At 42.9% G+C, this 57671-nt stretch carries 52 protein-coding genes, 12 tRNA genes, 3 rRNA genes and 2 pseudogenes (2 of these 69 running past the window's edge); 7 read left to right on the top strand and 62 right to left on the bottom strand.

Going from position 1 to position 57671, the window contains the following annotated elements; all coding sequences use genetic code 11:
* The 15 genes and pseudogenes from pruA to groES all read right to left on the bottom strand — a co-directional run.
* A protein-coding gene (gene pruA / locus CJ483_RS15880; RefSeq protein ID WP_120036115.1) for an L-glutamate gamma-semialdehyde dehydrogenase crosses the window boundary here: on the bottom strand, nt 1-1516 show its 5' portion. The gene continues 116 nt to the left of window position 1, outside the view; only the first 1516 of its 1632 coding nucleotides appear in the window; it begins with the start codon at nt 1514-1516; the stop codon falls past the left edge of the window.
* A 673-nt stretch (nt 1517-2189) separates the two neighbouring features.
* Nucleotides 2190-2798, bottom strand: coding sequence for an alpha/beta hydrolase (locus CJ483_RS15875; RefSeq protein ID WP_120036114.1), 609 nt, complete (start codon nt 2796-2798; stop codon nt 2190-2192).
* 51 nt (nt 2799-2849) lie between these two features.
* Entirely contained in the window at nt 2850-3791 is a 942-nt protein-coding gene (locus tag CJ483_RS15870; protein WP_120036113.1) for a ring-cleaving dioxygenase, read from the bottom strand.
* 59 nt (nt 3792-3850) lie between these two features.
* A complete protein-coding gene (locus CJ483_RS15865; protein ID WP_120036112.1) occupies nt 3851-4792 on the bottom strand; it encodes a ring-cleaving dioxygenase in 942 nt (313 codons plus the stop codon).
* Nucleotides 4793-4926: 134 nt separating this feature from the next.
* Nucleotides 4927-5520, bottom strand: a complete 594-nt coding sequence (locus tag CJ483_RS15860; RefSeq protein ID WP_182917078.1) for an NADPH-dependent FMN reductase — start codon at nt 5518-5520, stop codon at nt 4927-4929.
* An 18-nt stretch (nt 5521-5538) separates the two neighbouring features.
* Complete coding sequence (locus CJ483_RS15855) at nt 5539-6522, bottom strand: ring-cleaving dioxygenase (RefSeq protein WP_120036110.1); 984 nt, start codon at nt 6520-6522, stop codon at nt 5539-5541.
* A 174-nt stretch (nt 6523-6696) separates the two neighbouring features.
* Complete coding sequence (locus CJ483_RS15850; RefSeq protein ID WP_120036109.1) at nt 6697-7224, bottom strand: YceI family protein; 528 nt, start codon at nt 7222-7224, stop codon at nt 6697-6699.
* Between the two features lie 575 nt (nt 7225-7799).
* The gene (locus CJ483_RS15845) at nt 7800-8534 is read right to left on the bottom strand and encodes a hypothetical protein (protein ID WP_120036108.1); all 735 of its coding nucleotides are present in this window, start codon (nt 8532-8534) and stop codon (nt 7800-7802) included.
* Nucleotides 8535-9034: 500 nt separating this feature from the next.
* Nucleotides 9035-10612, bottom strand: a complete 1578-nt coding sequence (locus CJ483_RS15840; protein ID WP_120036107.1) for a SagB family peptide dehydrogenase — start codon at nt 10610-10612, stop codon at nt 9035-9037.
* A 21-nt stretch (nt 10613-10633) separates the two neighbouring features.
* The gene (locus tag CJ483_RS15835) at nt 10634-12580 is read right to left on the bottom strand and encodes a TOMM precursor leader peptide-binding protein (RefSeq protein ID WP_120036106.1); all 1947 of its coding nucleotides are present in this window, start codon (nt 12578-12580) and stop codon (nt 10634-10636) included.
* Complete coding sequence (locus tag CJ483_RS15830) at nt 12577-14532, bottom strand: putative thiazole-containing bacteriocin maturation protein (RefSeq protein ID WP_120036105.1); 1956 nt, start codon at nt 14530-14532, stop codon at nt 12577-12579. Before CJ483_RS15830 ends, CJ483_RS15835 begins: the two co-directional genes overlap by 4 nt.
* 149 nt (nt 14533-14681) lie before the next feature.
* A complete protein-coding gene (locus tag CJ483_RS15825) occupies nt 14682-14963 on the bottom strand; it encodes a heterocycloanthracin/sonorensin family bacteriocin (RefSeq protein WP_120036104.1) in 282 nt (93 codons plus the stop codon).
* A 688-nt stretch (nt 14964-15651) separates the two neighbouring features.
* Nucleotides 15652-16406, bottom strand: a pseudogene (locus tag CJ483_RS15820) (class I SAM-dependent methyltransferase).
* A gap of 488 nt (nt 16407-16894) precedes the next feature.
* A complete protein-coding gene (groL, locus tag CJ483_RS15815; RefSeq protein WP_120036103.1) occupies nt 16895-18523 on the bottom strand; it encodes a chaperonin GroEL in 1629 nt (542 codons plus the stop codon).
* A gap of 54 nt (nt 18524-18577) precedes the next feature.
* Nucleotides 18578-18865, bottom strand: coding sequence for a co-chaperone GroES (gene groES / locus CJ483_RS15810; protein ID WP_120036102.1), 288 nt, complete (start codon nt 18863-18865; stop codon nt 18578-18580).
* Nucleotides 18866-19209: 344 nt separating this feature from the next.
* Between groES and CJ483_RS15805 the strand changes: the two genes are divergently transcribed.
* Both CJ483_RS15805 and CJ483_RS15800 read left to right on the top strand, forming a co-directional pair.
* Nucleotides 19210-19947, top strand: coding sequence for a CPBP family intramembrane glutamic endopeptidase (locus CJ483_RS15805; RefSeq protein WP_120036101.1), 738 nt, complete (start codon nt 19210-19212; stop codon nt 19945-19947).
* Nucleotides 19948-19977: 30 nt separating this feature from the next.
* Nucleotides 19978-20178 carry a YdiK family protein gene (locus tag CJ483_RS15800; protein ID WP_120036100.1) on the top strand — a complete coding sequence of 67 codons (201 nt, stop codon included), beginning with the start codon at nt 19978-19980 and terminating at the stop codon, nt 20176-20178.
* 67 nt (nt 20179-20245) lie between these two features.
* Here CJ483_RS15800 and tatC read toward each other — a convergent pair whose 3' ends face one another.
* The 3 genes from tatC to CJ483_RS15785 are packed head-to-tail and all read right to left on the bottom strand — an operon-like array spanning nt 20246 to nt 21895.
* The gene (gene tatC, locus CJ483_RS15795) at nt 20246-20992 is read right to left on the bottom strand and encodes a twin-arginine translocase subunit TatC (protein ID WP_120036099.1); all 747 of its coding nucleotides are present in this window, start codon (nt 20990-20992) and stop codon (nt 20246-20248) included.
* Between the two features lie 17 nt (nt 20993-21009).
* Nucleotides 21010-21186 carry a twin-arginine translocase TatA/TatE family subunit gene (locus tag CJ483_RS15790; RefSeq protein WP_120036098.1) on the bottom strand — a complete coding sequence of 59 codons (177 nt, stop codon included), beginning with the start codon at nt 21184-21186 and terminating at the stop codon, nt 21010-21012.
* 49 nt (nt 21187-21235) lie between these two features.
* Entirely contained in the window at nt 21236-21895 is a 660-nt protein-coding gene (locus CJ483_RS15785) for a redox-sensing transcriptional repressor Rex (protein ID WP_120036097.1), read from the bottom strand.
* Nucleotides 21896-22086: 191 nt separating this feature from the next.
* Between CJ483_RS15785 and abc-f the strand changes: the two genes are divergently transcribed.
* Entirely contained in the window at nt 22087-24009 is a 1923-nt protein-coding gene (gene abc-f, locus CJ483_RS15780) for a ribosomal protection-like ABC-F family protein (protein ID WP_120036096.1), read from the top strand.
* Nucleotides 24010-24282: 273 nt separating this feature from the next.
* Here the strand turns inward: abc-f and tsaD are convergent, their stop codons facing one another.
* The 43 genes and pseudogenes from tsaD to CJ483_RS15570 form a co-directional block, all read right to left on the bottom strand.
* Complete coding sequence (tsaD, locus tag CJ483_RS15775) at nt 24283-25299, bottom strand: tRNA (adenosine(37)-N6)-threonylcarbamoyltransferase complex transferase subunit TsaD (protein WP_182917077.1); 1017 nt, start codon at nt 25297-25299, stop codon at nt 24283-24285.
* Nucleotides 25299-25744: pseudogene (rimI, locus tag CJ483_RS15770) on the bottom strand (ribosomal protein S18-alanine N-acetyltransferase). Before rimI ends, tsaD begins: the two are co-directional and overlap by 1 nt.
* A 1-nt stretch (nt 25745) precedes the next feature.
* Nucleotides 25746-26444 (bottom strand): tRNA (adenosine(37)-N6)-threonylcarbamoyltransferase complex dimerization subunit type 1 TsaB, encoded by a 699-nt coding sequence (tsaB, locus tag CJ483_RS15765; RefSeq protein ID WP_120036094.1) that lies wholly within the window; start codon nt 26442-26444, stop codon nt 25746-25748.
* Nucleotides 26441-26896 carry a tRNA (adenosine(37)-N6)-threonylcarbamoyltransferase complex ATPase subunit type 1 TsaE gene (gene tsaE, locus CJ483_RS15760; RefSeq protein ID WP_120036093.1) on the bottom strand — a complete coding sequence of 152 codons (456 nt, stop codon included), beginning with the start codon at nt 26894-26896 and terminating at the stop codon, nt 26441-26443. The genes tsaB and tsaE overlap by 4 nt, the downstream gene beginning before the upstream one ends.
* 156 nt (nt 26897-27052) lie before the next feature.
* Nucleotides 27053-27129 (bottom strand) — tRNA-Asp (locus CJ483_RS15755).
* A 4-nt stretch (nt 27130-27133) separates the two neighbouring features.
* A tRNA-Met gene (locus CJ483_RS15750) sits at nt 27134-27207 on the bottom strand.
* 25 nt (nt 27208-27232) lie between these two features.
* Nucleotides 27233-27348 (bottom strand): 5S ribosomal RNA (gene rrf / locus CJ483_RS15745).
* A 102-nt stretch (nt 27349-27450) separates the two neighbouring features.
* Nucleotides 27451-30381 (bottom strand): 23S ribosomal RNA (locus CJ483_RS15740).
* Between the two features lie 205 nt (nt 30382-30586).
* Nucleotides 30587-32140 (bottom strand): 16S ribosomal RNA (locus tag CJ483_RS15735).
* Together the 16S, 23S and 5S rRNA genes with 12 tRNA genes alongside form the textbook arrangement of a ribosomal RNA operon.
* An 80-nt stretch (nt 32141-32220) precedes the next feature.
* Nucleotides 32221-32294: transfer RNA gene (locus CJ483_RS15730), tRNA-Gly, on the bottom strand.
* Between the two features lie 13 nt (nt 32295-32307).
* Nucleotides 32308-32384, bottom strand: a tRNA-Pro gene (locus CJ483_RS15725).
* 13 nt (nt 32385-32397) lie between these two features.
* Nucleotides 32398-32474: transfer RNA gene (locus CJ483_RS15720), tRNA-Arg, on the bottom strand.
* 6 nt (nt 32475-32480) lie between these two features.
* Nucleotides 32481-32566: transfer RNA gene (locus tag CJ483_RS15715), tRNA-Leu, on the bottom strand.
* Between the two features lie 283 nt (nt 32567-32849).
* Nucleotides 32850-32933: transfer RNA gene (locus CJ483_RS15710), tRNA-Leu, on the bottom strand.
* A gap of 6 nt (nt 32934-32939) precedes the next feature.
* Nucleotides 32940-33012: transfer RNA gene (locus CJ483_RS15705), tRNA-Lys, on the bottom strand.
* A 7-nt stretch (nt 33013-33019) separates the two neighbouring features.
* A tRNA-Gln gene (locus CJ483_RS15700) sits at nt 33020-33091 on the bottom strand.
* Nucleotides 33092-33109: 18 nt separating this feature from the next.
* A tRNA-Glu gene (locus tag CJ483_RS15695) sits at nt 33110-33184 on the bottom strand.
* 19 nt (nt 33185-33203) lie between these two features.
* Nucleotides 33204-33294 (bottom strand) — tRNA-Ser (locus CJ483_RS15690).
* A gap of 4 nt (nt 33295-33298) precedes the next feature.
* A tRNA-Asn gene (locus tag CJ483_RS15685) sits at nt 33299-33373 on the bottom strand.
* A gap of 126 nt (nt 33374-33499) precedes the next feature.
* A complete protein-coding gene (locus CJ483_RS15680) occupies nt 33500-33970 on the bottom strand; it encodes a SprT family protein (RefSeq protein ID WP_120036092.1) in 471 nt (156 codons plus the stop codon).
* Between the two features lie 27 nt (nt 33971-33997).
* Nucleotides 33998-35539 (bottom strand): helix-hairpin-helix domain-containing protein, encoded by a 1542-nt coding sequence (locus tag CJ483_RS15675; RefSeq protein ID WP_481747720.1) that lies wholly within the window; start codon nt 35537-35539, stop codon nt 33998-34000.
* Nucleotides 35540-35559: 20 nt separating this feature from the next.
* Complete coding sequence (locus CJ483_RS25825) at nt 35560-36174, bottom strand: Tex-like N-terminal domain-containing protein (protein ID WP_481747719.1); 615 nt, start codon at nt 36172-36174, stop codon at nt 35560-35562.
* A 376-nt stretch (nt 36175-36550) separates the two neighbouring features.
* Entirely contained in the window at nt 36551-36826 is a 276-nt protein-coding gene (locus CJ483_RS25515; protein ID WP_342754243.1) for a hypothetical protein, read from the bottom strand.
* Entirely contained in the window at nt 36826-37620 is a 795-nt protein-coding gene (gene sigB, locus CJ483_RS15665; protein WP_120036091.1) for an RNA polymerase sigma factor SigB, read from the bottom strand. Before sigB ends, CJ483_RS25515 begins: the two co-directional genes overlap by 1 nt.
* Entirely contained in the window at nt 37598-38068 is a 471-nt protein-coding gene (gene rsbW, locus CJ483_RS15660) for an anti-sigma B factor RsbW (protein WP_120036090.1), read from the bottom strand. The genes sigB and rsbW overlap by 23 nt, the downstream gene beginning before the upstream one ends.
* Nucleotides 38068-38397, bottom strand: a complete 330-nt coding sequence (locus tag CJ483_RS15655; protein WP_120036089.1) for an anti-sigma factor antagonist — start codon at nt 38395-38397, stop codon at nt 38068-38070. Before CJ483_RS15655 ends, rsbW begins: the two co-directional genes overlap by 1 nt.
* Nucleotides 38398-38470: 73 nt before the next feature.
* Nucleotides 38471-39481, bottom strand: coding sequence for a PP2C family protein-serine/threonine phosphatase (locus tag CJ483_RS15650; protein WP_120036088.1), 1011 nt, complete (start codon nt 39479-39481; stop codon nt 38471-38473).
* An 11-nt stretch (nt 39482-39492) separates the two neighbouring features.
* Complete coding sequence (locus tag CJ483_RS15645; protein WP_120036087.1) at nt 39493-39888, bottom strand: anti-sigma regulatory factor; 396 nt, start codon at nt 39886-39888, stop codon at nt 39493-39495.
* Between the two features lie 3 nt (nt 39889-39891).
* Nucleotides 39892-40248, bottom strand: coding sequence for an STAS domain-containing protein (locus CJ483_RS15640; RefSeq protein WP_049659773.1), 357 nt, complete (start codon nt 40246-40248; stop codon nt 39892-39894).
* Nucleotides 40245-41078 (bottom strand): RsbT co-antagonist protein RsbRA, encoded by an 834-nt coding sequence (locus CJ483_RS15635; protein ID WP_120036086.1) that lies wholly within the window; start codon nt 41076-41078, stop codon nt 40245-40247. Before CJ483_RS15635 ends, CJ483_RS15640 begins: the two co-directional genes overlap by 4 nt.
* A 376-nt stretch (nt 41079-41454) precedes the next feature.
* Nucleotides 41455-41805 carry a type II toxin-antitoxin system PemK/MazF family toxin gene (locus CJ483_RS15630; protein WP_041100719.1) on the bottom strand — a complete coding sequence of 117 codons (351 nt, stop codon included), beginning with the start codon at nt 41803-41805 and terminating at the stop codon, nt 41455-41457.
* A gap of 5 nt (nt 41806-41810) precedes the next feature.
* Complete coding sequence (locus CJ483_RS15625; RefSeq protein ID WP_120036085.1) at nt 41811-42092, bottom strand: CopG family ribbon-helix-helix protein; 282 nt, start codon at nt 42090-42092, stop codon at nt 41811-41813.
* 182 nt (nt 42093-42274) lie between these two features.
* The gene (alr, locus tag CJ483_RS15620; RefSeq protein WP_120036084.1) at nt 42275-43438 is read right to left on the bottom strand and encodes an alanine racemase; all 1164 of its coding nucleotides are present in this window, start codon (nt 43436-43438) and stop codon (nt 42275-42277) included.
* 371 nt (nt 43439-43809) lie between these two features.
* Nucleotides 43810-44826, bottom strand: a complete 1017-nt coding sequence (locus CJ483_RS15615; protein WP_120036083.1) for a LolA family protein — start codon at nt 44824-44826, stop codon at nt 43810-43812.
* A gap of 83 nt (nt 44827-44909) precedes the next feature.
* Nucleotides 44910-45260, bottom strand: a complete 351-nt coding sequence (gene acpS / locus CJ483_RS15610; RefSeq protein ID WP_120036082.1) for a holo-ACP synthase — start codon at nt 45258-45260, stop codon at nt 44910-44912.
* A gap of 5 nt (nt 45261-45265) precedes the next feature.
* The gene (locus CJ483_RS15605; protein WP_259455812.1) at nt 45266-45985 is read right to left on the bottom strand and encodes a PH domain-containing protein; all 720 of its coding nucleotides are present in this window, start codon (nt 45983-45985) and stop codon (nt 45266-45268) included.
* On the bottom strand, nt 45982-46731 hold the full coding sequence (locus CJ483_RS15600) for a PH domain-containing protein (protein ID WP_120036080.1): 750 nt from the start codon (nt 46729-46731) through the stop codon (nt 45982-45984). Before CJ483_RS15600 ends, CJ483_RS15605 begins: the two co-directional genes overlap by 4 nt.
* A complete protein-coding gene (locus CJ483_RS15595) occupies nt 46724-47086 on the bottom strand; it encodes a PH domain-containing protein (protein ID WP_259455684.1) in 363 nt (120 codons plus the stop codon). Before CJ483_RS15595 ends, CJ483_RS15600 begins: the two co-directional genes overlap by 8 nt.
* Before the next feature lie 298 nt (nt 47087-47384).
* Nucleotides 47385-48848: a degradosome RNA helicase CshA gene (cshA, locus tag CJ483_RS15590; protein WP_120036078.1), complete on the bottom strand. Its 1464-nt coding sequence runs from the start codon at nt 48846-48848 to the stop codon at nt 47385-47387.
* Between the two features lie 117 nt (nt 48849-48965).
* A complete protein-coding gene (locus CJ483_RS15585) occupies nt 48966-49667 on the bottom strand; it encodes an alpha/beta hydrolase (protein WP_120036077.1) in 702 nt (233 codons plus the stop codon).
* A 184-nt stretch (nt 49668-49851) separates the two neighbouring features.
* Nucleotides 49852-51228: a UDP-N-acetylmuramoyl-tripeptide--D-alanyl-D-alanine ligase gene (locus tag CJ483_RS15580; RefSeq protein WP_120036076.1), complete on the bottom strand. Its 1377-nt coding sequence runs from the start codon at nt 51226-51228 to the stop codon at nt 49852-49854.
* Nucleotides 51229-51245: 17 nt separating this feature from the next.
* Nucleotides 51246-52301, bottom strand: coding sequence for a D-alanine--D-alanine ligase (locus tag CJ483_RS15575; RefSeq protein ID WP_120036075.1), 1056 nt, complete (start codon nt 52299-52301; stop codon nt 51246-51248).
* A gap of 511 nt (nt 52302-52812) precedes the next feature.
* On the bottom strand, nt 52813-53583 hold the full coding sequence (locus CJ483_RS15570) for a hypothetical protein (RefSeq protein ID WP_120036074.1): 771 nt from the start codon (nt 53581-53583) through the stop codon (nt 52813-52815).
* Between the two features lie 190 nt (nt 53584-53773).
* On the opposite strand from CJ483_RS15570, the gene mgtE reads away from it, so the two are divergent.
* On the top strand, nt 53774-55132 hold the full coding sequence (mgtE, locus tag CJ483_RS15565; RefSeq protein WP_120036073.1) for a magnesium transporter: 1359 nt from the start codon (nt 53774-53776) through the stop codon (nt 55130-55132).
* On the opposite strand, the gene CJ483_RS15560 is transcribed toward mgtE, so the two are convergent.
* Nucleotides 55086-55298: a hypothetical protein gene (locus CJ483_RS15560; protein WP_120036072.1), complete on the bottom strand. Its 213-nt coding sequence runs from the start codon at nt 55296-55298 to the stop codon at nt 55086-55088. The genes mgtE and CJ483_RS15560 overlap by 47 nt on opposite strands.
* Before the next feature lie 112 nt (nt 55299-55410).
* Here CJ483_RS15560 and CJ483_RS24585 point away from each other — a divergent pair, with 112 nt between their 5' ends.
* The 3 genes from CJ483_RS24585 to CJ483_RS15550 form a co-directional block, all read left to right on the top strand.
* On the top strand, nt 55411-55569 hold the full coding sequence (locus CJ483_RS24585; protein ID WP_182917075.1) for a hypothetical protein: 159 nt from the start codon (nt 55411-55413) through the stop codon (nt 55567-55569).
* Nucleotides 55556-56923 (top strand): hemolysin family protein, encoded by a 1368-nt coding sequence (locus tag CJ483_RS15555; protein ID WP_120036071.1) that lies wholly within the window; start codon nt 55556-55558, stop codon nt 56921-56923. The genes CJ483_RS24585 and CJ483_RS15555 overlap by 14 nt, the downstream gene beginning before the upstream one ends.
* Nucleotides 56924-57253: 330 nt before the next feature.
* On the top strand, nt 57254-57671 hold the 5' portion of the coding sequence (locus tag CJ483_RS15550) for a polysaccharide deacetylase family protein (RefSeq protein WP_120036070.1). It continues 134 nt past the right edge of the window; the window shows 418 of its 552 coding nt (coding positions 1-418); its start codon is at nt 57254-57256; its stop codon lies off the right edge, out of view.

The raw sequence follows: 57671 nt of genomic DNA, 5'->3' as shown, positions 1-57671 counted from the left end.
TACCAGATCCACGAGAACCACCAAATGGTTGTTGGTTAATCATCGCACCAGTTGGTTTGTCATTGATATAGAAGTTACCAGCTGCGCCAGATAAGCGGTTTTCTAAATACTGAATTGCTTGGCGATCTTGTGCAAAGATTGAACCTGTCAATGCGTACATAGAAGCTGTATCAACAGCATGTAATGTTTCTTCTAATTGCTCATTTTCGTATACATAGATCGTTAGGACTGGTCCAAAAATTTCTTCTGTCATTGTTTTGAAGTTTGGATTTGTTGTCACAATGATTGTTGGTTGAACGAAATAACCAACAGAATCATCATACGTACCACCAGCAATAATTTCCGCTTCTTCCGAACCTTTTGCATATTCGATATAGCTTGTGATGGAATCAAATGCTGGTTTATCAATTACTGCACCCATGAAGTTACGGAAGTCACGAACATCCCCAACTTTAAGTTTCGCAACTTCTTCTACTAAACCTGCTTTTACTTCTTCCCACATGCTAGCTGGAATGTAAGCGCGGGAAGCTGCAGAACATTTTTGACCTTGGTATTCAAATGCTCCACGAGCAAGGCTAGCTACCACTTTGTCTGCTTGTGCACTTTCGTGAGCGAAAACAAAGTCTTTACCGCCTGTTTCCCCAATTAGACGAGGGTAAGATTGATAGTTTGCGATATTTTCTCCAACTGTTTTCCAAATTGTCTGGAACGTGCTTGTTGATCCGGTAAAGTGGAATCCAGCCATACGAGAATCTGTTAATACTACTTCAGATACTTGTGAACCACGAGAAGGTACGAAGTTGATTACGCCTTTTGGTAATCCTGCTTCTTCTAGAATACGCATAAAGTAGTAGTTTGCTAATAAAGAAGTTGTTGCTGGTTTCCAAACAACTACGTTCCCCATCATTGCAGGAGCTGCTGGTAAGTTCCCGCCGATTGCTGAGAAGTTAAATGGAGAAATGGCTAGTACAAAACCATCTAATGGACGGTAGTCTGTACGATTCCAAACATTTTTCATGCTTGCTGGTTGAATTTGATAGATTTGATTAGCATAATCAACGCCAAAACGTAAGAAATCGATTAACTCTTGAGCAGAATCAATTTCAGCTTGAATAGCTGTTTTGGATTGTCCGAGCATCGTAGCAGCATTCATTAGGTCACGGTATGGACCAGAGATTAAGTCAGCTGCTTTTAAGAAGATAGCTGCACGGTGTTCCCATGGCATATTTGCCCATGCTTCTTTTGCAGCCATTGCCGCTTCTACAGCATCACGTAATTCTTTTTCTCCAGCTTGTGAATAGTTTGCTAGAACATGTTGATGATCATGTGGCATAACTACTTGCTTCACTGTATCTGTCTTTCTATCTTCGCCATTAATGATTACAGGGATATCAACAACGATATCAGATTGGCGTTTTAATTCTGCCTTTAACGTTTCCCTTTCCTTTGTACCTGGAGCATATGTATTGCCAGGCTCATTTGTAGGTGTTGGGATTTTGAAAATTCCGTTACTCATTCTTTCACATTCCTTCCTGTTAAGAAACTTTGTTGCTTTAGTAGTGAAATTACAGCTTTCATCGACAAATTATAACATACTTTTCTGCTCTTTGCCCTTTTTGTTGCTCACAAATATATAATATATTGCATTTTTCATAAGTAGTAGTCCCTTCTATGTCATTGATAGGTGTTTCGAGCCTGAATAGCCGGGGCTGCGCTCTCTTTATTAATAGTTTAACTTTATGCTCAGGCCGGGACTTCTACCAATCTTTATTTCGAAGATGGACATGTACCCGTTATGCAGATATTACCACTAAATCTGAACAGAGTTACACCACATTCTGTCCTTTCTACATAACACTAACTATTCAATAAAATAGCCCGATGATCGCATAAAGATCAATAGAACTTTTGAACTAAAATCACCCAACTAATTGAAACGCGGCTAACTCGTTTGTTAAAAAGCAGATATTGATCAGAACATCCCTTAAAACAAGGGAGATTCAGCAGTCTACGGGGCCTATAGACATGTGAGGCTTACATGAACGCTAACATAGAAAAAAGGCCTCTCACCAGTTTCTTAAACAGATGAAAGGCCCTTTTAAGAAGCAAGTTCTCGTTAAAAAGTGAGCATTCGCCTTTAACCTCGTTATATCAAGGTACTATGATATCTATCACAATACGATTTCTCTTCATTTCCAAACTTGCTCATACCATTGTTTAGCCGCTTCCACTTCGCTCATAGTTAATTGATGACCATGATTTTCCCAGTGCACAGTGACTGATGCCTGGGCACTTTCTAATAATTGTTGAAGCTCTATGGACTCTTGTTGTGGACAAATCGGATCATTTGTTCCAGCTGCTATAAATACTTTCTTTCCTGATAAATTTGGGAGATCGATTCCCCGTCTCGGTACCATAGGATGGTGCAATACCGCTGCTTTTAAAGAATTTGCATGATGAAATAACAAGCTTGCTGCGATATTGGCACCATTTGAATAACCGATGGCAATAATATTTTGACGATCAAATTCGTATTCTTTAGCTGCTTCATCTAAGAAATCATTCAGCTCATTTGTACGAAAAATTAGGTCCTCTTCATCAAATACACCTTCAGCTAATCTTCTAAAGAAACGCGGCATTCCATTTTCTAATACGTTCCCTCGTACACTTAGTACAGAAGCCTCCGGATCAACGATTTCTGCCAATGCCAATAACCCATGTTCATCTCCACCTGTACCGTGCAATAAAAGCAAGACGGGTTTATCTGGTTTTTCTCCTAATCGAAAAATATGTTTCATTTTATGGCCTCATTTCTAGTGTGTTTGTCTATTTAATAGATCCCTTCTATTTCACTCATCCAATGGACGCACATGAATAGGAATTAGTGATTTCTCTAAACGGTGACGGAACGATTCATATTGTGATGGCAGCATAAGATGACTGCCCATCGTTTCATATGTTTCATCGTGGGCGAAGCCTGGAGGGTCTGTCGCGATCTCGAACAAGATTTCCCCTGATTCGCGGAAGTAAATCGCATTAAAATAGTTACGGTCTTTAATTTCTGTTACATGTTGGCCTTTATCCATCGCGTAGCCTTGCCACTCCAAATGATCATGATCATCCTTTGCCCGCCATGCGATATGGTGTACTGTCCCCACTCCCATTTTTCCTCGGACACCTGTTGTCATTTTCAAGTCAATGATATTGCCAATATCTGCTGTCGATTTAAAACGTGTATAGTTTCCTTCTGTCCCCACTACTTCCAGTCCCATTACATCAACTAACGTTGCTTGAGTCTCTTGAGGGCGACTTGAATAGAGGATCGCTCCCCCAAAGCCTTTAATGGCAACGTCTTTTGTAATGTTGCCGAATGTCCAGCCGTTTTCTTCTCCCCCTTCACGTTCTACAACTTCAAGTTGTAAACCATGTGGATCTTCAAATTGTACATATGCTTCACCAAATCGTTCTGCTATTGTGTAGTCTATATCAAACTTAGTGAATCGGTCCTTCCAGAAATCTAATGAACCCGGAGGAACAACATAAGTTGTCACCCCAACCTGTCCGTCGCCTATACGCCCTCTATATGCATCTGCCCAAGGGAAAAATGTAATAATGGTTCCTGGCTTGCCACCTTCATTCCCAAAATATAAGTGGTATGTTTCTGGATCATCGAAGTTCACGGTTTGTTTAACAAGACGCAAGCCCAATATGCCTGCATAAAAGTCAATATTTTCTTGTGGATGCCCTACAATTGCAGTAATGTGATGAATCCCTGCTGTCTGTTTTTTCATCTTTTCTCTCTCCCATTTATTCGTTGGTTTGTACTTGTTTTCTTACTGGTACATAAAATTTATTCAATAGGTTCCAATTTCGCCTCAATTTCACCGCGTTTTGATTCTAAAAATGGAGGCAAATCGAGTGTTTTTCCTAACTCTTTAATAGAGGAATCAGCAGTAAAGCCTGGCCCATCAGTTGCTAATTCAAACAAAATTCCGTTGTGTTCCTTGAAATAAATACTTTCAAAATAATATCTGTCAGCTGTTTTTATAATGGCAAAGCCCGAATCCTTGATGCGCTTCTCCCATAATCGCAACTCTTCTCTATTTTTCACACGAATCGCTAAATGGTGAACACTTCCTCTGCCCGGCTTTTCATTAGGTCCCTCTTGTTCGATAATGACAATCTCTCCAAATGATTGACCTGCCATCGACTGATAAATGGCTTGTTTATCCGTGCGTGATAACAGTGCATACCCAAAAATATTTTCTAACGTGCTAGACAAATGATTTAAAGAATGAACAGTTATTTCAACCGGACCCATTCCAAGAATGCGATGCCGTTGTTCAGCATCAGAATCCTTCCATTCCTTCCAATGATCAGGAACAGGTTCTCCGTTATTATTTAACAACACCATGCGGAGCCCTTCCCGATCTTCAAAATGAAGAGCGTCTCTTCCTGCATAAGTTGTTATGTCTCCATGTTCCACTCCAAACAAAGCGAAACGCTCTTTCCAATACATAAGACTTTCAATGGATGGTACTAGCAAACCAATCCTGGTAATCGCATTGGTCCCTCGATGGGTGCGGCCAGCCATCGGCATTTCAAAAAATGTTAACCCTGTTCCTGGACTTCCCGTTAAATCTCCGTAAAACAAATGATACATCGATGGATCATCTTGATTAACAGATACTTTTACCCTGCGTAAACCAAGAACATGTTGATAAAAATCATTCGTTTCTTTTGCATTTTTTGTGATCATGGAAATATGATGATGCCCTGCGATTTTTTCCATTTCCCTTCACCCATTCCTTTATAAAATGGCGTACAACGACTGAGCACATCCTTCAATACACTTGATATCGATTTGCACAGTCTTCATACTATATAACACCATGTGCATGTCACCATGCACATGGTGTATCTTAATTAACGAATGGTCTTTAAAGCAGTGGCCCAAGGAATCACTTGATCTAACATTTGGTTTACTGAGCTTTCTTGTACCTCTTTTGGTTTGAACTCTGTGCCGTTTTCAAAATCAGTGAATAGTGACAATGCTGGATGAACACGCACGTCCGCTACTAATAATTCACCTAAAATTCCACGTAAATGTTCTGCTGCCCGAGCACCGCCTACTGAACCGTAAGAAACGATACCAGCAGCTTTGTTATTCCATTCCTCACGTAAATAGTCTAATGCATTCTTAAGCGCGCCTGTTATTGAGTGGTTGTATTCTTGTACAATAAATACAAATCCGTCTTGTTTCGCAATGATCTCTGACCATGCAGCCGCTCCTGAAGCGTCGGCACCTGGTTCACCTAGTAGGGGTAATTTGTAATCTGCGATATCGATCACTGTATAATTTGCATCCCCGCGTTTGTCCGCTATTTCCTTTACCCAGGCACCTACTTGTGGACTGACACGTCCTTCACGAGTGGATCCTAAAATAATACCAATATTTATTGTAGTCATTGATGGTTCCTCCTTTGATTGTGAGCCGAATAATTTAGTTAAAAATCCCATGTGGCTTCTTTCCCTTCCTTACAAGTATTCTTTCTCAAAGTTCTTTGTACTACGCACGGTATTAATTGGCCGTACGAGTGACTCAATTTTTTCACGTTTCTCTTCAAAAAACGGCGGCAAAGATAACTTTTCTCCAAGTGTTTCATAAGGTTCGTCTCCCATAAAACCAGGGCCATCCGTTGCTAGTTCAAAGAGAATGGAAGGGGCAACGTTTGTATATAACGAGCCAAAATAATAGCGTTCTACATAGCCAGAATTAGGAAGGTTAAATCCAGCTAACCGCTGTTGCCATGACTCTAGGTCTGCCCGTTCATCCACCCGGAATGCCGCATGGTGAACTGTGCCAAATCCTTGGCGTGCTTGAGGTAAAACGGTATTGTGCTCCATAATAACCTGCGCACCGTTGCCGCCTTCCCCCATTTCAAATAAGTGGAATGATCCTTCCTGTGCCACTTCCTTCATATGAAATACTTTTTCCAGTACTTCCTTGAAATAATCAAAATAAGCTGTTCGCACAAAGACAGGCCCCAATCCCGTAATAGCATACTCCAGAGGAACTGGCCCTTTTTGCCATGGTGTCCCGGAAGCCACTCCCTCATTTTGTTCGTCTGAGATCAGTTGATATTGCTGGTCATCAAAATCCACAAAAGACAACACCTTTTTACCAAATTGCTCTTGAATCCCGTTATGTTTTACATCATATTTATCAAATCGCTTCACCCAATAATCTAACGCTTCATCAGCTGGTATCCGGAAAGAGGTTTTTGATATTTCATTGTTTCCATGGATTCCTTTTGGAATGCCAGGAAAATCGAAAAACGTCATGTCTGTACCCGGGCTCCCTGCATCATCGGCAAAAAACAAGTGATATGTTTGGATGTCATCCTGGTTGACCGTTTTCTTTACCAACCGTAAGCCAAGTGTATACGTAAAGAAGTCATAAATTTTTTCTGCGCTGCTTGTAATGGCAGTAACATGGTGTACTCCTTTTAATTCGTTCATTATTGATTACCTCCTATAACTATCTCGAATTCGAGATAATTGATAAAAAAATAAAGCTCTTTGCTCTCTTTTTATTGTAAAAGCTTGTCATTCCTATAGTATAGAGAGTTCTATTGAATCTATACCTCTAAGCTGGTATAGATTCAATAGAGTGCCTCCCACATATGCATGAACTTAAGCTTGTGGATTAACTTCTAATTCCACTGTAATCTTGATATCTTTTCCGACTAATACGCCACCTGTTTCAAGTGCCGCATTCCATGTGAGTCCAAATTCTTCACGGTTAATTTTTGTCGATGCTTCAAAACCGTAAACCTCTACTCCCCATGGGTTGGTACCTTTTCCACCAAATTCAACATCGAATGTTACTGGCTTTGTCACGTCCTTAATGGTTAGGTCGCCGGTTACTTTATAGTCATCGCCGTCTTTTGAGATATTTGTTGATTTGAACGTAATCGACGGGTATGCTTCTGCATCAAAGAAATCTCCTGATTTCAAGTGGTTATCGCGATCTTCCGAGCGAGTATTAATACTTGCCACATCAAACGTAAAAGCAATATCAGCTGTTGTTAAGTCTGTTAAATCGGCTGCTTCTACTTCTGCCGTGTAAGCGTCAAAATTCCCTTTCACTTTTGACACCATCATATGTTTTACTTCAAACCCAATACTAGAGTGTGATTGATCCACTGTAAATTTTGCCATTATAAAATTCCCCCTTGAGTATATGTTTTTTAAGTTAAGGTATTCTTTCAAAAATAAAGTCGAGAAAGCAACCATTATCTTCAACTAAGCTATCTTGAAATAATTTATCTCAAATTAAATTATCTTTAATTCGAGATAAATTTAACACATAAAAGATATGTGTGTCAACATGTTTGAAAAGATTATTATAAAAATTTTTCAACTTTTTTCGTTATGGCATTTATTCCTTCATCAAACGCTTGTGTCCAAGCACCGATTAAAATAGAAAAAGTTATGTGCCGATGATACTCTCATGTAACGCTTATATAACTTTACATAGTATGTAGCAAAATCCTGCAATATACTGATTCAATCACCACATATTAGATAGTTTTTCGAGAACCTTTTTGATATATAACAAGAAGGTTATATCACTATTCATCAGTATCTCCAATAAACATACGGATAGTCAAAAAAAGCCTTTCATCAACTGAATGAATGGAAGGCCTGTTTGATTTAAACTATTCAATTGAAACACATTACTAAAAATAATGACGATTCCTGAATAATGCTCTGCTTCGGGATATATGAAAGACTTAAAACTTTTTCCTTACGCCATTCCCTTTTCCATAACAAAACCAGTCGTCAAATTTTACAGTTTTTACCAAATGCCAAAAGTGCTCTTCGATCTCCTTCGTATCCGCTTCACATGTGTTGGTCCAATCGCTGCAATTATGCTCATAAATGAGCGACAATGTTTTACTGCTGCCTTTATCTTTTATGAACCCAAGGTATGAATAGACAGGAACCTTTTCCTTGCCGTCTTTGCCGCCCACTTCAGTAATCAGCTTGCCATAATAATAAATATGATGATCGTCCTCCGATTTCTCATACTCATCTTTGAAATTCATATATCTCGTCAAACGCCTCAAGCCAGACTCCTCTGAACTTCCATCTTCGAATTGTCCCTGGACCCCATACGAGATGTTTGTCTCCTCGTCAATCCACGAAAAAAGGAATTGCTCCCATGACTGTCCGCGTTTCATGTAATAGGTCTCATCTAATGTAGCTTCAGCAGGGATAAGAATAGAATAGGCATCTGTCCATGTTCTCATCTCATAAAATCCTTTTTCGGCTTCTCTATCAGAAACAAGGAAAGTCCGGGTATAATAATCTTGGACTGCGGGATGTGCTGACCGCTCTCCATCCGCCTGGATTGCTACCTCTTTATCTATTGTCCTGTTTATATTCTTATCTGCCTTATTCATTCCTGTACACGCCCCTAATAAAAGAGTCGTTACTATCGAACATAAGGCATACTTCTTTTTCATATGACGATCTCCCTATTTTTCACTTTATTTTAAGCAATATAAGTTATATATGGAAGACATTCGTCAATTAACTTTCCAGAAGTATACTTCCATTTCCTTTAAACCCACGTTGTATGTGTTGTCCAGTGGCTGTAATGATGCCGGTATGAGATAACACCTAATCACTCTTCTTGTCTTTCACTGGTGTGAAGTCATTGAACGCTTAATAGTTATCCCATTGTTATTAGAACTTCTTAAAACAGAGTGGCAGATTTAAATGCTAAGTCAACATAAAGCATGCACATACTTCGCTTTTTGCCAAGGCCGATGTCTCACTCGAATAAACCATGGCCTCCTGCTGATCAAATTACAAAAGATGTGTACCCTTACATCATCCAAGAAATGAAAAAAGAAGCCTCCCACAAGTTCATTGAACTGATGAGAAGCCTCCTTTAAAAAACTTTATGTTAGCCCTCTCACCTTACTTAACCCTCACAAGATAAATAGCTTTTCCCCCTAAATTAGCTGTGCAGACTTCCCCTCAGCCAAGGACGAGGGCGATAGGGACCAATAGGTATTTGGATTAGACTGGTCTTTCCTTGTTGGTCCATCTTATAGAGTTCATCACTCAAATTCGCGTCAAATCCGAGAAGTGGGTGTCCTCCCATTCCGAGAGCTGATGCAGCCAAAAGCAATCGTTGCACGAGCATGCCTGCTTCCATCTGCTGGATTCGATACCCCCTGTATCCTAGTTCTGTTTTATAAAATTCCTTATCACCAGCCACATGCAGGCAAAGTGGCACTTGGAGCAAATTCACATTATCCAGAGACATTCCAGTCTGCAAATGGAGTCGATGGTCTCCAGGACATATTTCTCTTAACTTGTGCTTTGCGCTGTCATAATAGTACGACCCATTTGCAATCCCTTCGACGTTATATAAACAGCCGTAAATTGTTACACGAGGGCCGTTACTCCTATGTGCTTCATCCAAATCATTTCTGTATGAGAAAGAAGCCGTTGCCTCCAGGAGAAGGGTGGCCAGTTGTTCTTGACTCACTTTCCCTAAAACGAAATCCATGTCGGGAGAAAATCGGTTTCCGCAGGCCTCGGCCAGGTCATACGACAGGGGCTTTATATCAGGCAATGCCACCGTGCACTCCACACGTTCAGGCATTGCCCTCCCCTCTATCACCCGAAATGACCATGTGGAATCCAGCCTAGAAGCTTCATTCATCGCAGTTATCATCGGATATTCTTTGACACTAGGCGACTGCTCGAAATGTTCTGGTTGAATGGCTGGCAGCTCTTGTTTCAATTCCTCCGATATAACATTTTTGTATAGGTCCCTTCCGCTAGTAGACCAGAAGGTTGCTTCCACCGATAGCGGGATTACACTATATACATTCTCCTCCATTTCCGATAGTCCAAGCAGATGATTGATTGCGGTATCAAGAAATTGAAAGTACACACCTGAGGCGAAGCCAAACCTTTTCGCTACCTCCATTAACTGTCCAATTAGGACACCAGCATCCAGCCCTTGGAGCCGATACGCAAAGTTGTTGTATTTAAAGAAATTTTTCCAGAACATTGTCGACACAAAGACAACACCAAAACACGAGGAGATATCACACCGATTGCCCAGAGCCCTAGCTAAATAGGAATCGAAATTCCCTTCCCGCAGCAATGCCAGGCTATGGTGTGCTACATCATAATGGTAGACGCCATCAGGGATTCCCTCTATCTTCAAATACACGTACAATTCGTTGGGATACAGCGCCCCACCAGAAGGAGCAAACCGCCGGTACGACTGCAAAGGGTAGGAACCTTGCTCTGTGGAATCCATTGGAGAGACGGATTGACTCAATTGAGTGAAACCGAACACATACCAGAGAAAATGACCGACTTTATTAAGGTCCAATCTTACGGGAGGTTCTCCTCTAATAAGTGTTAGCGGTACTTCCGCAGACAACGGAATAACCGGTAGTCCACGGTAGAGTTTATATGCAAGAGGGGCATCCTCCCAATCCACTTCCCAGTTCGGCTGATTTGCCTTATCAACATTAAAATGAAGGTTGTGCAGAAATTCTTCCAGATTCATCCTCTACCTCCTAATCACTGCTTAAGGAAATGGATGCGGATATGGATTGAGTTGTTCTGGTGTCAATGGTTTATTCGTATACCCAAGATCCATAGGGACTCGGAGTACCCTCTCAAGCCCTGTCAGGCGGGTAAGGTGATGCCCGAATGTCATCGGCAACATCCCCGGAATCAGTACTTTTACGCAATACAATCTATTCCGCATCGTTTCCGAGGTCGACTGGTCTACTATAATTACATCAAGATTTAACCGACGGAACACCTGAAGGATGTCTTGCAAATCATCGGTCAGATGCGTATGATTCGACTTCCACTTAAACTCGTCTTTAAAAGTCCGCATAGGGCCATTGTTGTCAAGTAAAAAACTTAAGCGCTCTTCTGCTTGCGGCAAACCGTAAAGCATGCCGTGGTCATCCATCTGCCTCACCAAGGAAGAATCATGCAGCATTCTTTCGTACTCCTTCTGGTTCGCCTCAAATTGTTCATCAAGGGTCAGCATCATGCCAGCAAGCTCGTGAACCGCGCTTTTCACCGCCCGTACCGGATCAAGATGGGCTCCAGCTGCACAGATGAGATTCAATCCCTTTTCCTTTCTGTTTTTAGCCATTGCCCAAATACTTGGAATACCGTGTTCCATGGTGGAGTTATACAAATACAAATCATATCCAGCGACGGCTCGCATCCGTTCGAGCATTAAGCTCAACTCCTGGTCGTCAGCTGTAAAAGGATCCAGGCGCGGAAGATTCAGCTTCGCGTACCAAGTCATCAGGAATGAATCACGCTCGACCACTTCCATAATTCCATAGAAAATGGCCTCTTCTAAACTTCCTCCTAGCGCACAGCCATTGGAAGTTTCATAGATAAAACCTTGTGATCCACATCCAACACTGTAATAAGCAAGGAGCTCAGGTACGAGAATTGGACGCTCTTCTAATAACGAATAACCCCATACCCAATTAATGGATCGGTCAGGATCAAACGATTTAAATGGAAAACCAGGCTGCGCATATTGTTCCTTTGCGTGTACACCTACCTTTAATGGATTAAGCGCTTGATTTTCCAGGTTACGGAAACTGTCATGTATTACTGTTCGTTTGCCACGTGGCTCTAAACCGCAGTACCGCTCTAATCCCTCTAAAATGGCTGTCAACACACTTTCTGCGTAGGAATGAGTCCGTCCAGCTGTCCCCTCATCCCCGGCTAACATAGGCAGATTGACACTCGCATCAGCAAATGGAGGCACTAGGTCATACATTTTACTATTCAAAAGGCCAGTACGATTATCTAGATAGTCTTTGACAATAACTTTTTTCATCTCATCCAACGGGCGGCAGCGGAAACTGCTGGAACTGATTTTCGGGCTTGGCTGCAGCGAAATTCGGGCTAATCTCTTTGAATCATCGGGTAATCGACCACAGACCGGACATAGCGGGTTGGGCAGAAAAGAATGCCATGAGCCCTTCAATGTTTTCAAGTCAATTAGGTATACCTTCCCTTCCGAATAAGCCTGATTACCTTGTAATACATTCTGGACCTCACCCCCGATCAGGTAAGCCATTTGTAAAAGTCCGGTACTTGAAGCCCACGGGTCACTTCCCATCCCTCCGGCCACAGCCGACTTCTGTTGTGCCTCCCACATCTCTGTACGGTCACGTCCTCCCATGAGACGTCTCATGTCCGCGCATTGAGAGCAACCGGCTGCATTGGGCCGTACAAGCGGACCAATTACACCTTCTCCAAATGAAATGAAGCCTCTGAGCCAGGGAGTACCAGTCTTTCGTAACACTTCTTCCGCCTTTCGATGAACAGAGGGTTCCCAACCATCATCCAAAAAAAGGGCCAAATCCATATTTTTCGGAACTTCTTCCTCTAAATTGGACTTGCGAATAACTTGGTGGTGTGCTGACAGTTCATCACTTACGAGTTCCGCCAACATCCCTTCCCCGACAATCAATATGAAGGAACTCATTGTGACTCCTCCTCTCTCAACAAAACACCAAACACTCCGTCTAGTTGCTCTTTAAAAACAGATTCAAGCCCTAATTCGAATACTAGGACCCGTTTTCCATTCCGTTTCAATGTTTCCATGGCTCCTTGTAGGATGTCGGCTTGTATCCTCTCTTCACACGCAGAGATACTAAGACTAACTGGCGTTTTTTCTTCCAAAAATACGGACGTTACTTCACAGGCTAGTTCATTAGAGGAATCCGATTTGTTTTGCACTTTGATAAGTGCCTGCTGTAATGCCCCCCGTAACGCCATAGTTATATTTAAATCTGCACACCCATACCATCCATCTTTCGTACCTACCCATACTACAGGAAAACCGGATACTTCCTTCCCTGCTCCGATAACGGGTGCTCCCTGCATTGTAGTCAATGCCTCTAAATAGAACCGGCATCTTTCATCTTCTATAAAACTTAAATGCACTGGAGAGACAGCATACTTCTGATTAAGTTGTTGCTTGTTAAGCTCCTCAGCCAAACACTTCTGTAACCCGCGGCCTACACCTTCCACAAACGATTCACCAGCTCCAACCCCGACAATTTCCTCAGATGCTACTAAAACTCCATCAACATGTTTATTTAGCGGCAGAGTCTTCACGGCCAAACTGACCATTCGCGACACATACGCTTCAATCCCAGTTAGTCCTACTTCTCTTCGCGCCTCTTCATGAGTCAAACCCGAACAGACGATGTCTTGCATCAACTCTGCTGGTCCCTCTGACAGCGGGTCGACTACCTGAACACGACACTGAGCTAACGGAAGCTGCTTTAAATCTCCCTCCTCCCACATATGGAAGATTCCCGATTCCTCTGATGTCAACTGGTTAAAATAAAGAAGTAATTTACCTGGCTCAACTTTCTCCAAACCTGTCTGGAGTCGGTTTTCAATATCTTCAACCCATTCAGCGAATATATCGCTCGTTATAAGTGGATGAGGCAGAAACGAATGCCAGTTTCCCTCCAATGTATCCAAATTCAGAAGAAAAATCCTATTATTCTGTTCCAATCCTGTAACTCCTGTAATCTCTTTAAACAGTTCAAATACGACCACATTAGCTAACAACGATCCCGGGATGGCAGAGAAGGAAGGGAATTGCCTATCCTTGAATAAGACAGAATGGTGTAAACGGCGCCAGGCTGACTCCCAACATCCCTCGGAATCCGGATGTACTAATGGTCCTGCTAAACCTACCTGCTGCAGGCATACGGCAGGGAGAAACATTTTCTTCTCTTCCCTGCAAACTTTATGAAGATGTCTAAGTTCCTCTACTTCTCCCTCCTGATTCACATACAAAATGGAATCAAAAGGCTTCACTATTTCTTGCCAACTCTCCTTCTTTTGCGGAACCTCCTTTAAGGCAACCGCTGGGTCTTTTTTTCGCGCATGTTCCACGAGTTCCTTTAGCCTCTGTCTGTTGGTGGACACCTCGTCTGTGATTAGCACTTGGATCTTAGTCAAACCCGATTCAATCAAAGAAGAAACCAATGAATTTAAAATAGGACCAGAGCCAACTGCCAGCACCTTGGCCTGACGAAAAACTTGAAAACGGGCTGCCCCAGAACCAACTAAATTGTCCACAAATTCAATTTGAGATGCATACCTTTTAAGATGATCATCCGACAATTGATGCGGAAGGTCCTGGCTTACATCACAAACATACTCATTTTCATACAGCACTTCTGCAATTTCATATACTCGATCCCGGTAGGGGCCAGGCAATTCGTTAGTCAACTGTCCTAACGTATACTCTCCATTAAACATCGGCAACAATTTTTCAACCCATTGATCGATCCCACTACCTTCGATACGGAAGGAACTTAAGTTGTTTCGAAAATACACACCTCTATTTGGTTCAGGGAGATAAAACGTGTCCCTTTTTACTTTCAGACGCATAGAAGGGTTCAAATTTGCCATCTCTATCCTCCTTACCCCTTATGAGCATAGTTGTTCATTATCACTGCCACTATCATCGTATGTACAGCAATTTGTCCGTTATGTCTTATCCTATATTGAAAGTCCCCTGCAACAATACAGGGGACTTTCTCAAATGAAAAACTAAACGATTAACTTCCCCAGCCGCTACATCTGGAGCAAGATGAGCAACGAGAACAACTGAAGCAGTTAAAGCATCTAAAACAGTTAAAGCAATTAAAGCAGTTAAAACAGCTAAAACAGCTGAAGCATCTAAAACAGCTAGAACATCTAAAACAACTAGAGCATCGGCCAAAACTACCCAATTGTCGATCCTGGTCCGTATAGTACTGATTTTGATCCCAAGGGATTGCCTGCGTCGCTTGGAAATCACCAACATTCAAGCTTTGAAGTTCACTTTGGAAATCATTCATTTTCATTTCCTCCTCAAACAAAATTTAAATAGGTGCCAAAAACTTGAAACAGGAATAGCCGAGTTAAATCGCAAAAGAACTGTATACTGGATGGATGCATTTAGTATTTCGAGCACTCATCAACAAATTATGTAAAATACATGGGTATCGTTACTAATACAGAAGCCTAATTTTATAGAAAGGGTAAAACCGACAAATTTTGTTCATCGAATGAAATAGCTGGCTCCCATTGATCCAGATTAAAGTTAACTTACGAATCACCATTTTTCCGGAACCCTTGTTTAATAAGGCTGCGGCTTCAGCGGGAAAAGCGTTCGCCTGCAGTGAAAATCAGCAATCAAATATAACAGAAAAAGGCCCCCAGCCAAAGTAGCTGGGAGCCTTGAAAACACATAAAAATATAATCTTTCTATTCTCCTGCTTCTATCCTTTTACGTAAACTATTGGCTGATTCCTAAATCTTAGACAACCCATTTATATTTGCTAGAAATGATGGCCACCTGCAATTAAGAAAAGCGATCGAAACGAGGCGATGCAAGCCCGATTGAATATAAACGGTCGTCCCTTAAGAAAGTTGTCCGACTGAGTGTGGACAATCCACACTACTTATAATTGTTTTGCAGTGAGTCTAAATAGAAAAATGGTTTAACCTAGGAACTTCAATTAAATCCCCTTTATGTTTGGTTGTTTAAACACCGCCTAGATAGCTTTGCGTTATGTTTTGGAGAACAATTTTTCCATTCTTGCTGTATTTTTCGAATAACTCTGACAGGAGAAAAACAAACCTTTTATACTTTTCGTCACTTTTTTTCGGCGCATAGGATGCTGATAAATTCCTTCCCAAAAAACCTTCATAATCAAAAAATACATCATTTTGATACTTTTTAAACTCATACTTTCCATCCTTAAAAAAGCGATTAAACACTTCTGGAGTTTCCTCTATGCCACCGCTAAATCCTTTGAAATTTGAACAGGTCTTTTGGCAAATTTCCGCATTCTCTTTAATAATCGGGCTAGTTAAATCTCTGCTATTCCAAACAAGAGCAACCTTTGCCTTTTGTTTTAAAATCCGTTGACATTCGATTTTGAATGCTTTTTATCAAACCAATGAAATGCCTGGGCAACAGTTACTAAATCCACACTCTTCCCTTTCATAGTTGTATGTTCAGCAGTTGCTTTTATTGATCTAAAACGAGAATATCGTTTTAACGATTGCTCAGCCATCTTTCTCATTTCATCATTTGGCTCCACTCCAATCACATTTAAACCTCTTTCCAGCAGCTGGCGGCTAAATATCCCGGTACCTGAGCCAATATCGGCCACAATCCGCTCATGGTTCAGCTGGCTAGCTGAAAACAAATAATCAATATATTCATTAGGGTAACTAGGGCGATATTTCGCATATATATCGGCCTTGTCGGTAAAAATTCCTGTTGTTTTCACAGCACTACCTTCTTCCCCGCGAGATGATGTATAGAAATAGAGACGAAATAGTATATTTCATAAAATCACCTACTCTTTTCAAGGTATTTTAGCATATTTCTTCCTTAACTAATTTGCCCGATAGCGATATAACAAAAGGAACTGCGGACGCAGTTCCTTTCTTCATTAATGCCCCTGTTTATCCATTCACAAACTAGGTTTGCTGCCTTTTAATCCTCATCTTTAAAATGAGCTTCCCCTTTACTTCTTAACCGGCATATATAATACAAGGGCAGGGCTCGAGCAAATGATGGACAGGCTTGGTCACTCGGATGATCACATCGCGAAAATTTCTATCTCCACGCCACGCAAGAAATAAAAAAGAAGCCCCCCATAAGTTCAGCGAACTCATGAGAAGCCTCTATTAAAAACCTTTATGTTAGCCAAATGTTAGCATTCCACTCTCATCTTACATAACACCCTTAACTCTCAAGGGATGAAGCGGCTTATTACATCATGCCGCCCATGCCGCCCATGTCCGGCATACCCATGCCGCCACCAGCGTTTTCTTCTGGCTTGTCAGCAACGACTGCTTCAGTTGTTAAGAACATAGAAGCAACAGATGCTGCGTTTTGAAGCGCATAGCGAGTTACTTTCGTAGGGTCAACAATACCAGTGTCGATCATGTTTACCCACTCGCCAGTTGCTGCGTTGAAGCCGATGCCTACTTCTTCGCGTTTTAAGCGATCGACAACGACAGATCCTTCAAGGCCTGCGTTGAAGGCAATTTGGCGGATTGGCTCTTCAAGCGCACGAAGAACGATTTTCACACCAGTTGCTACATCGCCTTCTGTTTCCAATGCAGCTACTTTGTTATATACGTTTACAAGTGCTGTACCACCACCAGAAACGATTCCTTCTTCAACAGCTGCACGAGTAGCGTTCAATGCGTCTTCAATGCGAAGTTTGCGTTCTTTTAGTTCTGTTTCTGTCGCTGCTCCCACTTTGATCACAGCTACGCCGCCAGCTAATTTTGCTAAGCGCTCTTGTAATTTTTCGCGGTCGAATTCAGACGTTGTTTCGTCTAATTGAACGCGGATTTGGTTGACGCGGGCTTCGATTTGGGCAGAGTCTCCTGCTCCTTCAACGATCGTTGTGTTTTCTTTAGAAACAACTACTTTTGCTGCGCGTCCAAGTTGAGTGATATTTGCAGATTTAAGATCTAGACCTAAATCTTCAGTGATCACTTCACCGCCAGTTAATACAGCGATATCTTCAAGCATTGCTTTACGGCGATCGCCGAATCCAGGTGCTTTTACCGCTACAGCGTTGAATGTGCCACGAAGTTTGTTCACTACGAGTGTAGCCAAAGCTTCGCCTTCTACGTCTTCAGCGATGATTAAAAGCGGTCTGCTTTGTTGAACTACTTGCTCAAGTACAGGAAGTACTTCTTGAATGCTTGCAATCTTCTTATCTGTGATTAAGATATATGGATTTTCAAGAACAGCTTCCATTTTATCAGAATCTGTTACCATATATGGAGAAGCGTAGCCGCGGTCGAATTGCATACCTTCTACTACGTCAAGCTCTGTAGTGAATCCTTTTGATTCTTCGATTGTGATAACGCCGTCGTTGCCAACGCGCTCCATCGCTTCAGCAATCAATTGGCCAACTTCTTCATCAGCAGATGAAATCGCTGCAACTTGTGCGATAGACTCTTTGCCCTCGATTGGCTTAGAGATTTCTTTTAATGCTTCCACAGCTGTTTGAACAGCAAAGTCCATTCCTTTACGCACGCCAACAGGGTTTGCGCCTGCTGTTACGTTTTTCAAGCCTTCGCTGATCATTGCTTGCGCAAGAACTGTCGCCGTAGTTGTACCGTCACCAGCTACGTCGTTTGTTTTGCTTGCTACTTCAGCAACAAGCTTCGCACCCATGTTTTCGAATGCATCTTCCAGTTCGATTTCTTTCGCGATTGTCACACCATCATTTGTGATAAGCGGTGAACCAAATTTTTTCTCAAGAACCACGTTGCGTCCTTTAGGTCCAAGAGTTACTTTTACGGCATCCGCCAGCTGATCTACCCCGCGAAGCATTGCGCGGCGTGCTTCTTCGCTAAATTTAATCTCTTTAGCCATATGAAAAACCTCCCTGATTATTTAAGTTATTTAAAATAGATAAGTATTTGTTAATTATTCACCTGTTACAGCAAGGATGTCGCTTTCACGAAGGATTAATAATTCTTTGCCTTCGTATTTCACCTCTGTACCAGCATATTTAGAGAAGATGATACGGTCGCCAACAGCTACTTCAAGCGCTACTCTTTCTCCGCTTTCAAGTACACGTCCGTTGCCGACTGCCACAATTTTCCCTTCTTGTGGTTTTTCTTTCGCTGAATCTGGCAATACAATGCCACTGGCTGTTTTTTCCTCTGATTCAACCAGCTCAATTACTACGCGATCACCTAGTGGTTTTAACAAGTGAAACAACCTCCTTGGAATATATGTAATGTTTTTATTTATTAGCACTCTCATATGAAGAGTGCTAACCCAATTAATATAATAAATAAAATGATTTTTTTTTGCAAGGGAGAAGTAATTTTTTTTACAAATCATTTTTTAAATGGGAGAAAATAGTGACAATCCCTTCCGTTTGAATGATCGTCTGTTTATTAGTAAAATACTCTTTAAGTACTATTAGATTTCAGCTTCTCAGGCTTTCCCTATGCTTGTATGATTATCTATTCCAGCGCCCAATCGCTCAAAGTTCCAGCTGTGCGGCTGAACAGGCGCTTCCACTCTTAAAATAAAGGAGCTCTTTTCATTTGAAGAAGACGTATGGTTATATTTTAATCGCTTATATTTTAATGCAGCTGTTGGGGCTGGTTGCTCCTCTGCTTTTATTTAAAGCAGGGCTTGCCCTCGGAGGTGATCCGCAAACGCTGAAAAATCTTATTCCCGGCTATTGGCTGGTGTTCAGCTTCATGGTCACCCTGATTATTGTATTGCTTCTCCTTCGGAAAGATACCAGAAACAGCCGTCTTGAACGGATGACTCCACTGCCGGTGGGACCTTCCATCTTTTGGGCAGTGGCGGGCATCTTTCTCGCCTTGTTTGGCCAGCGAATTGCCGTCGCTATCGAAACGGCTTTAGGAATTAACATGGGGTCCGAAAACACAGAAACAATTATTCATATTATTGAGCTTGTCCCATTGATGATGGTTGCCACTGCCATTTTCGGTCCGATTTTAGAGGAAATCGTTTTTAGAAAGATTATTTTTGGAAGCTTGTATGAGAAGTTTCCTTTCTGGCTATCCGCTTTGATCAGCTCCGTTATTTTTGCCCTTGCTCATGCTGAACCTGAACATGTCATTCTGTACTCATCGATGGGATTCACGTTTGCTTTTCTATATGTAAAAACAAAAAGACTGCTTGTTCCTATATTCGCCCATGTGGCTATGAATTCCTTGGTCATTGTCGTGCAATATTTTTATGCGGATGAATTAGAGCGGATGATGAAAGAAACGGAAAAAATACAAAGCTTTATTACTTGGCTTTTTTAGGCTTATAGCTTTAAAATTTGGAGGAATTTAATGAAACAATCACCGTTAACGACCGGGATTTTTTATCTTATTCTCGGCGCGTTCTTTACTTATTTAGCCATTCAAGATGTCAACACGGGGGGCTTTGGCTTTTTCACTTACTTGCTCATCTTGCTGGCAACGATGGATATTGGTTCCGGCATTCGCCTGCTCTTTATGTATTGGCGCTTGAAAAGCAACGAAAAAAAATAAGGCTGTTCTCTAAAAGGCTGACTTTCGCTCTTGCGGAAGTTCGGCTCTTTTTTTGGACAGCCTTATTTTATTCTGCATTTTCCGCTTCCAGTTCGGCCTGCAATGTTTTTTTATAGCTAATCTTTGAGATCCAAATGCTGATCTCATAAAGAATAACTAATGGAATCATCACGATAATCTGTGATATCACATCCGGCGGCGTAATAAGCCCTGCTACCACTAGCAGAACAAAGTAAGCATAGCGGCGAATTTGCGCAAGAAACATAGGTGTAATAATCCCCAGCCTTGTCAAAAACATTGTAACAACCGGCAGCTGAAACAAGATGCCGAATGGAAGTGTAATTTGAAATAAGAATTGAAAATACTCGTTAATGCCAATAACCTGCTCAATTTGCAAGTTTCCGGATAACTTCATCATGAAATGAATGATATACGGAAATAAAATAAAATAAGAAAAAGCAATTCCGGCGAGAAATAGCAGCAAGGATAACGGGATGTAGCTAAGCGTTACCTTTCTCTCTTTCTCAAGCAGTCCTGGGCTTACGAATGCCCACAACTGATAAAGAATCATAGGGCTAGTCAATACAAAAGCGATGACAAAAGCCATTTGAAAATAAATCTTTATAGGATCTGTCACACGGAAAGCGTTCATTGTTAATTCCTGCGCTTCGTCCGCATGCTGCAAATAGCGGATAATCGGCTCAGCCAGAAACAAACCGGCAATCATAGTGAGGAATAAGAAAGCGATTACTATAATGAGCCGTTTCCGCAACTCGCCAATGTGTTCATATATTGTCATGTCTTGTCGACTCATTGTCATTCATCCTAACCTTACTGAGGATCCTTCTTATCCTCTGGTTTATCGTCGTCCGCCAGCCCTTTCGTGGCATTCTTAAATTCTTTCAACGTGTCGCCTGCCGCGCGTCCAAGCTCAGGGAGTTTTTTCGGTCCGAAGATTAATATTGCTGCTCCAGCAATCAATATAATACTGCCTACACTTAATCCCATTTATGCAGCACCTCCTTTCCTCCATCATAACCGATTTTTCGGCATAATTCTATTCCGACTTTTCTTCCGAGACATCCGGATAATTCTTTAAAAAATAAACTAACGATTGCAGTTCAACAGCCAGATCAATGTGATGCACTCGAATCATTGGAGGAACGTTCAGTCTCGCAGGTGTGAAATTCAAGATGCCTTTAATATTGCATTCCACAAGACGGTCTGTAATGCCTTGGGCCACAGTAGAAGGAACCGTCAAAATAGCTACTGGTACCTCCTTTGATTGTAGTTTCTCTTCCAGATTATCCAGATGATAAATTGGAACATCCCCAATCGTCTTGCCTACTTTTCCCTCATCTACATCGAAGGCTATTTGTATTTTCGTATTGTTATTCTTCATAAAGTTATAATTCAAAAAAGCGGTTCCTAAATTTCCTACCCCAATAAGAGCTACATTTGTTATTTCATCTTGATCAAGTGTTTTGCGAAAGAACGACAATAAATAGCTGACATTATAGCCGTATCCCTTCTTACCAAGTGCTCCAAAATAAGAAAAATCGCGGCGAATCGTCGCCGAATCTACTTTTACTGCTTCGCTTAATTCTGCCGATGAGACCCGCTGCTTGCCAGAAGAATGCAGGTTTTGGATAAATCTGTAATACAATGGCAGACGCTTGGCCGTCGCCTGCGGAATCCTTAATGGATCATGGTTCATATTTATACCCCCAGCGCTTGCTGTTTCCAAACTGATAACCTTTCGATTCAATCACTCCTTCCATCATACAATATTTTGCACGGCTTGTCTTTCAACTTTATTTCCTTTCTATCGCCCAGAAAGGGTGAAAGAGAATTGCCCAGGCCTATAGAATCAGCTACACTAATAAGTAGAAAACTGAGGTGAGAAGAATGATTTTACTGCAAGTACAACAGCTTACAAAATACTTCGGCGCAGAGCTCATTTTGTCGAATATTAAACTTGAAGTACAAACAAGAGACCGGATCGCTCTAGTTGGTAGAAACGGAGCAGGAAAATCCACTCTTTTAAAAATAATCGCCGGTATCCTCTCTTATGATTCCGGAAATATCTTAAAGCCGAAAGATGCGACAATCGGCTATCTTGCTCAAAACACCGGGCTGGAATCTGATTTATCAATCATGGATGAAATGCTTTCCGTCTTCTCGCATTTGCGCAGCATGGAAAAGCAGCTGCGGCATCTGGAAGAGCGAATGGCGGATCCCGCTGTTTACGGAGATGCCAGCCAATATGAAAGAGTCACCAAGGAATATGATTTGCTGCAAAATGAATTTAAAGAGTCCGGCGGCTATCAGTTCGAAGCAGATATCCGTTCGGTTTTGCATGGCTTGAACTTTCATGATTTTGACTATGAAACGAAAATCTCTACTTTAAGTGGCGGCCAAAAAACGAGGCTCGCACTGGGAAAGCTATTATTGACAAAACCCGACATTCTTATTTTGGACGAGCCGACGAACCATTTAGACATTGATACACTTTCCTGGCTGGAACAATATTTGCAGGGCTACAACGGCGCTATTTTGATCGTGTCCCATGACCGTTACTTCCTTGATAAAGTTGTAAACCAAGTATACGAAATCTCTCGGCAGCACATTAAAAAATTTCATGGGAATTACAGTAACTATTTAGAACAGAAGGCCGAACAATACGAAAAAGATATGAAGCTGTTTGAAAAGCAACAGGAGCAGGTAGCGAAGCTGGAAGACTTCATCCAGCGCAATATTGCCCGGGCTTCGACAACAAAAAGAGCCCAAAGCCGCCGCAAGCAGCTTGAACGGATGGAACGGATGGAACGTCCGGATGGCGATGAAAAATCGGCCAATATCATGTTTCAAATTGAAAAACAGAGCGGCAATGAAGTGTTAAAAGTAAACAATCTTGCCATTGGTTATGATGAAGAAAGAATTGCCCAAAACCTCAATCTGTATATACAACGTGAAGAGAGCACGGCACTCGTCGGACCAAACGGTGCTGGTAAATCTACTTTTCTCAAAACAATTGTGGATAAACTGCGGCCATTAGCTGGAGAATTTTCTCTCGGTGCTAACGTATTCATTGGCTATTATGATCAGGAACAGGCCAACTTAACTTCTAATAAAACTGTATTAAACGAATTATGGGATGACTACCCTTCCAGTGATGAGAAAGAAATACGTACAGTGCTCGGCAACTTCCTCTTTTCAGGAGATGACGTTCTAAAGCCGGTTCATGCATTAAGCGGTGGCGAAAAAGCACGGCTGGCTCTTGCCAAGCTCATGATGCAAAAAGCTAATTTTCTTATTTTGGACGAGCCAACCAACCACCTTGATCTAGATAGCAAAGAAGTGTTAGAAAATGCGTTGATTGATTATCCTGGGACACTTTTATTCGTTTCCCATGACCGATATTTCATCAATCGTATTGCCTCAAAAGTCATTGAAATGTCCGATAATGGCATGACTGAGTATCTTGGGGATTATGATTATTATGTCGCGAAAAAACAAGAGCAAAAAGAGCTGGCTGAATTGGAAAAATCCTCTTTGCCAATCGTTGAAGAAGTCGTACCGTCTGATTCATCCAACTACCATACAGATAAAGAGCAAAAGAAAAAAGAGCGTCAGAAACGCCGACGTATTGAAGAAATAGAAGAAAGAATTGAAAGCCTAGAAGCAGAGCTCGAAGAAGCCGAAGACTTGCTTTGCCAGCCAGAAATCTTTCAGGATCATGAAAAGTCATTGGAACTTCAGAAAAAAACCGAAGCTTGTCAAACAGAAATTGAGCAGCTTATGCAAGAGTGGGAAACTCTTCATGAGTAGGCTCTAATCCATTGGCTGCTGTGGCGTTTATACACAGACTTACCCACAAACTAACATGCCGGTTTTCTTGATTCCTAATTACTTTTACACATTGTCCACAAAATTAATCGGTTTTATCCACAAAACACACAAGCTTTCCAGCAGTTTAAAAAGGACTTTTCCACAGAATAACCTTTTTATACACATGTTATTCACAGTTTGTGAACAAGTAAAAAGGACTGTTTTTCCATTAGGGAGTTCCTAGTGGAAAAACAGTCCTTTCTTTTTATTTTATTATTGTTCGATATCCAGTCCTGGATAGCCATTCATCGCCAAATCTTCAAATTTTCCCTGCTCATATAAAATGGTTCCCGCAGCGGCAATCATAGCTGCATTATCGGTACAAAGACTTAACGGCGGAATAATCAGTTCGATATCCTCGAGTTCGGCAAACTGTTCTTCCAAGGCCTTTCTCAACCCTCTATTCGCAGCAACCCCGCCGGCTAGCAGTACTTGCTTCACTTTATATTCCTTTGCTGCTCTTATTGTTTTCGCTGTTAAAACATCGATCACGCTTTGCTGAAAGCTAGCAGCTACATCTTCCGGTCTCAACTCTTGTCTTCGTTGTTCTGCATTGTGGAGAGTGTTGATAACTGCTGATTTTAGACCGCTGAAACTAAAATCATATGACCCTTCTTCGAGCCAGGCTCTAGGAAAATCAATAACTGGCTCTCCTTCAGCAGCAAGACGATCAATGTGAGGACCGCCTGGATAAGGCAAGTTTAATGTTCGAGCTACTTTATCATATGCTTCTCCTGCCGCATCATCACGCGTTTCACCGATTACTTGAAAACTGCCGTGCTCTTCCATAAGTACCAACTCAGTATGCCCACCCGACACAACGAGAGACAGCAGCGGAAAAGCAAACTCTTTTATCAGACGATTGGCGTAAATATGGCCAGCTATGTGATGAACACCTATAAGTGGCAGCTGATGGGCAAAGGCTAACGCTTTAGCCGCGTTGACTCCCACCAAAAGAGCCCCCACAAGACCCGGCCCTTTAGTAACGGCAATGGCATCGAGGTCTTGAAAAGCCATATCGGCTTGACGCAATGTTTCCTCAAGGACCAATGTAATTTGCTCTACATGATGCCGGGACGCAATTTCAGGAACAACTCCGCCAAAGCGTTTGTGGCTTTCAATTTGCGAAGAAACAACATTAGATACGATTTCCCGGCCATTCTTTATGATGGCTGCTGCCGTTTCGTCACAGCTTGTTTCTAATCCTAATATATAAATATCTTTTTTCATTATAAATTCACCCACATTACTAATGCGTCTTCCTGATTGTCAGAATAATAATTTTTTCTAATCCCACCTGGCTGGAAGCCCAGCTTTTTGTATAAATTTTGAGCAGATTCGTTGCTTACACGTACTTCTAAAGACATGATAGACGCTCCCCTCTTTCTGGCAGTGTTCATTACAGCGACGAGTAGCTTCTCCCCCACCCTCTGCCACGAAACTCCGGGAGGATAGCGATATTGGTAACTTGCGATTCATCCAGTACGAGCCACATTCCACAGTAACCTATGATTTGGCCTTCATATTCAACCACGTGATACACAGCAAAATAATTATTCGTTAGCTCATTGAAAAAAGATTCTTTCGTCCAAGGTGCTGTAAAACTAACTTTTTCAACTTCATATACCTTATCCACATCGTCCACAGTCATCAGCCGAATATCAATTTCACTCATTTCATTTCTCCGCCCTTTGCTGTTCCAGCCACTTCGTTTCCGCCTCTGCCAAACGAATGTAGTTGGGAACAAAAGAATGCAGATCAGCTGCAGGTTCATGCAAGCCGAGGCGGGCAAGATCAGATGGCCGCGGTGAAGAAGCATACTCTCCTTTCAGCAACGCTTGGTCTGCTAATACTTCCCGTATGGCCTCTTCGTGCAGACGAACATCCTGACCGATAAAGAGGACTTCCTCATTTAGTTCCTTCAGTTGGTTACACCAATCTTTGAGGGCGAGATTCTGATCTTCCTCGACAACGGCTAGCTTTCCATTTTCAAAACGGTATAATCCGGTGTACACTCTGCCCCGTCTCGCATCAAAAACAGGTGAAATATAAGAAGGATAAAAATAGGCAGAAGCTGCTAGTGCCGCTAGACTGGATACTCCTGCAAGAGGAATATTTAACGACCAAGCCAGAGTTTTTGCGATGGTTACTCCAATGCGTACGCCTGTGTAGGAGCCTGGCCCCTTGGCCACAATGATTTTATCTAGATCTGCCGGTTTTACTTCGCATTCCTTCATTAAAGCTTCAATGGCCGGCATGACCCGTAATGAATGATTCTTATTTAAATTTGTCATGTATTCACCGATGACCTGCTCATTCTCTGAAAGAGACACGCCCAGTGTATAAGTAGATGTATCAATTGCCAGCACTTTCATTTCACTAACTCCTCACTCACCCTAACATACTTGTCACCTTTTGGTTCCAGAGAGATTTCACGTTCATTGTTCCCTTTATGAGAAATAACAACCTTTAAATATTGTTCAGGAAGCTGCTGTTCAATTAAATGAGCCCACTCAACTACACACACGCCATCTCCGTAGAAGTACTCATCGAACCCCAAATCTTCCTCCTCATCAGTTAACCGGTACACATCCATATGGTAAAGAGGCAGACGGCCTTTATATTCTTTTATAATAGTGAAGGTTGGGCTATTTACATTACGCTTAATGCCTAATCCCTTTGCCAAGCCTTGTGTAAAAGTTGTTTTCCCAGCCCCTAAATCGCCTTCTAACAAAAGTACAGAACCCGGTTCCAATAAATGAGCCAGCTTCTCTGCAAAAGACTGGGTTTGTTCAGCACTTTGTGTGGAAAGTCTCAGTCTGTCCATAAAAAGTCTCCCTTGTCGCATATAATATGTAGTCGTAAAAAAACCTTAGGAAACATTAATCCTAAGGTAGTTTGCTGAGTATAGTATATCTTAAATCGCTGTATAAAAAAAGAAACGAAACAAAGTTTCGCTTAGTTGTAAAAGCTTATAACAAAATGGCGGTCCGGACGGGACTCGAACCCGCGACCTCCTGCGTGACAGGCAGGCATTCTAACCAACTGAACTACCGGACCAAAATTGCGGGGACAGGATTTGAACCTGCGACCTTCGGGTTATGAGCCCGACGAGCTACCGGACTGCTCCACCCCGCGACGATAAAAAATATTCAATATAACAGCCTGGCAGCGTCCTACTCTCACAGGGGGAATCCCCCAACTACCATCGGCGCTGAAGAGCTTAACTTCCGTGTTCGGGATGGGAACGGGTGTGACCTCTTCGCTATCGCCACCAGACTGTATAAAGTTGAAAGATTTGTTCTTTCAAAACTGGATAATATGTTCAAGTAACCGGCAACTCCGTGCCATTTCATGTGTGACGCCGTTAGGCGTATCATTTAGGATAAGTCCTCGATCGATTAGTATTCGTCAGCTCCACGTGTCGCCACGCTTCCACCTCGAACCTATCTACCTGATCATCTTTCAGGGATCTTACTAGCTTGCGCTATGGGAAATCTCATCTTGAGGGGGGCTTCATGCTTAGATGCTTTCAGCACTTATCCCGTCCGCACATAGCTACCCAGCGATGCCTTTGGCAAGACAACTGGTACACCAGCGGTGCGTCCATCCCGGTCCTCTCGTACTAAGGACAGCTCCTCTCAAATTTCCTGCGCCCGCGACGGATAGGGACCGAACTGTCTCACGACGTTCTGAACCCAGCTCGCGTACCGCTTTAATGGGCGAACAGCCCAACCCTTGGGACCGACTACAGCCCCAGGATGCGATGAGCCGACATCGAGGTGCCAAACCTCCCCGTCGATGTGGACTCTTGGGGGAGATAAGCCTGTTATCCCCGGGGTAGCTTTTATCCGTTGAGCGATGGCCCTTCCATGCGGAACCACCGGATCACTAAGCCCGACTTTCGTCCCTGCTCGACTTGTAGGTCTCGCAGTCAAGCTCCCTTGTGCCTTTACACTCTGCGAATGATTTCCAACCATTCTGAGGGAACCTTTGGGCGCCTCCGTTACTCTTTAGGAGGCGACCGCCCCAGTCAAACTGCCCGCCTGACACTGTCTCCCACCCGGATCACGGGTGCGGGTTAGAAGTTCAACACAGCCAGGGTAGTATCCCACCGACGCCTCCACCGAAGCTGGCGCTCCGGTTTCAAAGGCTCCTACCTATCCTGTACAAGCTGTGCCGAAATTCAATATCAGGCTGCAGTAAAGCTCCACGGGGTCTTTCCGTCCTGTCGCGGGTAACCTGCATCTTCACAGGTACTATAATTTCACCGAGTCTCTCGTTGAGACAGTGCCCAGATCGTTACGCCTTTCGTGCGGGTCGGAACTTACCCGACAAGGAATTTCGCTACCTTAGGACCGTTATAGTTACGGCCGCCGTTTACTGGGGCTTCAATTCAGAGCTTCGCGTGAGCTAACCCCTCCTCTTAACCTTCCAGCACCGGGCAGGCGTCAGCCCCTATACTTCGCCTTACGGCTTCGCAGAGACCTGTGTTTTTGCTAAACAGTCGCCTGGGCCTATTCACTGCGGCTCCTCAGGGCTATGCACCCCAAAGAGCACCCCTTCTCCCGAAGTTACGGGGTCATTTTGCCGAGTTCCTTAACGAGAGTTCACTCGCTCACCTTAGGATTCTCTCCTCGCCTACCTGTGTCGGTTTGCGGTACGGGCACCTTTCACCTCGCTAGAGGCTTTTCTTGGCAGTGTGGAATCAGGAACTTCGGTACTACATTTCCCTCGCCGTCACAGCTCCGCCTTCATGGTGATGGGATTTGCCTCATCACCGGCCTAACTGCTTGGACGCACAACCAACTGTGCGCTTGCCCTATCCTCCTGCGTCCCCCCATTGCTCAAATGGTGAAGAGGTGGTACAGGAATATCAACCTGTTGTCCATCGCCTACGCCTATCGGCCTCGGCTTAGGTCCCGACTAACCCTGAGAGGACGAGCCTTCCTCAGGAAACCTTAGGCATTCGGTGGAAGGGATTCTCACCCTTCTTTCGCTACTCATACCGGCATTCTCACTTCTAAGCGCTCCACAAGTCCTTCCGGTCTTGCTTCACCGCCCTTAGAACGCTCTCCTACCACGGACACCACAAGGTGTCCATCCACAGCTTCGGTGATACGTTTAGCCCCGGTACATTTTCGGCGCAGAGTCACTCGACCAGTGAGCTATTACGCACTCTTTAAATGGTGGCTGCTTCTAAGCCAACATCCTGGTTGTCTAAGCAACTCCACATCCTTTTCCACTTAACGTATACTTGGGGACCTTAGCTGGTGGTCTGGGCTGTTTCCCTCTTGACTACGGATCTTATCACTCGCAGTCTGACTCCCAAGGATAAGTCTTTGGCATTCGGAGTTTGTCTGAATTCGGTAACCCGAGGGGGCCCCTAGTCCAAACAGTGCTCTACCTCCAAGACTCTTCCCTTGAGGCTAGCCCTAAAGCTATTTCGGAGAGAACCAGCTATCTCCAGGTTCGATTGGAATTTCACCGCTACCCACACCTCATCCCCGCACTTTTCAACGTGCGTGGGTTCGGGCCTCCAGTAAGTGTTACCTTACCTTCACCCTGGACATGGGTAGATCACCTGGTTTCGGGTCTGCGACCTCATACTCATGCGCCCTATTCAGACTCGCTTTCGCTGCGGCTCCGCCTTTACGGCTTAACCTCGCATGAAATCGCAACTCGCCGGTTCATTCTACAAAAGGCACGCCATCACCCATTAACGGGCTCTGACTACTTGTAGGCACACGGTTTCAGGTTCTCTTTCACTCCCCTTCCGGGGTGCTTTTCACCTTTCCCTCACGGTACTGGTTCACTATCGGTCACTAGGGAGTATTTAGCCTTGGGAGATGGTCCTCCCGGATTCCGACGGAATTTCACGTGTTCCGCCGTACTCAGGATCCACTCTGGAGAGAACGATGTTTCGGCTACAGGATTGTTACCTTCTCTGATGGGCCTTTCCAGACCTCTTCGCCTACACCGTTCTTTTGTAACTCCGTATAGAGTGTCCTACAACCCCAGAAGGCAAGCCTTCTGGTTTGGGCTGTTCCCGTTTCGCTCGCCGCTACTCAGGGAATCGCGTTTGCTTTCTCTTCCTCCAGGTACTTAGATGTTTCAGTTCCCCGGGTGTGCCTTCTCCTACCCTATGGATTCAGGTAGGGATACTGTTCCATTACGAACAGTGGGTTTCCCCATTCGGAAATCTCCGGATTAACGCTTACTTACAGCTCCCCGGAGCATATCGGAGTTAGTCCCGTCCTTCTTCGGCTCCTAGTGCCAAGGCATCCACCGTGCGCCCTTTCTAACTTAACCTAAAATGGCGATTACTCGGTTATTGCTTGGTTACTTTTATACGATATTATCCAGTTTTCAAAGAACAAAGTTGCTTACCTATAGAGAAGGAATTCATCCTTCAAAACTGAACAAAAAACAATGCCGTTAATTCGTTTGTGAGAACAGCGTTCTCTGTTGCTACTACGTGCGGCTAAAAGCCTGACACGGTTCACAAGTTCCTTAGAAAGGAGGTGATCCAGCCGCACCTTCCGATACGGCTACCTTGTTACGACTTCACCCCAATCATCTGCCCCACCTTAGGCGGCTGGCTCCCGTAAGGGTTACCCCACCGACTTCGGGTGTTGCAAACTCTCGTGGTGTGACGGGCGGTGTGTACAAGGCCCGGGAACGTATTCACCGCGGCATGCTGATCCGCGATTACTAGCGATTCCGGCTTCATGCAGGCGAGTTGCAGCCTGCAATCCGAACTGAGAATGGTTTTATGGGATTGGCTAAACCTTGCGGTCTTGCAGCCCTTTGTACCATCCATTGTAGCACGTGTGTAGCCCAGGTCATAAGGGGCATGATGATTTGACGTCATCCCCACCTTCCTCCGGTTTGTCACCGGCAGTCACCTTAGAGTGCCCAACTGAATGCTGGCAACTAAGATCAAGGGTTGCGCTCGTTGCGGGACTTAACCCAACATCTCACGACACGAGCTGACGACAACCATGCACCACCTGTCACCGCTGTCCCCGAAGGGAAAGGTCTGTCTCCAGACCGGTCAGCGGGATGTCAAGACCTGGTAAGGTTCTTCGCGTTGCTTCGAATTAAACCACATGCTCCACCGCTTGTGCGGGCCCCCGTCAATTCCTTTGAGTTTCAGCCTTGCGGCCGTACTCCCCAGGCGGAGTGCTTAATGCGTTAGCTGCAGCACTGAAGGGCGGAAACCCTCCAACACTTAGCACTCATCGTTTACGGCGTGGACTACCAGGGTATCTAATCCTGTTCGCTCCCCACGCTTTCGCGCCTCAGCGTCAGTTACAGACCAGAGAGCCGCCTTCGCCACTGGTGTTCCTCCACATCTCTACGCATTTCACCGCTACACGTGGAATTCCGCTCTCCTCTTCTGCACTCAAGCCTCCCAGTTTCCAATGACCCTCCACGGTTGAGCCGTGGGCTTTCACATCAGACTTAAGAAGCCGCCTGCGCGCGCTTTACGCCCAATAATTCCGGACAACGCTTGCCACCTACGTATTACCGCGGCTGCTGGCACGTAGTTAGCCGTGGCTTTCTGGTCAGGTACCGTCAAGGTACCAACAGTTACTTTGGTACTTGTTCTTCCCTGACAACAGAGCTTTACGATCCGAAAACCTTCTTCACTCACGCGGCGTTGCTCCGTCAGACTTTCGTCCATTGCGGAAGATTCCCTACTGCTGCCTCCCGTAGGAGTCTGGGCCGTGTCTCAGTCCCAGTGTGGCCGATCACCCTCTCAGGTCGGCTACGCATCGTTGCCTTGGTGAGCCGTTACCTCACCAACTAGCTAATGCGCCGCGGGTCCATCTGTAAGTGACAGCTAAAAGCCGCCTTTCCATTCTTCTTCATGCGAAGAAAAAGAATATCCGGTATTAGCCCCGGTTTCCCGGAGTTATCCCAGTCTTACAGGCAGGTTACCCACGTGTTACTCACCCGTCCGCCGCTAACTTGAACAGAGCAAGCTCCGTCAAGTCCGCTCGACTTGCATGTATTAGGCACGCCGCCAGCGTTCGTCCTGAGCCAGGATCAAACTCTCCAAAAAGATTGTTTGACTTGCTCATAATTTAAAAATAAGAATTAACTTACTGGCATGTATTTTGTTCAGTTTTCAAAGATCAATTTTGGAGCGGGTGATGGGAATCGAACCCACGACATCAGCTTGGAAGGCTGAGGTTTTACCATTAAACTACACCCGCATATATACTTACCTGGTCGGGAAGACAGGATTCGAACCTGCGACCCCTTGGTCCCAAACCAAGTGCTCTACCAAGCTGAGCTACTTCCCGTTAAACTTATAAATGGCGCGCCCGAGAGGAGTCGAACCCCTAACCTTTTGATCCGTAGTCAAACGCTCTATCCAATTGAGCTACGGGCGCATTTTATGGTGCGGTCGAGAGGACTTGAACCTCCACGGGGTCGCCCCCACTAGGCCCTCAACCTAGCGCGTCTGCCATTCCGCCACGACCGCATGTTTTTTTAACAACAGAACTTAATTATATCATATACCCTTTGTCAAATCAAGTACTTTTTGAAACAATTTTTATCTTCAAAATAAAAGACGTTTGTTCATTTCGATCGGTACTTTTCTTTGATTTAACGTCACTAGAAATATATTAAAGCAATAATGTTAATTAGTCAACTATTTTTTAAAGAAATAAATCTACTTACTAGACTCCTGATCAACTGCCGTTCTTCGAACAAACTCACTAATAAAAAAACAGCCTGCCTCACGCAAGCCGCCCTCACATCAATGCGGATGAAGGGAGTCGAACCCCCACGTCCTTGCGGACACTAGAGCCTGATTCTAGCGCGTCTGCCAGTTCCGCCACACCCGCAAATAGTGAGCCATGAAGGACTCGAACCTTCGACCCTCTGATTAAAAGTCAGATGCTCTACCGACTGAGCTAATGGCTCATGGTGACTGGGCTAGCTGGATTCGAACCAGCGCATGACGGAGTCAAAGTCCGTTGCCTTACCGCTTGGCTATAGCCCATTGTTAACAATAAGAAAATGGTGACCCCTACGGGATTCGAACCCGTGTTACCGCCGTGAAAGGGCGGTGTCTTAACCGCTTGACCAAGGGGCCACAATGCTTATTAAAATAATGGCGGAGAAGGAGGGATTTGAACCCTCGCGCCGCTTACGCGACCTACACCCTTAGCAGGGGCGCCTCTTCAGCCTCTTGAGTACTTCCCCAAAATGGCTCCGCAGGCAAGATTCGAACTTGCGACCGATCGGTTAACAGCCGATTGCTCTACCACTGAGCTACTGCGGAATATAAAATTCATTTTATCGACAATTTGTATTATATTAAAGTAGAGTACATGAGTCAACAACTTTGTCCAATAAAATTAAAAACTCCCCGTTCCTTTTCCTCATTCACCAAATTCAACCATTCTCTTTAGTCTACTGCTCTCTCTTCTTTGAACTTAATCGTTCCTTTACATTTTCCACATACATAACGGGCTGTATCGATCTTTCTTCTACGATGGTACGCAAGGTAGCAATTAGTGCATTCATAAACCAACAAACGCCTTAGCTGTTTGGGCTTTGTTTTCTCCAACGGAGTACAATACCTAGGCCCTTGCACCTTTTCTAGCAGCTGCTTAAAATCCCGATCACGATGTTTATGTCCTTTTCCTTCTAAATGCAGGTGATAGTGACATAGCTCATGCTTGATAATACCTTCCACTTCTTCCCGCCCATAGGCCTCCAAATACTTTTTATTCACTTCAATATTATGGGACCGCATCATATAGCGGCCACCAGTAGTTCTTAATCTTGAATTAAATGTTGCTTTATGAAGAAACGGACGGCCAAATAACTCTGTTGATATCTTTTCTGTAAGCAACTGAAGTTCCTGATCATTCATTAGCCGGCCGCTCCTTTTCTTCTTCAATTATTTTTCTGAAGGAATCATTGTTAAAGAGACTCTCCCTTTTTTCTCATCCACCTGTTCAATCCAGACAGTTACAATATCACCTACAGCTGTCACATCGAGAGGATGCTTAACGAACCCTTTTTTCATTTTGGAAATATGAACAAGACCATCTTCTTTTACTCCAATATCAACGAACGCACCGAAGTCTACCACATTTCTGACAGTCCCTTGCATTTCCATACCAGGCTTTAAATCCTCCAATTTCATTACTCCTGTTTTTAACAGCGGAGTCGGCAGTTCATCGCGAGGGTCACGTCCCGGTCTTTGAAGGGCATCCTTGATGTCCTGCATTGTTAGGACCCCAATGCCTAACTCTTCTGCAGCCTGCTCAACAGAAACTTTATCCAATGTATCTTTGAGCTCTTTGGATCCTACATCTTTTGTGGTATAGCCAATACTTTGAAGCAGTTTTTTCACTTCCGAATAACTTTCAGGGTGGATCGCTGTTTTATCCAACGGTTCCTGCCCATCCATAATTCTTAAAAACCCTATACATTGCTCGAAAGTTTTCGCACCAAGCCGAGGAACTTTTTTGACTTGAGAGCGATTATTAAATTTACCGTTATCTTCTCTAAATTTAACAATATTATTAGCTACAGTTTTATTCAAGCCGGCTACATACTGCAATAATGAGGAAGAGGCTGTATTCAAATTCACTCCTACTTGGTTAACTGCTGTTTCTACTACAAATGTGAGCGACTCATTTAGCTTTTTTTGAGAAACATCATGCTGATATTGGCCTACACCAACTGATTTTGGATCAATCTTTACTAATTCAGCTAAAGGATCTTGCAACCGCCGCGCTATTGACACAGCACTTCTTTCTTCGACCTGAAAATCCGGAAATTCCTCACGTGCTGTTTCGGAAGCAGAATATACACTTGCCCCTGCTTCGTTCACAATAATATAAGCCGTTTGACGTTCACTTTTCTTAATGACATCAGCTATAAATTGCTCTGTCTCTCGCGAAGCGGTTCCGTTACCAATTGCGATAATTTCCACTCCATATTCCTTTAGAAGCTTTTGGACAAGCTCTTCTGCCTCGGCTCTTTTAGATTTCGGCGGGTGCGGATAAATAACACCTATATATAATACCTTACCTGTTTCATCTACCACTGCAAGCTTACAGCCTGTTCGGTAAGCAGGATCGACGCCTAAAACTACTTTTCCCTTTAAAGGAGCCTGCAAAAGTAATTTCCTTAAGTTTTCGGAGAAAATATGAATTGCCTGATCCTCCGCCTTTTCAGTTAGTTCATTGCGTACTTCCCGTTCAACGGATGGCTGGATGAGCCGCTTGTATGCATCTTGAAGGGCTTGTTGTACATATGCTCCAGCTTCGACTTTGTCATCCACCTTATATTTCTTGCTTATGTAACGCACGATTTTTTCTGGATCTGTGTGGATGTTTACTTTTAGAACATCTTCTTTTTCCCCTCTATTCAGGGCTAATATGCGGTGCGGAACAATTTTCACAACAGGTTCTTCGTAATCATAATACATTTCATATATATTCTTTTCGTCTAACCCCCATTTTTAACAGTTGTATGGATGCTCCCATTTTTGAAAGTTTCACTGCGAATCCACTGACGAATCGCTGCTTCATCCGCCGCCTGCTCAGCAATAATATGCAGCGCACCTTCAATTGCTTCCTCCGCAGAAGAGACGCCTGTTTCGTTTGATATGTATGTTTCCGCCTGGGCTGTTACTGAAGAATCAGGCATCTCCAAGAGCCACTCTGCTAACGGCAGCAATCCTTTTTCTTTGGCAATAGCTGCTTTTGTCCGGCGTTTTTGCTTGAAAGGACGATAAAGATCTTCTACAGCCTGAATTTTCTCTGCCTGTAAAATAGCAGATCGTAATTCCTCCGTTAGTTTCCCCTGCTCTTCAACTAGCCGAATGACTTCTTCTTTGCGCGTTGATAAGTTTTGCAAGTAGGTCCACCGATTGATAAGCGATTGAATCTCCACTTCATTAAGCGCACCAGTCATTTCCTTCCGATAGCGGGCAATAAAAGGCACGGTATTTCCTTCCTCAATCAGCCCAATGACTGCGCGTACTTTCTTTACCTCTAATTTCTCATCCTGAGCTGTTTGTTTAATCAAGCTTTCTTTGTCAATTATAGCTTCAACGGGCATGCCCAATCCCCTCCTTCTCCTATCTTTCATTTTATCACAAGAAAAAAAGCCCGCGCTTATTAAAGCAGGCTTCCGATAATATAAGTAGAGTCATCGCCAGATTTGGTTGTTTCTTCCTCCAGTAGAGAGGCGATTTGTTGAATAGAACGGTTTCTCATTAGTCCTTTGACATTAAGAACGTTAATCCCGTCTGAATGCAAAAGAAATTTGCAATTCGCCTCATAGGTAAAGCGTTGTGTCCGATATTTTTGAGGCCGGCCCGATAAATAACCGGTTACCGGCAGTGGGTAAGTTAATTTTTCCTTGTCAGTATATAAATAAAACCGAATATTGCCAACGCAACTATATTCAAATTCACGGGTATTAAAATAAACTTTTAAAATAGCAACGGCTGCTCCTCTTTTTGATAAAGAACATTATTGCTTAAACTCATTAGAAGATCAACCGACTCATGATGGTTCTCTTCTACTATTTTTGTTACAGCCGATGAAGAATGAAAAGCAAACTCCCCACTGCCCAGTCCATCTGCCAACACACAGATTAAATAGTCATCTGTTGTGTGAATATAGTAACTGTCACCGCAAAATGGCTGGCCGCCTTTTGCGGCTTTATTAGCACAGATCTCTAGCTGTTCATTTTGAAAACAATTCATTAAGTCAACCGCTCCGATGTCATTGATTCAGCATCAATTGCTTCTTTCAGCTTCTTGATTGCTCTTCTTTGCAGGCGCGATACATGCATTTGAGAAATGTTTAGCTTATCTCCCGCATCCTTCTGACTCATATTTTCTAAATAAGTATACTGGATAATTTGACGTTCACGGTCGGACAATACGTGAAGCACCTTCTCAAGTACAAGTCGCTGGTCTACCCTCTCATAACCTTGCTCTCTATTCCCGACGATATCTAGAAGTGTCACTGTGCTGCCATCGGAATCTGCTTCAATTGAGTGGTCAACAGATAAAGCTTGATAACTCTTGCCCATCTCCATCGCTTCCAAAACTTCCTCTTCAGAAATATCAAGATAACGCGCAATCTCATCTACCTTTGGAGAACGCTGTAAGCTAGAGGTTAGCTCCTCCACTGTGGATTTAATTTTTGGCCCCAGTTCCTTAATCCGCCTTGGAACATGAACACTCCACGTCTTATCCCGCAAAAACCTCTTAATCTCTCCAACGATTGTCGGAATAGCAAAGGCTTCAAAACTCTTACCATAAGCATCATCATATCGTCTAATTGCCCCTAAAAGGCCCATCATTCCGACTTGAGCAATATCTTCATGATAAGATTTGCCTTTTGAATATTTACGGGCAATGGATTCAACTAATCCTTGGTAATGTTTTACGAGATGTTCTTGTGCTTCATTATCACTGTCGTTCTGATAAGCTTTGATCCACTCAACAACTTGCTGTTTTGTATCCTGGTTAGGTTGAGATGGTTTCCGCATCCCTCTCCACCTGCTCTCCTTCGAGGTACTTCGTCATGAACAAAGTAACCCCTTCCTTTTGATGAACCTTTACTTCGTCCATTAATGTTTCGATGAGAAATAGACCTAAGCCTCCTTCACGCAGAAATTCCACAGAATTCTCCTTGTAAGGGCCTAATGCTTTCTTTGTTTCGCGGAAATCAAAGCTTTTTCCGTTATCAGATACCATCACTTCTAAATGTTTCTGATAAAGAGCAAAGCCAACCACCACTTCACCTTCTTCATCGCCGTTGTAAGCATGCTGGACAGCGTTGGTGATTGCTTCGCTAGTAGCTATTTTCAAATCCTCAATCGCATCATATGTAAATCCCATTCTGCTCGCAATTCCTGAAAGCGTCAACCTGATAACGCCCACAAATTCCGGCTTGGCCGGGATTTTCATCTCGATGTAATCAAACGCTTCCATCATCAAACGCCACCTTCTACTTCAGAATTAATATTCATAATATCTGCAAGGCCGGTGATATCAAACAATCTTCTCAAGCGTTCTGATAAACCAATCAACTGCAGAGTGCCTCCATTAGCATTTAAACTTTTAAAAAGCCCAACGAATACACCTAGACCTGTACTGTCCATATAAGATACTTCAGACAAATCAATTACTATGTTCGCCTTTTCTTTCTCGGTATATGGAAAAACAGTCTCACGAAGCTTAGGTGCTGTATATGCATCAATTTCTCCAGTGATTCTCACTGTGATTTGCTGTTCTGTTTCTTTTACGTCAATTGTAATATTCATTTTAAACCCACCTCTTCTTTATTACTCCACTGTTTTTAAAGTATACCCAGCTGAAAGAGAGATAAACCTTTTCTTACTTTATTCTCTTTAAAATAATTAAAGTGAAGTCATCCCGCAGCTGGAAGTCTTGTAAAAACTCAAGTTCTTTATATACCTTATCTGCAATCTCTTGGGCTTCCAGGTGAATATATTTTTTAATGTATCCCATTAACGTATCTACTTCTATAAAGCCTTCTTCGGTTCGGCATTCTGTTACGCCGTCAGACATAAGCAGAATAATATCCCCTACTTCAACTTTTTTCTCAAACTGGCGGTATTTTGTTTTCTTATCTACACCAAGCAAGAGCCCTTTTGCATACAACTCTTCAAATTCTTTTGTTTCATGATTGTAGAAAAAGCCCGGTTCATGACCTGCGGAAGAATAATAGAATGTATGATTCATTGTATTATACATCCCATAGAACATGGTAATAAACATCGTCGGGTCTACATTTTGTTCTACCACTCTATTTAGGCTTTCCAGCACGCGGCTCGGTTCATGCCGTCCCTCTGGTAAACTATCCATGGAATATTTGATCATTGACATGCACAGTGCCGCCGGAATTCCTTTTCCAATTACATCCGCAATGGCCACACTGACAGCTCCCTGCTCATCCTGAACAAAATGATAATAATCCCCGCTCATTTGTCTCGCCGGCACGCTAATAGCTCCTATGTCAAGGCAATCCACATTCGGAACCTGCGTCCCTAGAAGTGTTTGCTGCATATTAGCCGCCACTTCAATCTCACTTTTTAATTCCTGCTGAATCGTCCGCAAATTTTGATGCTCACGATAAGCAAGACCATACGCCATCATCACTTCAAGCAAGATGTCGAAAGAGGGGAGCATCGCCTCGGAAGTTTCTATTCCGAGTTCCAACAAAGCAGTTCTATGGAGACTGATAATTTCTTCGGGAGAGACTTTATGTTCAATGGATTTTCTACTGAACTTTTGACTAAGGTACAAAGCTTGCTCGTTTTGATCCCTCATATAGCTCTCAAGAATTTCTTTATATTTTTCTTGCATTGCTTCCCTAAATTCCATACTTGCCCTCCTTATCGGAGCCACTTGATTGCCTTAATGAGAGTCCCCTCTCCTGGAGTAGAGTCAATTGTAAACTCATCTACAAGGCGTTTCACCCCAGGCAAACCGGCTCCAAGTCCTCCAGAGGTGGAGAAACCGTCTTCCATTGCTTTACGAAGATCTTGGATACCAGGTCCCTGATCTTCTGAAATAATGATTAACCCGGTTTTTCCGGCAGCCTCTGTCTTTTCTATGCATACCTGGCCCTGACCGGCATAAAGGTAAATATTACGCGCCAGCTCACTGATAGCTGTCGTGATACGGGCCTGGTCGACCGTGCCAAATCCTAGATCTTTGGCCACATTCCTGCCAAGCTGCCTTGCAGCTACGATGTCCCATTCATTTGTAATCTTGACGCAAGAATCCATAGATTAGTCCTCCAGTTCCCGTTGAAGTTTCTCCAAACCTTTTTCTAAATCAAGAGCTGTCAAGACATCTTCAAGACGTATACCCAATTCGATCAAGGTAATAGCAACGGCTGGCTGAATTCCTGTGATCACAACTTTCGCTCCCATAAGCTTCGACATGCTGATTACATCTCCGAGCACTTTAGCGATGAAGGAATCGATAAAATCAATAGAAGTTAAATCAATCACCACTCCCCGGGCGCTCGTTTCATGAATTTTGTGCAGCAAATCCTCTTGGAACTGCAGGGCAGTCTGATCGTCCAGTTCCCATTGAATTGAAATTAGCAGACAATCATGAAGTTTTAAAATTGGTATTCTCATCGTTCTTCCTCCACTTCAATGATTTTTCTTTCCGTCATCTCAAGAGCTTCTTCAATCCCTTTTTTCAAGGTACTTGTAGTAATAACCTGATCCAGATTAATACCTAGAGTGACGATCGTTTGAGCGATTTCCGGACGGATGCCCACAATCATACATTTAGCACCAACAAGCCGGACAGCATCCGCCGCCTGGATGATATGATGTGCCACCATCGTGTCCACAACCGGAACCCCCGTAATATCAATAAGAACAACTTCCGAACGATGGTTAACTACCCCATCAAGCAAGTTTTCCATAATAAGTTTAGCTCTTTCTGTATCAATCGTTCCTACAAGAGGCATAACTGATATTTTCTCAAAAACCGGGATAAGAGGGGCGGATAATTCCTGAAGGGCAATCTTTTGCAAAGAAACCGTGCGTTCCCACGTATCAGCATAAGTATCAATAATCGTGTTATATAAAGGGAACATCCAGCGCTCAAATTCAAAAGAAAATTCGATATAATTATGCTGTCCAACCAATTCTTCCTTTGTCATTCCCTCGGATATAATGTGGCTAAATGTATGCAGCCCAAGTGTAATAACAGTAAGGGGCCATCCTAGTCTGACAATCTTCTCCGCAAATCCAGTAACTTTTGACTGAAATTCTTCTTCCGTTTCAGTAAAATTGGAAATAAGCAACTCGATAAACTCACTGCTTGTTTGTGTAAACATTTGATCAGACATCGTTTGAACAGCACGCTCATCTGCGTCTTGTTTCATTTTGCTAATCCATTCGCTCAATATTTGACTCTTATGGGTTTGCACATAGTTAAAAATTAATTTACGCATTAAGACAACTCCAATTCTTCTTTTTCGATGACTACGCATCTGCTCTATGTAGAGACTGTCCCATAAACGCCCGGCTCCTTCCCTCTCTATAACACATAGAGATTTTCATCCAAGGAAACCGAAGGCAGCTGACTCTTTACTTTCCAGACAGCCCCGTCCGCTTATTATCCCCAAATCCACTTTCTCAATTTTAACAATTTCGAACATAAAACTAAACCGATTTCCATTTCCTTTTTTTGTATCCGCCGATATTTATCGTCACTACTAAACATTATAATGTTTATTTCGTCAATTAAAAAGCGAGAGTACTGCCTGCCGGCAAAATATCATCTAAAAAAATAAGACGCCCGGCTAGTATAACCTAGCGGGCGTCTATTTAAAACTGAATAAGACCTAAGCTGATCTGCAAGGCTTCGTCCACTTTTTCCATCATTTCCTCATCAAGTTGAGTGATTTTATCCGTTAAACGCTGTTTGTCGATCGTCCGGATTTGCTCAAGTAAGATAACGGAATCACGTTCAAAGCCATAACGCTTTGCATCAATTTCAACATGTGTAGGCAACTTAGCTTTTTGAATTTGCGCTGTTATAGCAGCAACAATAATAGTGGGACTGAACCGATTCCCGATGTCGTTTTGAACTACTAGCACAGGCCGCACGCCGCCTTGCTCTGATCCGACAACAGGGGACAGGTCTGCAAAATATACGTCACCACGCTTAACTATCACACGGATTATCCTCCACTTACTAAACGTTCTACAGTATTTCCGGCCTCATACTCAGCTTGCATGGCCTCCGAGGCGATAGCTAAGTTGATCTTAGCCATTTCCATGTACCCGCGCCGCATAGATTCTCTAATCTGACGTTTTTTTCTTTCCCGAAGATACATTTTTGTTGCTCTGTAGATAAATTCATTGCGGTTAACCTTCTCAAGTTCAGCATACCCGTCTAGTTCTTTAACAAATTGTTGTGGCAAACGAATTAACACTTCTGTTGTTGCGCTTGATTCAGACACGAACTACACCTCCACCAATCACTACACCGTCTCGTTAACTGTCCTTTTCATCATATCATCTTTTCTTTTACAAGGGAAGGCGAATTCAAATTTCCCAGCTATTATCTTAAAATAACAGAGAAAAAAAGCGCAAATCCACTAAAAGCTTGACGGAAAATGCCGATAAACATAAACTTGAATTTTTATTTAATCAGGGGGTTTACAATCTCGACAATTTCTCCGTTTTGCTTATAAACTCTCGGTACGCGTGCGGTAACAATACAGGGAACCTCATAATTAATTGTCTCCATCTTCCGGGCAATATCATCCATGGTAATTTCTTCCTCGCCTTGCTTGCCGATCAGTGTTACTTTTGTTCCTATGGGCATTTCTTCGGGCAGACGGATCATGCATTGATCCATACACACTCTGCCGACAATCGGCGCTTTTTTCCCACCGACAAGCACAGCTTGTCCCTGAAGCTTGCGCAGCCAACCGTCAGCATAGCCGATCGGCAACGTGGCAATCCATTCCTCCTGCTGCGTTGCATACGTGGCTCCATAGCTTATTTTTTCACCTTTGTTCAGCTTTTTTATATGAACGATTCTCGTATGAAGAGAGAAAGCCTGCTTTAATGGAAACGGCAGCTCTGTTTTCATGTCCTCAGATGGTGAAAGACCGTACATCGAGATACCAAGACGAACGGCATTAAAATAAGCTTTTTGAAAACGCAGCGTCGTTGCACTGTTGGCACAATGGATGAAGGCCGGTTTAATTTCAAGCGCAGCAATCATCTTTGTAAAAGTCTGGTACTGCTCTTCAAAGTAATCTGTGTGCAAGTCATCCGCCGTGGCAAAGTGAGTGAACACTCCCTCCAGAAAGAACTTAGGTGAACGCTCGATAAACGCAGCAAGTTCATTGAGTTCTGCTGCTGTCTTTACTCCGAGCCGCCCCATTCCTGTGTCACACTTAATATGCACGCGAAGTACCTGACCATCCTCAAGATGCTTCTCAGCTTTTTCCAACCATTGCTTCTGAAAGACAGTTAATGAGATTTGCTGCTCGGCCGCTATTTTTGCTGTATGCGGACTACTCGCCCCCAATACGAGCAGCGGCACAGGTAAGCCAGCTTCCTTTACAGAAAGCGCCTCATCAAAGAAAGCGACAGCGAGCCCTTGAGCTCCTGCCTCTACAGCCGTTTTTGCTATTTGTATATCTCCATGCCCATAAGCATTGGCCTTCACTACAGCAAACAGCTTTGTATGTTCAGGAAGCAGCTTCAGTGTCTCCCTCACATTGTGCGAAATATAATCAAGATTGATCTCTGCCCATGTATCACGGTAAAACTTAGTCTCTACTGTCAACATATGCCCCTTCTTTCTTATCTGTATACGTGAAGCTGTAAAATTAGATTGCTTGTCAACCTTATTTTAAGTATACAGCAAGAAGGGATCAACAGATTCTAGATAACAAGGATGTTCGATTCACTCCCTTCTCAGAAAAAGAAATAATTAAGAGCCAGAAATGTTACTTCCACCCTTGGGCTGCCTAGTAATTAAAAAAGCTATCCCTGCCAGCACCAATGAGCCTGTAAGCGAAATCTTCTGCCCGCTGGCTCCTTTGTTAAACACCCTCTGAAATTTCCCTTTTTCCATTGACAAGTTTTATATTTAAATAAAGAAAAAGGAACGTCAAATTCCCGTTCCTAAAGCGCCCAATCCAAGGCGGCTGTATCCGTCTACTTTTCCATTTCCGCCTGCATAGAGCGGGCTACTTCAATCATCTCAGCTTCGCTTAAATCTTTAGAAGCAATCATATAGTCTATCCCCTTATAAGTCCAAGAAAGGGACTGATCTGTGATCTCACCAAACGCAAAACCAAGATCGGCCATTTCCCCGCTCATACTAGCCGTTTCCACCGAGGCAGCCGACGGAGTAACCGCCTTTTCCTGAACCACTGTGAACGACTTGTCTCCTCCATACGTAAGAACAATTCGTTTACCACTAGCTGTTAACATTTCATTTTCCTCGAGCAAACGACTGCCAACAACTTCTGCCTGCGGGTAAAAAACCGTGAACTCCTTTTCCTGTTCCTGAGCAAGCACCGGCATTTCCAATTGAGCTCCGGTCATATTCTTTTTCACATCAAAAGATGATTTCTCAAAACTCGCTTTAAAATCTACTTTTGTAAAACTGACAGTCAATACCGGTTTGCGGTCCGGATCCATCACCTTTACAGAAACAGGGGACAAGTCACGTTTGTTAAAAGTGATTTCTTGAAGCGGAAGCATGTGGCTGTTTGGATACCTTGTCTTTGTTTCAAACACATAGTGTTTGTCTGTTTCTTCAAAGGTTGCCTCCTGATCGCTTTTAATGTCTTTGACAAGTGATTCGAACAAATAAGCTTGACTGCTGTTTTTCGGCCAATCGCTTTGAAATTTAAAGCTTTTATTCAAAGACGGCGTTAAAACATATACACCTGATTCGTTCTTCAGGATCATCTGACTTTGATCCTTTTTATCATTGGACAATTCTACACGGTAAAAGTTATTTTCTTTATTCCAAATTTCCACGTGATATGCCTGTTTTTCCTCTCCTGTCTGCAGCGTCATTTGCGCGGTAGCCTTGTATCCCTTCATCTCTTCCGCTTTCTCATTTAAATCCTTTGTCACATCCTCCTTAGATTTTGCTCCGCAGGCAGAAAGAACAAATAAAGCAACCAGGCATAGCAGCCAGACTAACCTTCTTTTTGTCATTTCCTCACAACCCCTTTCGCATTAAAAATATATGAGACAACCTTTCAAAATATGATTGTCCAAAAGGGGCTGTTTCTTTTTATTTATTTTTCTATGATGACTTGAGCAGCTGCATATTCTTTGCTATGTGTAATAGATAAATGTACTCCCTCAAAAAAAGGGGATTTAATATAAGGTTTGCCGTATTCATCTGCCTCTGTTTCAATATCTTGAAAAGACAGCTGCTCACCAATGCCGCTTCCAAGCGCTTTAGCGAACGCTTCTTTTGCAGCAAAGCGGCCAGCTGCATATTCATATTGGCGCCTGCCATTCCTGCTGTTAAACACTTCTCTCTCTTTCTCTGTTAAAATTCGTTCAACAAACTTTGGCTGCCTTTGTATGAGCCTTTGGATCCGGCTAATCTCTACAATATCCATTCCAATGCCTCTTATCATGTTAGTTAACCCTTCTTCCTTAATTCGTACCACTGGTATATTTTTTCCCCATCAACTGCTGAAGCATCTATTAGTTTTATTTTTTTGCCGCCTATCCCACTCCTGGTCACTGAATGAATGGTTGACAGTTTTTTTTGCCTTTGCCGCCATGTATTTACCATTTCCAACGATTGAATACGATTCTTCATCATAAAAGCTGTTTGGAGGGAGATTCTTCTCGTTCTAACAGTAAATTGGTTCCCTTGAATATTCCATCCAACCGCTTTGAAGCAAATAAACCCATAAAGAGCCGCAGGCAGAAAAACAGCTAGAAACGCCAAGCCAAATGGCCAAAAAAACCAGGTAGCTAGCGCCACCGGTAAAGCCATATATAAGCAAGCTCTTCCCATATACCTGCTTATCGCTTGTGCCGGAGCAGGAGTCAGCTTTACTGAAAAACAATAATCTGGAAAGATTTCCGCCAGCATCTTTAGTGCTTGTTCTTTTTTTACCATCGGCATAACGACCATATTTGCATTGTCTTTCTCTTTAGCCGTTCCCCCCGCACTTTCTAGATGAACAGAACAGTAACCCAACCCTTGCCTGAGCGGATTCTCTAGAATAGTAATTCCCTGTATACGATCCATCGGGACTGTCAGCTGCTGTTTTTCAAGCAGTCCTCGTCGGATGATCAAACTTTCTTCCTTGTGACACAGAGTAAACCCCGCATATCTCAATAAGGTCATTCCAATTGAAATAATCCAGGCGGCAAATAAAGCCAGAAAAACAATGAATGCAATAAAGACGGTTCCCATTTCGATAAAATGTGAAGCTTCTTTAAAAATCTTCTCATAGGGAATGATATCTTGAAACTGGGATAGAAAAGCGAATACCGCCGAAACGACCACACCGATCCCCCTGATGTGGCGGCTAGGAGCAACAATTCGGACAGTTGAGCTTGATAAACAACGTCTTCTTCCCCGTTTGCCTTTACTTTCTCAAGGAGATCATCGGTAACATCTACTGGGGCTTTTCGCTTTTTTTCTTGGTTAATTAATTGTTGAAGAGCTTGTGCTTCTTCTTTTGTAATAGCAGTCAACTCCGCTTCCGATTCAGATTCAGCCCCTGCTCCCGCTGTCTCTACTGTAATTTTCACAAGACCAAACATCCGGTGCAGCAGCCCCTCTGACACATTTAAGCTTTGAATGCGCTCGATTGGAATATAGCGTTTCTTTTTCACGAAGAGACCATATTCAATTTTAAATTCATTTTCTTCCAGTCTATAAGTAAAGCGCAGCCATTTAACAATACCAGAAATAAGAACGTATAGAACGACCATTCCTATAGCTACAATCGGGAAATAGTCCCAAAAACTATTCCGCTCTCCGTTTCCGATAAAAATCACGAAAACAACAGGCAGGATAAGACTTTTCAATTCCTTAAAAAAAGTTAACAACGCAGCGATAGGATGAAGCTTCTTAGGATTAGACATCTTCTTCCGCCACCCTTGCAAGAGCCGAAATGACCCTTCTCATTTCTTCCGCCTCTTCCATCTCAACGGCTGGTATTTCATGAATTGTCGCGGCCGTCGAGATTTTAATCGCCCCTAGACCATATTTACGCAAGAGCGGTCCTTGTTCTGTATCGACATGCTGCACACGGGTCATAGGGATCAGCGTACGACGAACAACAAATACCCCTCGCTGCAGCTCAATCTCCTGCTCCCTCACTTCATACCTCCATCTTTTCCATCGCATATTCGGCAGAGCCATAACAACCGTCAGCACTTCTAACACGCCCACTGCTACAAGAAGAAAAAGAATCCATAACGGCCACTGTTTAATCACAATGAATACACCAGCTCCGATAATTAAGAGCCATAAGAAAACAGAACTGATGCTCCCTGATATTCTCCATACTTTTAAAGCTTTTTTGAAATTCTTTTTGCAGGTTCTTCCATATTCATATTCACAGCCTTCATCATTGTTTTCCTGTTATAACGTTTTAAAGCTGGTAAAAGTTTCATCTTCTTTCACTTTTTCTAGAAAAACCGGTATGTGATCAAGAAACTTCCATGAAAAAAAGAGGCCGCCCCAAAGTCAGCGCTTTACTAACTTCATGGGACAGCCTCTTATCGTTCATGATTTATTGGGAAGTATATTTTCTTCTTGGATTGCTTTTGCGATCACGGTTGTAAGAGCGATTGCCGCCGGATGAACGTCCGCCTTGGCGGCTGCCATACGGCTTTTTAGAACTTGAATTTTTAGAACGGAACTTATCTTTCTTTTGCGGAAGAGAAGACTCATTTGTAATATGAATCGGTGTCCGATCTGGCTCTTTTGTGATCAATTTTAAAGCAGCAGCTACAAGCTGTTCAGCATCATACTGGTCAAGTAAGCCTTTCGCCAATGCTTTATATTGAGAGAGATCATTTTTAGCAACAGACTCTTCTAGTTCATTAACAGCAGCCTGCTGCTGTCCAACCAATGCATCATCCCATGTAGGGGCAGCCATCGGGGACATTTTTTTCTTCGTTGTTCTTTCTACTTCTTTCAGATAACCCATTTCTCTCGGTTCAACGAATGTAATAGCGACTCCCTCTTTACCGGCGCGGCCTGTACGACCGATGCGGTGTACATAGCTTTCTGGGTCCTGTGGGATATCGTAATTATATACGTGGGTAACGCCAGAAATATCCAGTCCACGAGCAGCTACGTCTGTCGCCACAAGCACATCGATTTTCCCCTCTTTAAAACGCTTCAGCACAGTCAAGCGCTTTGCCTGAGTTAAATCGCCATGAATTCCCTCTGCTTGATAACCACGAAGGCTTAAAGCATTGGCTAATTCATCTACACGTCTTTTAGTGCGGCCGAAAATAATCGCCAGCTCTGGTGAATGAACATCGATCAAGCGAGAAAGCACGTCAAATTTATCGCGTTGATGCACTTTTACATAAAACTGCTCAATGTTGGAAACAGTCATCTCTTTCGTCTTCACTCGAATGGTCACAGGGTCATTCATAAATCTTTCAGCTATCGCACGAATCTGCTTAGGCATTGTCGCTGAAAACAACAATGTCTGGCGTTCAGCCGGCATGTGGGAAAGAATAGCCTCAATATCTTGAATAAAGCCCATGTTCAGCATTTCATCTGCTTCATCCAATACCAGTGTCTGTAAGTTATCAAGCTTCAACGTTTTCCGATTAATATGATCGAGAATCCGTCCTGGTGTTCCTACAATGATGTGAGGGCGTTTTTTCAATGCGCGAATTTGACGTTGAATGTCCTGACCGCCATATACGGCTAAAATGCCGACGCGTTTGCCGCTGCCAATTTTGTAAAGCTCTTCTGATACTTGAATAGCGAGCTCACGAGTTGGAGCAATAACTAATCCTTGTACCATGTGGTTATGTGTATCAATTTTTTCGATCATTGGCACACCGAAAGCCGTTGTCTTTCCTGTTCCTGTCTGTGCCTGACCAATAATGTCTCGCCCTTCAAGACCCGCTGGAATTGTCTGTGCCTGGATTGGTGTTGCTTCTTCAAATCCCATTTTATCAATAGCTTTTAAAGTGGTTTCACTTAAATTTAGTTCTTTAAATTTCGTCAATATTTTCTTCTCCTTCTGTTTCGATTGCCGTATCAAACAAAAAATACTCTTCGTATGAAGAGCAAAAGTTATTGTCATCATATCATTTTTATTGGTTCATTACAACACAATCGATATTTAAATCACTCTACTACTTCCCGTTAAAAATGTAAAGACTTTTTCAAACAACCGCTCCTTTTCTCCCGTATGGCAAATATGGTGTTTCGCATGCGGCACATAGTAAATTTCCTTCTGGTGAGCTGGCAAGCATCTGTAGATATATTCGGCGCTCTTAGGCGGCACAATCCCGTCTGCCAACCCCTGAGCAATGAAGGTTGGCGTCTGAATTCTCGAAAAAAGCGGCCTGCTATAAGCAGCCATTTTTCGAAACTGCCAGGCTGCTGATATAGGCGTGAGCAAAAACTTACTCTTGTAGCGCAAAAACAATTCATTTTCACTCAGCTTACCGTTTCTAGCGTCTTTCCACATTTCCTTCATGTCTTTAAGTAATTGCCCCACATTAATATATTTAGCCGCAGCGCTCAATAATATAAGTTTCTCTACAGGATATTTTTCTGCTAAGTAAGCCGCAATCAATCCACCCATAGAAAATCCAATGACATAGACCGTCTCACACTCGGAAAGCAGGTTTTTCATTTCTCTTTCTGCATGGCCAATCCACTGCTGATAAGTAATTCCTTTTAAGGAAAGAGTCTCTCCGTGACCCGGAAGTGTAGGTACAACGATTTTCCAAGTTGTTTTTTCATGCAAATACTCAGCGAGAGGTTCTACTTCGTAGGGAGCTCCAGTAAAACCGTGAATGCATAAACAACCAATCATCTTCATCATTTCCTTTTCTTAACTATTTTCTTTTATATACGATAGTCATTACCCGTTCCCCTTGCAGTTCAAAAGAAAAACACCAGGGGCTCTACCTGGTGTTGAATTTATACACAAGTCCGGACGCCCGCTTTCATTCAAATGCTTGTCCTGCATTCCGGCTGTGACACAGCTTCCCTTACTGTCAATTACATTCAAGTGCCTCTACTACTTCTTCAAGTCTAACACCGCGAGAAGCTTTAACAACAATTAAATCGCCACTAGCAACAATCGACTTTAGCTTCTCAATGAGCTCGTGTTTGTCGCTGAAAGCGAAGATGCGGTCTTCTCCAAGAGAGTTTTTCGCGCCGGCCGCAATAAATTGACCGAGCCGGCCAAGTGTAAAGAGATAATCAATCGCTTCCCCCTCTACCGTTTGGCCAACTTGATAATGGAATAACTCCTCATCTAGACCTAATTCAAGCATGTCTCCCAGCACAAGAATCTTCCGCTTGAATCCTGGCATCTTTTCAGCCAACTCAATAGCCGCTTTCATAGAAGTCGGGCTGGCATTATAAGCGTCATTAATAATCTTCGTGCCCTTCATGCCATCTTTCATTTCCATCCGCATTTTTGTTAACTCGACAGATGTCAAACCTATTTTCATCTCTTCAAAAGTAAGACCCATTTTGTGGGCTGCCAGCATAGCAGCCATTGCATTTAATACATTGTGTCTGCCGATGATAGGCAGAAAAAATTCCATGTCAGGCGCTTTATTGACCTTAAACCGACTTCCATCCTGAAGGGTCTGAACAGAGAGAGGATACATATCGTTTTCTGCCTCTAGACCAAAGGTTTCCGTCTTTAATTCTGTCTCTTTTAAGGCTTCCTTTAATAGCGGTTCATCTCCGTGATAGATTAGTGTACCATCAGCAGCGAGACCATTGATAATTTCTAGTTTTGCTTCAGCAATTGCCTCTCTTGATCCTAAATCCTGCAAATGAGCTTCCCCAATATTAGTAATGATAGCAACGTCTGGAGAAGCGATCTTCGTTAACAGGTCGATTTCACCTTTACTGCTCATCCCCATTTCAATAACAGCCGCTTCTGTATCTTCCTTTAAAGATAAAATAGTTAGCGGAAGACCAATATGGTTATTGAAGTTTCCTTCTGTTTTTTGCACCTTGAATTTTCGAGAAAGCAGGCTTGCTGTCATATCTTTCGTCGTTGTTTTTCCATTGCTACCAGTAATGCCAATGACCTTTACATCCAACTCTTCCCGGTAGGCTTTAGCTAGCTGTTGCAGTGCCTTCAAAGTATCTTCTACAACTAACACCGGCAAATCCTCGGGCGGGTTTGGCCTGTCCTTCTGCCAAAGGGCAGCAGCTGCCCCCTGGTTAATCGCCTGTCTAATATACTGGTGGCCGTCCGTATTTTCCCCTTTAAACGGGACAAACAACTGACCGTTCGTCGCTTTGCGAGAATCGATGGCCACTCCTTGAATAAGATAATCTTTGAATGACTCAAAGTTATTTTCTATTTTTATTATATTTGCTATTTGTTCAATGGTCTTACGCATCATAAAATCAATGTCCACCTTTAAAAAGTATATTTAAGTTGCTGTTTTTCCTCATAGCGTTCTTTTGCAAGATCAATTAATCTTTCGATTAATAGAGGATATTCAACGCCCGCATGCTTCCAAAGCAGAGGGAACATACTAAAAGGAGTAAATCCAGGCATCGTGTTTACTTCATTAATCAGCAGCTCTCCCTTTTCCGTTAAGAAGAAGTCAGCGCGAACAAGCCCCGAGCAATCTAATGCCTGAAAAGCAGTAATAGCCATTCTTTCCATGTTAACTTGTGCCTCTTCAGAAATTTCAGCAGGAATAATTAATGCCGTATTTCCGTCTTCATACTTCGCTTTATAATCATAAAATTCCTTTTTCGGAACAATTTCACCAATGATAGAGCATTTCGGGTCTTCATTTCCAAGCAAGCCAATTTCCAATTCTCTTGCTGCGACGCCCTCTTCTACAATAATTTTGCGATCAAACTGGAACGCTTCCTCATAGGCTGCTTCCAATTCCTCTCGATTTGTGCATTTACTAATACCTACGCTTGATCCAAGGTTAGCCGGCTTGACGAAGCATGGATACCCCAGCTCTTTTTCTGCTTTCTCATAGGCTGCTTCTTTATCTTCCATCCACCCTTTGCGTGTAAGCCACACGTAGTTTACTTGCGGCAAATGAGCCTGAGCAAAGATATTTTTCATAATTACTTTATCCATGCCGGCTGATGAAGCAAGTACGCCATTGCCCACATAAGGAAGATTCATTACCTCAAGCAGCCCTTGGACAGTACCATCTTCGCCATTTGGCCCATGTAAAAGCGGAAAAATGACATCGTATTTTTTGGAAACGAGGCTTTGAGCCACTGTGGACGGCTGGCCATCACTCGCAAACTGCAGCTCGGATACTTGGTTGACGGGACCAGTCAGCTTGTTCCCTTCAATCCAATTTCCCTCTGTTGTAATATAAATAGGATAAATATCAAATTTATTTAGATCAAGTGCGCCAATAACCGCTTTCGCCGTTTGTAAAGACACCTGATGTTCAGCGGATTTTCCCCCATATAATAAACACAGTTTCGTTCTCATATTAGCCCTCCAATAAATAAATGAAAAATTTCATTGTTTCCATTCTATCATGCTTTAAGCAAAGAAAAACTAAAATTCCATGCAACTATCTTCCCGATTTATTCCGCTTTCCAGTTGCTGCCTACCACGCGCTTGCATCAGTAAAATTTTCCAGCACGCAAAAATTAATCATCAGAATTTTATTTCTATAGTAGCTTCGCTGCTCATTCCCACTCCTCAAGGAACAGTAGGGCTGATTGCACCAATGCGACATGAGACGGACAAGTTGGTGAATTTTGAGCCTATTTGTCAAAGTTTTTATTAATGATTATTATTCTTCCTATTTAATACTTATGCGTTTAATACGCCAGAGCTCATGCTTATCCTTCTGCCTGAAAAAACGATGCTTCTGCAAGCGAGGTTCCACAACAAGGCGGAAGTTTCGCCTTCAATTCCTCTTTATTTTTACACTCCCTCTAAAAAAGAAATCCTGAATAAGCCATCCAACGACTGATTCAGGACTTTTCCTTTCTTAAAAATACACACTCCATTCACGAGTCTTTTTATCAAATTCAAAGTGGCCATCTGGCGGCTGTTTGTAACAATTTACATATTCATCAAACATTTCGTCCATATTAATGTAATCTCCTACTACCCATACCGGCACTTCTACCTTTGTTCTGCTTTGCACCGCCTTCGTCAAAGAAATGACCATGCCTTCTTTCATTTTATCTGTAAAAGAAGCAACCATTTCTTTTGGAACAGGCGGAAAAGAATTACCTTTTCGCAAGGCAAAAAAAGACTTCTCGCTGCGAAAATAGCCGAGCTTGAACGAAATGGCCTGCCCGAGCATAAAATAAAAATCAGGAAGATAACGATAATATGTTTTATTAAACCATTCATCTTCTTCAGAAAGATAAGCATAGCGATTGTTCAATTTACTGTAAAAAGGGACCCGCAAATGATGCTTGCAATGGCCAAGGTAAAGTAGCTCGGCAATCTCTCGACCCTCTAGCTCATTAAGTCCTTCCATATCATCGAAATCCAGCCAGCAGAAGTCGCCGTATTCAGCAATCGGTTCTTTAAGAAGGTTCTTAACTTCTTCTGCGTCCACGTAATTAAACCTCGTATGCATATTAAAACCCGCCTCGCTGTATTCATGCTTCAGAAGCAATAAATGATTCAGCTCTTGAGAAAGGCTCCGAACAAAATCATGAAAATCAATACCATATGAAATTGCATATTGGTGAGCTGTATTTAAGTGAACATAAATAAGCTCTTTCATAGTCCCTTGGCTCTTCAAAGCGATGCCCCCCGATTTTCTCGAAATTACGACGTCTTTTCCGCATCAATATGTTATACTTTCTATTTTAGCAAAAGAAATCAAAAACTCGTATGTTAAAATCTAATAAATATGTGATTCTTTTTTCACTTTCCTTTTCTGTTCGTTTTATAATAGGAAAGAATGATTTTTTCACCAAGGAGGGATGCTTATGCTGACAAATTTAACTGAAGATCAAATGACTCTTCTTATCATAAAAGCGTTAAAAGAAGGAAAAAAGAAGGAGCTCCAAAAACTGCTGGACGAACTGCATCCTTATGATATGGCAGCCATTTATACAAACTTGCCTGAAAAACATCAGACAAGATTTTTGCTTCAGCTCAGCATTCCTATTTTGACGGATATGATCCAGGAACTTGATAATGAAAATCAGCTGGATGTACTGAAAAAAGTAGGAAAAGAGCGATCCCGAAAAGTTCTTGATGACATGGATAACGATGATTTGGCTTCCCTGCTGGACGATATGTCCCCTGAAAAAATTAAACTGTTTTTAGCGGGCATGAAAAAAGAAGAGTCGACTATCATCGAAAGCATGATGGCTTATCCTGCTGAAACTGCCGGCCGGCTCATGACGAACCGGTTTGTGTGGATTAGAGACACTTATACAGTGCGGGAAGCAGTTGATAAATTAAAAACCTTTGCAGAGTTTGCTGAGACAATAAACTATTTGTATGTTATTAATGCTGAAAAAAAGCTTGTCGGTGTTGTTTCCTACCGCGACCTGCTTTTAGCTGACGCCAGTGAAAAGGTAAGTGATGTCATGTATGGACGGGTGATTTCTGTTTCCGTTTACACGGATCAGGAAGAAATTGCCCGTTTAATCGAGCGTTATGACTTTCTGGCTATTCCTGTCGTCAATGACAAGGATGTGCTTGTTGGAATTGTCACGTTTGATGATATTATTGATGTCGTCATTCAGGAAGCGAACGAAGACATTGAAAAGCTTTCTGCCTCTGGTAAAGCGATTGACTTTGACACAAAAGCTTCCACTGCCGCTTTCCGTCGGCTGCCCTGGCTTATTCTACTTCTATTTATCGGCCTTGTTTCCGGAAGCATTATCTCAGGCTTTGAAGACACACTGAAACAAGTAGTGGCCCTTACTTTTTTCATGCCGATGATTTCCGGCATGACCGGTAATACAGGTACTCAATCCCTCGCTGTTGTTGTACGTGGCCTCGCCTCCCGGGACATTGATATGAAGACGGTGATGAGCCTTGTCGCTCGAGAGTTTGGCGTGGGCTTTATTATAGGTATTGTATGTGCTATTTTAATTTTCCTGATCGCCTTTTTTTGGCAAGGGAACGCCATACTAGGAGTGGTTGTCAGCTCTTCCCTACTCTTAACGCTTATTATCGGAACGCTTTCTGGCACAGTGATTCCATTAGTTCTTTACAAGTTGAATATCGATCCGGCTGTAGCGTCCGGGCCGCTTATTACGACAATCAATGATATTTTTTCATTAATTATTTATTTTTCCATCGCCTCATGGTTTCTGCATCAATTAATGTAACAAGTGGACTAACATCTGCCAGTGTATAAATAAAACCTATGCTGGCATTCTCAGGCTGTTTAGAAACAACTTCTTTCAAAGCTTGAAACTCGACAAGAAGCGGAGTGGTCATAAAAACACCTCGCAGACAGGTAAAAAGCAAGCGCTTCTTAACAGTCTGAGGCATATTTTTCTTTCGCCTAGCATATAAAGTAGTATCTTTAATTTGACTGAAAAATCAGTATTTATTATACTATTGATAACTATTTAAGTGCGTTAAGAGGTGATTCGATGGGACAATGAAGGTTCAATATGAGCTCTCCCATAAGCCCGTCTCACTAAAGGTGCGGCTCGTTGAAGTGAAAGATTGGCTTTTGCAATCAGGTAACTTTACTCTACAGGAGGTGACTCCTTGTCCGTCCCTCGGCGGACTGAGGAAACTATTTGGACATATTTAACCTGGTGTTCATCGTCATCCTTATAGCTCTAACTGCGTTTTTTGTTATTTCAGAATTTTCCATCGTTAAAGTCCGCAGCTCGCGGATTCATCAATTACTGGAAGAAGGCCATCCAAAAGCACCTGCTGCAAAGCTTGTTATTTCAAGCCTTGATGAATACTTGTCAGCCTGTCAGCTTGGCATTACGATAACAGCCCTTGCACTTGGCTGGATCGGTGAACCGGCTATGGCCGGTGTATTAAAGCCGCTTATGGATCTTCTTCACATCCCTTCCTCTTTGTCTCAGGTAATCATTGTAGGAGCGGCATTTTTCATTATTACTTTTCTTCATGTAGTGGTGGGGGAGCTCGCGCCAAAGACACTGGCTATTCAAAAAGCAGAAGCGCTGACGCTTTTCTTTGCCCGGCCATTGATCATATTTTATAAAGCCATGTACCCTTTTATATGGACGCTTAATGGAACAGCCCGGCTCGTTACCGGTCTGTTCGGCATAAAGCCCGTTTCTGAAAATGAAGCGGCGCATACGGAGGAAGAGCTGCGTCTCATCTTATCGGAAAGCTTAAGAAGCGGTGAAATTAACCCTTCTGAATTTAAATATGTAAATAAAATTTTTGAGTTTGATGACCGGATTGCGAAAGAGGTTATGGTTCCGCGTACAGAAATGGTCACGCTGTCTAAAGAAATGACGATTCAGGAGTTCATTGATGTCGTGCGTGAGGAGCGATTTACACGTTATCCCGTTATTGATGGTGACAAAGATCATGTGATTGGCCTTGTTAATTTTAAAGAGGTGCTGACCGACTATGTTAAGCAAAAGGAACTCGGTCCCGTTTTACTCGAGCAATACGTACGTCCCATTATTCGTGTCATCGATTCCATTCCTATTCATGAATTACTCGTTAAACTGCAAAAAGAGCGAATTCACATGGCTGTATTAATGGACGAATACGGAGGGACATCTGGCCTGGTCACGATTGAAGATATTTTAGAAGAGATCGTTGGAGAGATTCAGGATGAATTTGATACAGACGAGGTGCCGCTCATCCAAAAAATAGCTGATACTCATTATATTATAGACGGCAAAGTACTGATCAATGAGGTAAATACACTTCTTCATCTGGCACTGGAAGACGAGGATATCGATACAATTGGCGGCTGGATTCTTACGGAAAATTACGAAGCCGTTCAAGGGGACATTATTGATTATGAGGGCTATCTTTTCACAATCAAAGCGATGGAAGACCATCAAATTAAATATGTGGAAGTGCGAAAAAAGCCACAGGTACAGCTGGAGGAGCAAACTCTTCCAACTAAACAATCCACCCTTCCCCTAGCAGAATCAAAAGCAATATAGCTGTCTACTTGAACTTGTAGGTATTAAAAGAGAATGAACCGGCTCAACAGCTGGCACATTCTCTTTTCTTTTTATTCTGAAAGTGTTTATCTAGCAGGAGTTTTTTATAAAAGAGCGAATTTATGAAAAGTTGCTCCAACACTTCTTTATGAGGGAATGATAATAAGTGCTATTACTAACAACTTTGGTCTTGCTTTTCCTTTTTATCTATACGGTCGGAGCTACTGTTTTCATCCGAGTATTTGAAATAGGAATACATAAACGCGGAACAGGAGAAAATATGGTCGCTTTAACTTTCGATGACGGTCCTGATCCTAGGTATACCCCCCGTTGCTCGATTTATTGGAAAAACATCATGCAAAAGCCACCTTTTTCATTGTGGGTGCTAAAGCCCGTGCCTATCCAGACATTGTCCGAGAGATCAAGAAGAGAGGCCATACGATCGGTATACATAACGACACACACCTATCCAATTGGCTGTTCTCACCCTTGATGTTTAAAAAACAACTGGCAAAGGCACAAGTAACAATTATGGAAATAACAGGAGAACCAACTATGTACTATAGACCACCGTGGGGACATTTTAACTTACTTACATTGCATACAGTCAGACCATTGCAAACCATTATGTGGACTGCTATTCCCGGTGACTGGAAGGAGAGTGTTCAACCTGCTGCACTCGCCGACAAACTAAGAAAAGAGCGAAAGCAAGGCGCTATTATTACACTGCACGATAGCGGTACCACTT

This window comes from Bacillus sp. PK3_68 (genome assembly GCF_003600835.1).
Lineage (GTDB): Bacteria > Bacillota > Bacilli > Bacillales > Domibacillaceae > Pseudobacillus.
Note: the sequence above shows the minus strand (reverse complement) of the source record. Positions and strands in the feature narration are given on the sequence as shown.

Coding starts and splice junctions, on each gene's coding strand:
- CJ483_RS15680 (WP_120036092.1), bottom strand. CDS start 33,970: ATGAATGATCAGGAACTTCAGTTGCTTACAGAAAAGATATCAACAGAG.
- CJ483_RS15655 (WP_120036089.1), bottom strand. CDS start 38,397: ATGAATATTACAATTGACGTAAAAGAAACAGAACAGCAAATCACAGTG.
- mgtE (WP_120036073.1), top strand. CDS start 53,774: ATGCTGACAAATTTAACTGAAGATCAAATGACTCTTCTTATCATAAAA.
- CJ483_RS15560 (WP_120036072.1), bottom strand. CDS start 55,298: ATGCCTCAGACTGTTAAGAAGCGCTTGCTTTTTACCTGTCTGCGAGGT.
- CJ483_RS15865 (WP_120036112.1), bottom strand. CDS start 4,792: ATGGAAAAAATCGCAGGGCATCATCATATTTCCATGATCACAAAAAAT.
- abc-f (WP_120036096.1), top strand. CDS start 22,087: ATGATTTTACTGCAAGTACAACAGCTTACAAAATACTTCGGCGCAGAG.
- CJ483_RS15645 (WP_120036087.1), bottom strand. CDS start 39,888: ATGGATTCTTGCGTCAAGATTACAAATGAATGGGACATCGTAGCTGCA.
- tatC (WP_120036099.1), bottom strand. CDS start 20,992: ATGAGTCGACAAGACATGACAATATATGAACACATTGGCGAGTTGCGG.
- CJ483_RS15860 (WP_182917078.1), bottom strand. CDS start 5,520: ATGGGATTTTTAACTAAATTATTCGGCTCACAATCAAAGGAGGAACCA.
- CJ483_RS15580 (WP_120036076.1), bottom strand. CDS start 51,228: ATGATGCGTAAGACCATTGAACAAATAGCAAATATAATAAAAATAGAA.
- CJ483_RS15615 (WP_120036083.1), bottom strand. CDS start 44,826: ATGACAAAAAGAAGGTTAGTCTGGCTGCTATGCCTGGTTGCTTTATTT.
- CJ483_RS15600 (WP_120036080.1), bottom strand. CDS start 46,731: ATGTCTAATCCTAAGAAGCTTCATCCTATCGCTGCGTTGTTAACTTTT.
- CJ483_RS15605 (WP_259455812.1), bottom strand. CDS start 45,985: ATGACCTTATTGAGATATGCGGGGTTTACTCTGTGTCACAAGGAAGAA.
- CJ483_RS15840 (WP_120036107.1), bottom strand. CDS start 10,612: ATGAATCTGGAAGAATTTCTGCACAACCTTCATTTTAATGTTGATAAG.
- CJ483_RS15835 (WP_120036106.1), bottom strand. CDS start 12,580: ATGAGTTCCTTCATATTGATTGTCGGGGAAGGGATGTTGGCGGAACTC.
- CJ483_RS15845 (WP_120036108.1), bottom strand. CDS start 8,534: ATGAAAAAGAAGTATGCCTTATGTTCGATAGTAACGACTCTTTTATTA.
- CJ483_RS15575 (WP_120036075.1), bottom strand. CDS start 52,301: ATGAGAACGAAACTGTGTTTATTATATGGGGGAAAATCCGCTGAACAT.
- acpS (WP_120036082.1), bottom strand. CDS start 45,260: ATGATAAGAGGCATTGGAATGGATATTGTAGAGATTAGCCGGATCCAA.
- groL (WP_120036103.1), bottom strand. CDS start 18,523: ATGGCTAAAGAGATTAAATTTAGCGAAGAAGCACGCCGCGCAATGCTT.
- CJ483_RS15830 (WP_120036105.1), bottom strand. CDS start 14,532: ATGGCAAATTTGAACCCTTCTATGCGTCTGAAAGTAAAAAGGGACACG.
- tsaB (WP_120036094.1), bottom strand. CDS start 26,444: ATGAAAGTGCTGGCAATTGATACATCTACTTATACACTGGGCGTGTCT.
- CJ483_RS25515 (WP_342754243.1), bottom strand. CDS start 36,826: ATGAATTGTTTTCAAAATGAACAGCTAGAGATCTGTGCTAATAAAGCC.
- CJ483_RS15800 (WP_120036100.1), top strand. CDS start 19,978: ATGAAACAATCACCGTTAACGACCGGGATTTTTTATCTTATTCTCGGC.
- CJ483_RS15635 (WP_120036086.1), bottom strand. CDS start 41,078: ATGCGTAAATTAATTTTTAACTATGTGCAAACCCATAAGAGTCAAATA.
- CJ483_RS15675 (WP_481747720.1), bottom strand. CDS start 35,539: ATGTATTATGATTACGAAGAACCTGTTGTGAAAATTGTTCCGCACCGC.
- tsaE (WP_120036093.1), bottom strand. CDS start 26,896: ATGGACAGACTGAGACTTTCCACACAAAGTGCTGAACAAACCCAGTCT.
- CJ483_RS15650 (WP_120036088.1), bottom strand. CDS start 39,481: ATGGAATTTAGGGAAGCAATGCAAGAAAAATATAAAGAAATTCTTGAG.
- rsbW (WP_120036090.1), bottom strand. CDS start 38,068: ATGATGGAAGCGTTTGATTACATCGAGATGAAAATCCCGGCCAAGCCG.
- CJ483_RS15850 (WP_120036109.1), bottom strand. CDS start 7,224: ATGGCAAAATTTACAGTGGATCAATCACACTCTAGTATTGGGTTTGAA.
- CJ483_RS15855 (WP_120036110.1), bottom strand. CDS start 6,522: ATGAACGAATTAAAAGGAGTACACCATGTTACTGCCATTACAAGCAGC.
- CJ483_RS15870 (WP_120036113.1), bottom strand. CDS start 3,791: ATGAAAAAACAGACAGCAGGGATTCATCACATTACTGCAATTGTAGGG.
- CJ483_RS15640 (WP_049659773.1), bottom strand. CDS start 40,248: ATGAGAATACCAATTTTAAAACTTCATGATTGTCTGCTAATTTCAATT.
- CJ483_RS25825 (WP_481747719.1), bottom strand. CDS start 36,174: ATGCCCGTTGAAGCTATAATTGACAAAGAAAGCTTGATTAAACAAACA.
- sigB (WP_120036091.1), bottom strand. CDS start 37,620: ATGCGGAAACCATCTCAACCTAACCAGGATACAAAACAGCAAGTTGTT.
- tsaD (WP_182917077.1), bottom strand. CDS start 25,299: ATGAAAAAAGATATTTATATATTAGGATTAGAAACAAGCTGTGACGAA.
- CJ483_RS15790 (WP_120036098.1), bottom strand. CDS start 21,186: ATGGGATTAAGTGTAGGCAGTATTATATTGATTGCTGGAGCAGCAATA.
- alr (WP_120036084.1), bottom strand. CDS start 43,438: ATGTTGACAGTAGAGACTAAGTTTTACCGTGATACATGGGCAGAGATC.
- CJ483_RS24585 (WP_182917075.1), top strand. CDS start 55,411: ATGAAGGTTCAATATGAGCTCTCCCATAAGCCCGTCTCACTAAAGGTG.
- CJ483_RS15585 (WP_120036077.1), bottom strand. CDS start 49,667: ATGATTGGTTGTTTATGCATTCACGGTTTTACTGGAGCTCCCTACGAA.
- CJ483_RS15825 (WP_120036104.1), bottom strand. CDS start 14,963: ATGAATGATTTCCAAAGTGAACTTCAAAGCTTGAATGTTGGTGATTTC.
- CJ483_RS15785 (WP_120036097.1), bottom strand. CDS start 21,895: ATGAACCATGATCCATTAAGGATTCCGCAGGCGACGGCCAAGCGTCTG.
- CJ483_RS15875 (WP_120036114.1), bottom strand. CDS start 2,798: ATGAAACATATTTTTCGATTAGGAGAAAAACCAGATAAACCCGTCTTG.